The sequence below is a fragment of the Deltaproteobacteria bacterium genome (genome assembly GCA_019912665.1).
In the GTDB taxonomy this organism is placed as follows: Bacteria; Desulfobacterota; GWC2-55-46; order GWC2-55-46; family GWC2-55-46; genus UBA5799.
The window spans coordinates 170,062-227,513 of record JAIOIE010000021.1; the positions used below are offsets into that span (position 1 = coordinate 170,062).

Annotated in this window: 54 protein-coding genes, 1 tRNA gene and 1 pseudogene (2 of these 56 only partly in view); 14 read left to right on the top strand and 42 right to left on the bottom strand. The window is 56.7% G+C overall.

The window, feature by feature from the left end:
* The 3 genes from K8I01_10225 to K8I01_10235 form a co-directional block, all read right to left on the bottom strand.
* Window positions 1-300, bottom strand: partial view of a ribonuclease HI family protein gene (locus K8I01_10225; protein MBZ0220794.1) — the 5' portion only. Its footprint begins 279 nt before the window's first position; 300 of the gene's 579 nt are visible here — the first part of the coding sequence; the start codon lies at window positions 298-300; its stop codon lies beyond the left edge, outside the window.
* Window positions 301-1,032, bottom strand: coding sequence for a hypothetical protein (locus K8I01_10230; GenBank protein ID MBZ0220795.1), 732 nt, complete (start codon window positions 1,030-1,032; stop codon window positions 301-303). It abuts the gene before it with no gap.
* Window positions 1,033-1,059: 27 nt separating this feature from the next.
* Window positions 1,060-1,135, bottom strand: a tRNA-Ile gene (locus tag K8I01_10235).
* A gap of 322 nt (window positions 1,136-1,457) precedes the next feature.
* Between K8I01_10235 and K8I01_10240 the strand changes: the two genes are divergently transcribed.
* The 4 genes from K8I01_10240 to K8I01_10255 all read left to right on the top strand — a co-directional run bounded on the left by K8I01_10240 (window position 1,458) and on the right by K8I01_10255 (window position 6,143).
* Window positions 1,458-2,228: a response regulator gene (locus tag K8I01_10240; protein MBZ0220796.1), complete on the top strand. Its 771-nt coding sequence runs from the start codon at window positions 1,458-1,460 to the stop codon at window positions 2,226-2,228.
* A 596-nt stretch (window positions 2,229-2,824) separates the two neighbouring features.
* Window positions 2,825-5,011 (top strand): glycine--tRNA ligase subunit beta, encoded by a 2,187-nt coding sequence (gene glyS / locus K8I01_10245; protein ID MBZ0220797.1) that lies wholly within the window; start codon window positions 2,825-2,827, stop codon window positions 5,009-5,011.
* 104 nt (window positions 5,012-5,115) lie between these two features.
* A complete protein-coding gene (locus K8I01_10250) occupies window positions 5,116-5,673 on the top strand; it encodes a DUF3365 domain-containing protein (GenBank protein ID MBZ0220798.1) in 558 nt (185 codons plus the stop codon).
* Complete coding sequence (locus tag K8I01_10255) at window positions 5,670-6,143, top strand: cytochrome c (GenBank protein MBZ0220799.1); 474 nt, start codon at window positions 5,670-5,672, stop codon at window positions 6,141-6,143. Before K8I01_10250 ends, K8I01_10255 begins: the two co-directional genes overlap by 4 nt.
* A gap of 50 nt (window positions 6,144-6,193) precedes the next feature.
* Here K8I01_10255 and K8I01_10260 read toward each other — a convergent pair whose 3' ends face one another.
* Window positions 6,194-7,084, bottom strand: coding sequence for a sugar kinase (locus tag K8I01_10260; GenBank protein ID MBZ0220800.1), 891 nt, complete (start codon window positions 7,082-7,084; stop codon window positions 6,194-6,196).
* Window positions 7,081-7,500 carry a secondary thiamine-phosphate synthase enzyme YjbQ gene (locus tag K8I01_10265; protein MBZ0220801.1) on the bottom strand — a complete coding sequence of 140 codons (420 nt, stop codon included), beginning with the start codon at window positions 7,498-7,500 and terminating at the stop codon, window positions 7,081-7,083. Before K8I01_10265 ends, K8I01_10260 begins: the two co-directional genes overlap by 4 nt.
* Window positions 7,501-7,547: 47 nt before the next feature.
* On the opposite strand from K8I01_10265, the gene K8I01_10270 reads away from it, so the two are divergent.
* Complete coding sequence (locus K8I01_10270; protein ID MBZ0220802.1) at window positions 7,548-7,913, top strand: DUF1232 domain-containing protein; 366 nt, start codon at window positions 7,548-7,550, stop codon at window positions 7,911-7,913.
* On the opposite strand, the gene dtd is transcribed toward K8I01_10270, so the two are convergent.
* The 3 genes from dtd to K8I01_10285 form a co-directional block, all read right to left on the bottom strand.
* A complete protein-coding gene (gene dtd, locus K8I01_10275) occupies window positions 7,914-8,360 on the bottom strand; it encodes a D-tyrosyl-tRNA(Tyr) deacylase (GenBank protein ID MBZ0220803.1) in 447 nt (148 codons plus the stop codon). It abuts the gene before it with no gap.
* Entirely contained in the window at window positions 8,361-9,149 is a 789-nt protein-coding gene (locus K8I01_10280) for an S-adenosyl-l-methionine hydroxide adenosyltransferase family protein (protein ID MBZ0220804.1), read from the bottom strand.
* A gap of 171 nt (window positions 9,150-9,320) precedes the next feature.
* Complete coding sequence (locus tag K8I01_10285) at window positions 9,321-9,611, bottom strand: DUF1540 domain-containing protein (GenBank protein ID MBZ0220805.1); 291 nt, start codon at window positions 9,609-9,611, stop codon at window positions 9,321-9,323.
* A 314-nt stretch (window positions 9,612-9,925) separates the two neighbouring features.
* On the opposite strand from K8I01_10285, the gene K8I01_10290 reads away from it, so the two are divergent.
* The gene (locus K8I01_10290) at window positions 9,926-11,170 is read left to right on the top strand and encodes an HD-GYP domain-containing protein (GenBank protein ID MBZ0220806.1); all 1,245 of its coding nucleotides are present in this window, start codon (window positions 9,926-9,928) and stop codon (window positions 11,168-11,170) included.
* A gap of 169 nt (window positions 11,171-11,339) precedes the next feature.
* The gene (locus tag K8I01_10295) at window positions 11,340-11,816 is read left to right on the top strand and encodes a NifU family protein (protein MBZ0220807.1); all 477 of its coding nucleotides are present in this window, start codon (window positions 11,340-11,342) and stop codon (window positions 11,814-11,816) included.
* Window positions 11,817-11,862: 46 nt separating this feature from the next.
* Here the strand turns inward: K8I01_10295 and K8I01_10300 are convergent, their stop codons facing one another.
* The 3 genes from K8I01_10300 to K8I01_10310 form a co-directional block, all read right to left on the bottom strand.
* Window positions 11,863-12,015, bottom strand: a complete 153-nt coding sequence (locus K8I01_10300) for a YHS domain-containing protein (protein ID MBZ0220808.1) — start codon at window positions 12,013-12,015, stop codon at window positions 11,863-11,865.
* 62 nt (window positions 12,016-12,077) lie between these two features.
* Window positions 12,078-12,269 carry an SAP domain-containing protein gene (locus K8I01_10305; GenBank protein MBZ0220809.1) on the bottom strand — a complete coding sequence of 64 codons (192 nt, stop codon included), beginning with the start codon at window positions 12,267-12,269 and terminating at the stop codon, window positions 12,078-12,080.
* The gene (locus K8I01_10310; protein ID MBZ0220810.1) at window positions 12,223-13,437 is read right to left on the bottom strand and encodes a radical SAM protein; all 1,215 of its coding nucleotides are present in this window, start codon (window positions 13,435-13,437) and stop codon (window positions 12,223-12,225) included. The genes K8I01_10305 and K8I01_10310 overlap by 47 nt, the downstream gene beginning before the upstream one ends.
* A gap of 199 nt (window positions 13,438-13,636) precedes the next feature.
* Here K8I01_10310 and K8I01_10315 point away from each other — a divergent pair, with 199 nt between their 5' ends.
* The 7 genes and pseudogenes from K8I01_10315 to ligD all read left to right on the top strand — a co-directional run bounded on the left by K8I01_10315 (window position 13,637) and on the right by ligD (window position 22,779).
* Entirely contained in the window at window positions 13,637-15,019 is a 1,383-nt protein-coding gene (locus K8I01_10315; GenBank protein ID MBZ0220811.1) for an MBL fold metallo-hydrolase, read from the top strand.
* Window positions 15,020-15,108: 89 nt separating this feature from the next.
* Window positions 15,109-15,651: pseudogene (locus K8I01_10320) on the top strand (transposase).
* Window positions 15,652-15,858: 207 nt separating this feature from the next.
* Window positions 15,859-16,743, top strand: a complete 885-nt coding sequence (locus tag K8I01_10325; protein MBZ0220812.1) for a hypothetical protein — start codon at window positions 15,859-15,861, stop codon at window positions 16,741-16,743.
* Between the two features lie 241 nt (window positions 16,744-16,984).
* Window positions 16,985-17,929 carry a DUF523 and DUF1722 domain-containing protein gene (locus K8I01_10330; protein MBZ0220813.1) on the top strand — a complete coding sequence of 315 codons (945 nt, stop codon included), beginning with the start codon at window positions 16,985-16,987 and terminating at the stop codon, window positions 17,927-17,929.
* 6 nt (window positions 17,930-17,935) lie between these two features.
* Entirely contained in the window at window positions 17,936-19,276 is a 1,341-nt protein-coding gene (locus K8I01_10335; protein MBZ0220814.1) for a deoxyribodipyrimidine photo-lyase, read from the top strand.
* Between the two features lie 86 nt (window positions 19,277-19,362).
* A complete protein-coding gene (locus K8I01_10340) occupies window positions 19,363-20,199 on the top strand; it encodes a Ku protein (GenBank protein ID MBZ0220815.1) in 837 nt (278 codons plus the stop codon).
* A gap of 9 nt (window positions 20,200-20,208) precedes the next feature.
* Window positions 20,209-22,779 (top strand): DNA ligase D, encoded by a 2,571-nt coding sequence (gene ligD, locus K8I01_10345; GenBank protein MBZ0220816.1) that lies wholly within the window; start codon window positions 20,209-20,211, stop codon window positions 22,777-22,779.
* A gap of 72 nt (window positions 22,780-22,851) precedes the next feature.
* On the opposite strand, the gene K8I01_10350 is transcribed toward ligD, so the two are convergent.
* The 31 genes from K8I01_10350 to K8I01_10500 all read right to left on the bottom strand — a co-directional run.
* Entirely contained in the window at window positions 22,852-23,286 is a 435-nt protein-coding gene (locus tag K8I01_10350; GenBank protein ID MBZ0220817.1) for a peptidylprolyl isomerase, read from the bottom strand.
* Window positions 23,287-23,540: 254 nt separating this feature from the next.
* On the bottom strand, window positions 23,541-24,992 hold the full coding sequence (locus K8I01_10355) for a capsule assembly Wzi family protein (protein ID MBZ0220818.1): 1,452 nt from the start codon (window positions 24,990-24,992) through the stop codon (window positions 23,541-23,543).
* 56 nt (window positions 24,993-25,048) lie between these two features.
* Window positions 25,049-25,918 carry a hypothetical protein gene (locus K8I01_10360; protein MBZ0220819.1) on the bottom strand — a complete coding sequence of 290 codons (870 nt, stop codon included), beginning with the start codon at window positions 25,916-25,918 and terminating at the stop codon, window positions 25,049-25,051.
* 1 nt (window position 25,919) lies between these two features.
* A complete protein-coding gene (locus K8I01_10365) occupies window positions 25,920-27,860 on the bottom strand; it encodes a polysaccharide biosynthesis protein (protein ID MBZ0220820.1) in 1,941 nt (646 codons plus the stop codon).
* Window positions 27,857-28,855 (bottom strand): UDP-N-acetylmuramyl pentapeptide phosphotransferase, encoded by a 999-nt coding sequence (locus tag K8I01_10370; protein ID MBZ0220821.1) that lies wholly within the window; start codon window positions 28,853-28,855, stop codon window positions 27,857-27,859. The genes K8I01_10365 and K8I01_10370 overlap by 4 nt, the downstream gene beginning before the upstream one ends.
* Before the next feature lie 4 nt (window positions 28,856-28,859).
* Complete coding sequence (locus tag K8I01_10375; GenBank protein MBZ0220822.1) at window positions 28,860-30,029, bottom strand: glycosyltransferase family 2 protein; 1,170 nt, start codon at window positions 30,027-30,029, stop codon at window positions 28,860-28,862.
* 53 nt (window positions 30,030-30,082) lie between these two features.
* Entirely contained in the window at window positions 30,083-31,543 is a 1,461-nt protein-coding gene (locus K8I01_10380) for a B12-binding domain-containing radical SAM protein (protein ID MBZ0220823.1), read from the bottom strand.
* On the bottom strand, window positions 31,540-33,012 hold the full coding sequence (locus tag K8I01_10385; protein MBZ0220824.1) for a B12-binding domain-containing radical SAM protein: 1,473 nt from the start codon (window positions 33,010-33,012) through the stop codon (window positions 31,540-31,542). The genes K8I01_10380 and K8I01_10385 overlap by 4 nt, the downstream gene beginning before the upstream one ends.
* Window positions 32,990-34,180 carry a glycosyltransferase family 9 protein gene (locus K8I01_10390; GenBank protein MBZ0220825.1) on the bottom strand — a complete coding sequence of 397 codons (1,191 nt, stop codon included), beginning with the start codon at window positions 34,178-34,180 and terminating at the stop codon, window positions 32,990-32,992. The genes K8I01_10385 and K8I01_10390 overlap by 23 nt, the downstream gene beginning before the upstream one ends.
* Window positions 34,177-34,803, bottom strand: coding sequence for a YdcF family protein (locus tag K8I01_10395; protein ID MBZ0220826.1), 627 nt, complete (start codon window positions 34,801-34,803; stop codon window positions 34,177-34,179). The genes K8I01_10390 and K8I01_10395 overlap by 4 nt, the downstream gene beginning before the upstream one ends.
* The gene (locus K8I01_10400) at window positions 34,800-36,152 is read right to left on the bottom strand and encodes an O-antigen ligase family protein (GenBank protein MBZ0220827.1); all 1,353 of its coding nucleotides are present in this window, start codon (window positions 36,150-36,152) and stop codon (window positions 34,800-34,802) included. Before K8I01_10400 ends, K8I01_10395 begins: the two co-directional genes overlap by 4 nt.
* Window positions 36,121-37,203 (bottom strand): glycosyltransferase family 4 protein, encoded by a 1,083-nt coding sequence (locus K8I01_10405; protein ID MBZ0220828.1) that lies wholly within the window; start codon window positions 37,201-37,203, stop codon window positions 36,121-36,123. Before K8I01_10405 ends, K8I01_10400 begins: the two co-directional genes overlap by 32 nt.
* A complete protein-coding gene (locus tag K8I01_10410) occupies window positions 37,193-38,218 on the bottom strand; it encodes a polysaccharide deacetylase family protein (GenBank protein MBZ0220829.1) in 1,026 nt (341 codons plus the stop codon). The genes K8I01_10405 and K8I01_10410 overlap by 11 nt, the downstream gene beginning before the upstream one ends.
* Window positions 38,219-38,220: 2 nt before the next feature.
* A complete protein-coding gene (locus K8I01_10415; protein MBZ0220830.1) occupies window positions 38,221-39,339 on the bottom strand; it encodes a GNAT family N-acetyltransferase in 1,119 nt (372 codons plus the stop codon).
* A 46-nt stretch (window positions 39,340-39,385) separates the two neighbouring features.
* Window positions 39,386-40,360, bottom strand: coding sequence for a DegT/DnrJ/EryC1/StrS family aminotransferase (locus K8I01_10420; protein MBZ0220831.1), 975 nt, complete (start codon window positions 40,358-40,360; stop codon window positions 39,386-39,388).
* Window positions 40,347-41,282 (bottom strand): glycosyltransferase, encoded by a 936-nt coding sequence (locus K8I01_10425; protein MBZ0220832.1) that lies wholly within the window; start codon window positions 41,280-41,282, stop codon window positions 40,347-40,349. The genes K8I01_10420 and K8I01_10425 overlap by 14 nt, the downstream gene beginning before the upstream one ends.
* Complete coding sequence (locus K8I01_10430) at window positions 41,282-41,722, bottom strand: dTDP-4-dehydrorhamnose 3,5-epimerase family protein (protein ID MBZ0220833.1); 441 nt, start codon at window positions 41,720-41,722, stop codon at window positions 41,282-41,284. Before K8I01_10430 ends, K8I01_10425 begins: the two co-directional genes overlap by 1 nt.
* Window positions 41,719-42,849, bottom strand: coding sequence for a CDP-glucose 4,6-dehydratase (rfbG, locus tag K8I01_10435; GenBank protein MBZ0220834.1), 1,131 nt, complete (start codon window positions 42,847-42,849; stop codon window positions 41,719-41,721). Before rfbG ends, K8I01_10430 begins: the two co-directional genes overlap by 4 nt.
* On the bottom strand, window positions 42,840-43,616 hold the full coding sequence (gene rfbF, locus K8I01_10440; GenBank protein MBZ0220835.1) for a glucose-1-phosphate cytidylyltransferase: 777 nt from the start codon (window positions 43,614-43,616) through the stop codon (window positions 42,840-42,842). The genes rfbG and rfbF overlap by 10 nt, the downstream gene beginning before the upstream one ends.
* Window positions 43,613-45,028 (bottom strand): aspartate aminotransferase family protein, encoded by a 1,416-nt coding sequence (locus tag K8I01_10445; GenBank protein MBZ0220836.1) that lies wholly within the window; start codon window positions 45,026-45,028, stop codon window positions 43,613-43,615. The genes rfbF and K8I01_10445 overlap by 4 nt, the downstream gene beginning before the upstream one ends.
* A 168-nt stretch (window positions 45,029-45,196) precedes the next feature.
* Entirely contained in the window at window positions 45,197-46,756 is a 1,560-nt protein-coding gene (locus K8I01_10450) for a B12-binding domain-containing radical SAM protein (protein ID MBZ0220837.1), read from the bottom strand.
* Window positions 46,757-46,766: 10 nt separating this feature from the next.
* Window positions 46,767-47,690, bottom strand: coding sequence for an NAD(P)-dependent oxidoreductase (locus K8I01_10455; GenBank protein MBZ0220838.1), 924 nt, complete (start codon window positions 47,688-47,690; stop codon window positions 46,767-46,769).
* A 10-nt stretch (window positions 47,691-47,700) separates the two neighbouring features.
* Window positions 47,701-48,237, bottom strand: coding sequence for an HAD family hydrolase (locus K8I01_10460; protein ID MBZ0220839.1), 537 nt, complete (start codon window positions 48,235-48,237; stop codon window positions 47,701-47,703).
* 95 nt (window positions 48,238-48,332) lie between these two features.
* A complete protein-coding gene (locus K8I01_10465; protein ID MBZ0220840.1) occupies window positions 48,333-49,289 on the bottom strand; it encodes a phosphoglycerate dehydrogenase in 957 nt (318 codons plus the stop codon).
* Complete coding sequence (locus K8I01_10470; protein MBZ0220841.1) at window positions 49,286-50,071, bottom strand: 2,4-dihydroxyhept-2-ene-1,7-dioic acid aldolase; 786 nt, start codon at window positions 50,069-50,071, stop codon at window positions 49,286-49,288. The genes K8I01_10465 and K8I01_10470 overlap by 4 nt, the downstream gene beginning before the upstream one ends.
* 244 nt (window positions 50,072-50,315) lie before the next feature.
* Complete coding sequence (locus K8I01_10475) at window positions 50,316-52,073, bottom strand: hypothetical protein (protein MBZ0220842.1); 1,758 nt, start codon at window positions 52,071-52,073, stop codon at window positions 50,316-50,318.
* On the bottom strand, window positions 52,070-53,017 hold the full coding sequence (locus K8I01_10480; protein ID MBZ0220843.1) for a methyltransferase domain-containing protein: 948 nt from the start codon (window positions 53,015-53,017) through the stop codon (window positions 52,070-52,072). Before K8I01_10480 ends, K8I01_10475 begins: the two co-directional genes overlap by 4 nt.
* Window positions 53,002-54,066 carry a class I SAM-dependent methyltransferase gene (locus K8I01_10485; GenBank protein MBZ0220844.1) on the bottom strand — a complete coding sequence of 355 codons (1,065 nt, stop codon included), beginning with the start codon at window positions 54,064-54,066 and terminating at the stop codon, window positions 53,002-53,004. The genes K8I01_10480 and K8I01_10485 overlap by 16 nt, the downstream gene beginning before the upstream one ends.
* A gap of 27 nt (window positions 54,067-54,093) precedes the next feature.
* Window positions 54,094-54,753, bottom strand: a complete 660-nt coding sequence (locus K8I01_10490; protein ID MBZ0220845.1) for an acylneuraminate cytidylyltransferase family protein — start codon at window positions 54,751-54,753, stop codon at window positions 54,094-54,096.
* An 82-nt stretch (window positions 54,754-54,835) separates the two neighbouring features.
* Window positions 54,836-56,374: a hypothetical protein gene (locus K8I01_10495; protein MBZ0220846.1), complete on the bottom strand. Its 1,539-nt coding sequence runs from the start codon at window positions 56,372-56,374 to the stop codon at window positions 54,836-54,838.
* Window positions 56,371-57,452, bottom strand: the 3' portion of a protein-coding gene (locus tag K8I01_10500) for a hypothetical protein (protein ID MBZ0220847.1). 754 nt of this gene lie beyond the right edge of the window; 1,082 of the gene's 1,836 nt are visible here — the last part of the coding sequence; the start codon falls outside the window, past its right edge; the stop codon is at window positions 56,371-56,373. The genes K8I01_10495 and K8I01_10500 overlap by 4 nt, the downstream gene beginning before the upstream one ends.

The following is a 57,452-nucleotide window of genomic DNA, read 5'->3' on the forward strand; positions in this document are numbered from 1 at the left end:
AGTTACGCCGAGATACTTCCTGAGCTCCCTTACGACCTTCCCCTGCGGGTCCTTTATGACGGCGCCGGCGCCGGCCTCGCCGGGGTTGCCGCGCGACGCGCCGTCCACACGCAACTCGTAAGGCCCGGAAAGCGGGGGCGCAAAAAGGGGCTCCTGGACCGGCTCTCCGGCGAGGCCCTTCAATATGGCCCTCGCCTCGTCCTCGGTAATTCCGAGCCTTTTGATCGCGGCCCGGACGTCAAGTGTGCTGGAAAGTTCTTTAAGGAATCTCGTTACGAGGCCGCTGTCCCTTCGGGACATCTATACGGCCTCTAATTCGGCCTGGGGCAGCTCGGCGTACAGGAGCCGGTGGCAGTGGGGGCAGGAATGGATCTCTTCGGTGCCTTTCTTAAGCATTATGAAGATCTGCGGGGGGATGTGAGTGAAGCAGCCCTGGCATATCTCTTCCTTTACAAGCACAAGCCCAAGGCCGCCCCTCCGGGACCGAATCATCTCGTATTTCCTCATTATATCCGGCCTGATGGGCGCCTTCTTCTCGTCTCTTGACTTAAGCTTTTCTTCCTGGGCCGACCTCCAGCCGTCCTTTTTGGCCTCGAGCTCGCCTGAGAGCCTGTCGAATTCTTCCTGCCGGACCCGGAGCTCCTCTTTTTTAGCGGCAAGCGCCGCCTCTTTATCCTGGACCTTTGTCATAAGGGCGGCCTTCTCCTGCTCGCCCTGCTTTCTGGACTTGTTGGCGCCGTTTATCTCTTTTGTAAGCGCGTTGAGCTCCCTGTCGTTCTTGACGGAGTTGAGCCTGCCTTCGTCCTTCGATATCCTCTCGGCGCTCTCCCGTATCCTGTCCTCGATGCCCTTGAGCTGCTCCTTGAGGCCGGCTAGCTCCTCTTCGAGGACGGCTGCCGATTTTCCGATCCCTTCGAGCTCGGCCCCGAGCCCCTCCATCCTGCCCAGGTATTCCTTTTCCTCTTCATCCAGGGACTTTATCTCAAGGTCTATCCGCTGTATCTCTTCGAGGACTCTCAACGTCTCTATCAATAAAATGCCTCCAAGGCTGGAATTTTTTGGTGGGCCCACCTGGACTCGAACCAGGGACCGACCGGTTATGAGCCGGTGGCTCTTCCAACTGAGCTATGGGCCCTTATGGGTTAAACTTGCGGCAAAGCAGGGGGCCCCGGAACGGAACGGATGCGGGCTGGTGAATCGCACCCCCGTGAGTCAATATGTTATTTTAAGAAATAAAAGCTTTCCTTGTCAAGGCGTTTCTTGGGAATTTAAGCTCCGAAAGGCGTTTTCAGCGCCTTGACAGCGAGGATTAAAAGATTAAGGTTTAATTAGGGACCAATAAAAGGGCCCAAGTCCCGGCAAAAGGGAACCCCGCACGCGCCCTTCCTTCGCCAGCCTTCCTCAAGCTCAAACCGCTAAACGCGAAAGCCGGGGCCTTCCCAATCGAGGCAAAATCTATGGATGACGGGCAGGAGAGAAAGAAAATCCTTTTTGTGGACGATGACGAGAAGCTCCGGAGTTTCTGCTCCGAGGTCCTCATGGGGGCCGGCTACAATGTGGAGGTCGCATCCAGCGGCACGGAGGCGTACGGGAAGCTCAGGGAATCGAAATTCGACCTTGTCATAACGGGCATGAGGATACCAGGGCTCGACGGCATGGGCCTTTACCTGAGCACCCTCAAGGTCTATTCAAATATGAAAGAGCGGTTCCTTTTCATGACCGAGGACACCTGCGCCGATTTCGAAAGCCAGGAGGTCATAACAAGACAGAACGAGAAATACATAATCAAACCGTTCGACATAAAGGAGCTCCTTAAGAAGGTCGAAAGCCTGACCGGGGCCAACCTCTCGGCCTTTTTCGCGAAATACAGGGACATGAGCGAGAACAGGCGCGAGGAGAGACGGCTTTGCTGGGCCGAGGACTGCAAAGTCTTCGAAGACGGCTCGTCAACTCCCAGGCCCTTTACCCAGACGACCGACATATCGAGGCACGGAATGAGAATAAGGTACATGGGGAGCCCAGTAAAGACGGACTCGACCGTGCGTGTGATCCTCAAGCATCTCGACGTGAGGAGCACCGGCCGAATAGTCTGGTCAAACGCGATTAACGGCATTGAGGCCGCGTCAGGCCTCTCGCTTTTCGAGCCCATACCGGCAACCGCCCTCTCCATAGTCCTCCGGGGCCGGAAGACCTTCATACCGCCGCTCGTGTCGAGGGAGACGGAATAAGCACCATGACAACGGAATAAGCACCATGACAGAAGTCCAGTGTGGTCATTCCTTCTTGCAAAAAGCCGATTAACGCGCTGCCGCGCGGTTTTCGAGGGGCTCGCGCTAGCCCCTCCCATCCTGTAAACGGGCCCCTGGTCGCGGAGTTTACCCTGAGTGAAGCGAAGGGCCTCGTTCTCTTCCCCGGCCCGTTCATGCTCTTCCGCCGAGCTCGACTTACCCTCATGTGTGTGTTTCAAGACACAAGTAATCTCTCATCACTTTGTTTTTGCATTTCAAACTACCAGAGGGCATAAGGTGAAGCGAACATAAAGATGGAGGAAGGGCGGGCGAGGCGAGGCAGCAGGAGCGAGGCCAAGGCCGAGCGACATAAGGCCGAGCCCGGAGGATGGAGGCGGAACGAGAGCGGAGCCTTATGCCCAAAAAGAGCGCGGCAGCGCGCAAAAGGCCTTTTCAGAAACCGGACTTCATAAATGTCGTTTGCTTTTTCTAAAAAAAAGAAGGACTCCCACCTCTTTTTCTGACTCGTTAAAATAGGTTGAAAATAACCGTGGCTTTGGTAAATTTGTCTGCAACTCCTATTGAACAGAGGGAAAATGGCGAAAGACCTGCTTTTCGAGTTAGGAACAGAAGAACTCCCGGCCGGGGTGGCGCCCAGGGCGCTTTCCGCGCTCGAAGGCTTTCTGAGGAAGGGGCTCGAATCAAGCAAGCTCAAGTTCGGCGCTATTCGGGCGCTCGGCACCCCGAGGCGGTTGACCCTCATGGTCGAGGGGCTCGACGAAAGGCAGCCCGATTCGCTCCTTGAGATCAAGGGCCCGAACACGAAGGCGGCTTATGACGCGGAAGGGAAGCCCACAGGCGCGCTCCTGGGCTTTGCGCGGTCCCAAGGCGTCCATGTATCTGAGCTAAAGAGCGTAAAGACGGACAAGGGCGAATACGTAATGGCGATAAAGGAGGTCAAGGGCGAGGCCACCTCAAGGATACTCCCTGACGTCGTCGCCGACATGCTCTCAAGGGACTTCCTCCCCAAGTCCATGAGGTGGGGTTCCCACGATATCTCGTTCTCCCGCCCCATCCACTGGATTCTCCTCCTCTTCGGGGGGGAACCGGTCGATTTCAGCCACGGACACATAAAGAGCTCCAGGGTCACATACGGCCACAGATTTCTTTCGGAGCGCGAGGATTCGAAGCTCAGGCCCGTAAAGGTCGCCTCCATTGAGTCGTACCTCGAAGGGCTCAAAAAAAGCTTTGTGATAGCAGACCAGGCCGAGAGGAAACGCATCATATCCGAAGGCATCGAAAAGGCCGCCAGGGAAGCGGGCGGGAGCGTAATGCCAGACGAGGCGCTCCTTGAGGAGGTTTCGTGGCTTGTAGAATACCCTGTCGTCGTTCGGGGCTCATTTGACCGCGAGTTCCTGGACCTCCCCAGGGACATAGTCGTTAACGCCATGAGGGAGCATCAGAGGTACTTCTCCATCCTTAATGATAAAGGCGGGCTCCTCCCCTATTTCATAACGGTCGCCAACACGCTTGCCAAGGACATGGATATCGTAAGGAAAGGCAACGAGCGGGTCTTGAGGGCCAGGCTCAACGACGCCAAATTCTACTACGAGCAGGACGTAAGAAAGCCACTTGCGGAAATGGCCGAAAAGCTCAAGGGCGTCGTATTCCAGGCCAAGCTCGGCACATCTTACGAGAAGGCCGAAAGGTTTACGGCCCTCGCCCTTGCGATAGGCGGAAAGGCCGGCTTTTCAAGGCCGATGGACGAGGGCGAGAAGCCCTCCGATTACCTGACGGAGAGCTTCAACCCCGCGCGGTTCGACCGTAGCGCGATTGACCCAGGCCTCTTTCAGAAGCTCGTCATAGGCAGGGCCGCCATGCTATCGAAAGCCGACCTCACATCCGGGGTAGTCGGGGAGTTTCCCAAGCTCCAGGGCGTAATGGGCTCGGTCTACGCAGGGAAGGGACGCGAGGCGCCGGAGGTGTGCGCGGCCATTTACGAACATTACATGCCGGTCTCGTCGGGTGGAGAGCTCCCCGCCTCGATTGCGGGCTCAATCGTAAGCATAGCGGACAAGACCGACACCATAGCGGGCTGCTTCGGGGTAGGCCTCATCCCGACCGGCGCTCAGGACCCTTATGCGCTACGGAGACAAGCCCTCGGCATAATAGCCATCATCCTTGAGAAGGACCTCCGCCTCCCCATTGACGGGCTCGTGGATGAGGCGCTCAAGCTCCTCGCGCCGAAGCTCAAGAGGCCCGCCAATGAAGTCCGCTCCGAGGTGCTCGATTTCTTCAAGGAGCGGCTCCGTAACCAGCTCCTCTCCCAGGGGCTTTCGCACGACTCGATAGATGCCGTGCTCTCCGCCCCCTGGCTCGACCTCCCGGACGCGGTAAGGAGGATAAAAGCGCTTGAGGGATTCAAGACGCACCCGGACGCGGGAAGGCTCGTGACTGCGTTCAAGAGGGTCTCGAACATACTTAAGAGTGTCGAGCCGGGCGAGGGCGGACCTGATCCGGCGCTACTGACCGAGCCGGCAGAAGCCGCCTTGGAAAAGGCCAGGGCGGAGATAGCCCCGGTAATGGAGGAGCGCCGGAAACTTGGCGAATACGCAGGAGCCTTCGAGGCGCTGGCCTCGATAAAGGACAGGATAGACTCCTTCTTTGACGAGGTCATGGTCATGGTCGAGGACGAGAAAATAAAGAGGAACCGCCTTAAGCTCCTCGCCTCGGTAAGGGATCTCTATTCCGGCATTGCCGATCTTTCTAAATTGACGGTATAGCGATCCTCCAGGCGGCTTGAGGCTTCACGGACGGATTTCCTGACATATGTCTTAAACATCCATTCCAGTTCATGGTATCTTAAAAGTACCCTGCAGGAGGGAAGATGGATTTCAAGCTGGTTGCCGCAGCATTCATATTGGCCGCAACACCGGCTTTCGCCGAAACAGGTCAAATGGAAGAGGCCTCCAATGCCGCGGCCGAAATAATAGATATGCGCTCAAGCCTTGCAAAGGCCTTCATAGAGCCTGGCATGGAAATAACGCCGGAAACTTTCAAGAACATTTGCGGCAGGGTGGGGGCCCGCGTAAAGGAACTCTCCGAAACCGGGGGGATGAAGATACGCCACGCTACTGAAAAGTACAGAAACCCGGCTAACAAGGCGGCCTCTGAAGAGGCCGCGCTTATAAAAAGGTTCGCGGACGAGAAAGACCTGAACGAGGTCCGGGACGAGCTGATAATCGACGGAAAATCCTACTTCCGCGCAACCAGGCCCATATTCGTCGAGGAGGCTTGCCTCGCCTGCCACGGCGACAGGGACGCGAGGCCCGCTTTCATAAAGGAGAAATATCCGGACGACAAGGCATTCGGATACAGGCCCGGCGACCTACGCGGCGTCATCTCCGTAATGGCGCCTGAAAACCCCGAAGGAGAAAAGAGATGAAAAGAGCTTTAGCGTTCATATTGTCCGCCGGCCTTCTGGCGGCTGCAGGAACATCCTATGCCGCCGACCACAATGCCATCCACGAGAAGATGATGAAGATGGGCGGGCCCAAACCCGATGACAGGGTGGAGCTTAAGCTCCCTGAGCCCATGAAGGCGATGCAGAAGAGGATGATGCGCCAGCACCTCGACACTGTGAGCGAGATAGCAGCCGCGCTCGGCGCAAACGATATGAATAAGGCCGCCTCAATTGCGCGTGGGCTCGGCTGGACGCCTGAAGAGGAGGAGCGGTGTGAAGCAGTAGGTGAAATGACCGGCGAGACAGACTTCCTTTCGCTCGGAAAGGCGGTGCACGTTACCGCAGACGAGCTCGCGGAAGCAGCTCAGGCTGGCAACAGGGACAAGGCCCTCATGGACCTTTCAAGGCTCATAAAAAACTGCAATTCGTGCCACGAGAAGTTCAGGCACTGAGAACCATGATCAAAGCCAAAATAATGAAGGGGCGGGAGACCGCCCCTTCATTATTTTGATTCCTTGATAAACTTCAGCGCCTCGTTCAACGCCGGTATTCCGGCCCTGCCGCCGAGCTCCCTGCACTTCATGGCAGCAACGGCAGAGGCGAACTCAACGGTCTTCTTGATGTCCCAGCCCTGAATAACCCCGTACGCGTAAGCGCCGTGGAAGACGTCGCCAGCCCCGGTAGTATCCACTGCCTTCACCTTGAAAGCCTTCTGGAGGTATACCTTGCCATCGGAGAAGGTGAAGCTCCCCTTGTCGCCCACGGTTACGGTTATCGCCCTGGTCCTGCCGGTCCTGAGCTTCTTGAAGGCCTCCTTTATGCTGAGCTTCAGGTCCGAGACGAACCGGTCCGAAGAGACCACGTAATCGCACATGGACGCGAGCCTGAGCATTCCCGGCCTCATGCTCCCGGCATCGAGCATGACGGGGATGCGGAGCCGGATTGCGTGCTCCGCTGCCTTGTAGGAGGCCTCGGTCATGAGGCCGTCGAGGAGGAGAAAGCCAGCGCCCTTAAAGAAAGCAGGGTCGACCTCGCGCTCCGAAAGGGGCTCAACCGTGGGCCTCTGCCAGCAGATGGTCCTTGAGCCTGTCTTTTTGTTCACCATTACGACGGCCTGCTGCGACCTGCCGCCGGGCTTGGCAAGAAGGCCCTTTACGTCCACCCCATCGGCCTTGAGCCCCCGTCTTATCTCGTCTCCCGCAGGGTCGTCCGATACCCTGCCTATTATAGCGGTCTTTACTCCGAGGCGGCTCAGGGTCACGAGGGCCGTGGCTACCGGCCCGCCTCCCTGGACAGTGAAGTCGAGGACCTCTTTTTTCTCATCCTCCGGCGGAAAACCGTCGAGTAGCGTTATGTAGTCGAGTGAGCACTGCCCGAGGCCTACTACCTTCATCTCTCTCCCACCGCCTGCACGGCCACCCTGCGTTTCCTCGGCCTGTTGTCAAAATCTATGAGCACTACCTGCTGCCAGGTCCCGAGGGCCATTGAGCCTCCGATGACCGGTATGGTTATTCCCGGCTTAAGAAGTGACGCGCGCACGTGGGCGAAACCGTTGCCGTCGCCCCATTGGCTGTCGTGCTTGTAAGGGATGCCCCTAGGCGCCATGCGCTCTATGGCGTCCTTCAAGTCCTCGATTACGCCTTTCTCGTATTCTATCGTTGTGATGGAAGCAGTCGAGCCGACGACGAAGACGGAGATAAGCCCATCCCTCATGCCAGACTCATTAAGCGCCGCCTCGACTTTTGAAGTGATGTCGATTATGTCGGAAAAGCCCTTTGAGCTTATGTCGATATAAGAGGAGAAGGTCATTGGGGAAAGATAGCACCTTAAGACAGTGCTGTCAAACCGGGGCTACTATGCCGATTTCAAACCGCCGCAAAGGGCTTTTGCTGGTTTTGCAAATTCCCTATTGCACTTTATTATTGTATAATCTATGTCATAGGGCATTGCAGGCGCTTAAGGAAACGGCAGCCGGGCTTAAGAAGCGAATCAAGCTTTATAGGCTCGTTATCGGCCATCCCCGGACCCCTCTGGCTCCGAAGCTCCTCCTCTGGCTTGCGGTCGGATATACTCTCCTCCCATTCGACCTGATCCCGGACTTTATCCCGGTCCTGGGCCAGCTTGACGACCTTATAATCGTGCCGCTCCTTGCAATAGCGGCGCTCAGGCTTATCCCGCGGGAAATAATCGAAGAATGCGAAAGGCCGGTCCGAGAAGGGTAATCAAAAGACCTTCCTGCTGTCGAGCATTAGCGTGACCGGTCCGTCGTTTATCGATTCCACCTCCATGTGCGCCTGGAACTCGCCAGTCTCCACCCTGACCGACTCGCCGAGCCTCTTGACGAGCGCCTCGTAAATTTTCCTTGCACTTTGGGGCTCCTCGGCCCTGTCAAAGGAGGGCCTCCTGCCCTTGCGGCAGTCCCCGAGTAGCGTAAACTGCGAGATGACGAGAAGCGACCCGCCCGCCTCTTTTACGTCCAGGTTCATCTTGCCCTGGCGGTCCTCGAATACCCTCAGGCCGGTTATCTTGGAAGCCATGTAATCCAGATCCTCCGGGCCGTCCCCCTTCTCGACACCCACGAATACGAGGAGCCCTTTTTCTATAACCCCTGTCATCCGGCCGGAAACGGAAACCGAGGCGGACGCAACCCTCTGGACCACGGCCCTCATCTACTTCACAGCCCTCACCGCTACAGTATCGCCCACGCGGGCCCCAAGGGCCTCTGCGGCGTTTCCGCGATTGACCGCGACCTCGAGATACCCGGTGCTTCCGATGAGGGCCGTGGCGGCGCCCTTCTCGACCATGGCGTATGTCTTTTTGAGGCCGGTGAGCGCGGCATTCTTGACGGTCACCTCTACCGCCGTCCCATCCAGGGCTGAGAGGTCCTCGCGCCGGATGTTCGTTATGAGGTTTCCGAAAGAATCTATATAGACGACCTCGCCTCTCAGGCCGCCCTTTTCGGGAACTGTCTTCGGGAGGTCAAGCGCCAGTATCTTATCGAGCGCCTGCCCCGTCTCCTCGGGCTTTGCGCCGAGGCTTAAGTGAGCCGCGACCGGGCCGAAAATATCCCTTCCATGGAAGGTGCTCATGACCTCGTCCCTGAAGAGCTCCCTATTTGTAAGCTCGACTGCCCTTAAAATGCCGTCTTCGCGGACCGAGGGACTTAATAGACCGTTATCCGGGCCGATATAGAAAAACCTTCTGGTCTCGACCAGTATCGGTTTCCTGTCCCCCCCGACACCGGGGTCCACGACCGCCACATGGATCGTCTTTTCAGGGAAATAGCGGGAAGCGCCCAGGAGCACGAACGCTCCTTCGAGTATGTTTCCGGGCTGGACAAGGTGGGTTATGTCAACGATCCGGACCCCCGGGTTGATCGACAAGATGGCGCCTTTCATGGCGCCCTGGTAGGGGTCCTTCAGCCCGAAATCGGTCGTCAACGTGATTATCCGTTCCATTGCGGGAATAGTCTATTACACAGGGGCCGGTTTTTCAATCCCGCAGACGCGGGCTTCGCCATCCAATATCCGGGTTAGAAAAGCATGAAAGGAGAGTGAACGTGACAGAAGGGCCGGGCAAGCAGCGGCTGAAGGGCAGGGTTACCCTCCAGCCCTTAAGTCTGTGCCGGCTCAGCCTCTGGGCGAGAATGTCTTGCAGTCCGCGTGCTCGCTGTGGTGGGAGACGTTTATGCCGGGGGCGGTACACTCGTAGGACTTGTTATAATTGCATTCGTAGGCCCTGCATGCCCCTACGCCGCCGACGATGTCCGCCCCGCCCTTTGTCGGGGCCCTGTAGAAGGTATCGCATGTGGCATGCCCGCCGTCGCCGACCGTGATAGCCATCGTGTGGCATTCGCTGTTTGTGTTGTACGCGCATTCAAGCACCGTACAGCTCATTATCTTCGGCATTGTAATGGCCATTTGTACCCCCCTTTTTAATTCTTGGAATCCGGGCCGCCCTATCCCCTGTAAATCTGAGTATAACCCCGTTCCGGGCCGTGTCAATCCGCATTAAACCCTAAAGATTTCCTGCCCGTTTCCGATAAATCTGAGTGGAGGCAACCTCTAAAAATTAGAGATTTTTCCCGCAATCAAGGAAGGCCGGGAATAAAAAGCGGAGCATATATGACAATATGTGAGCATTTTTATTACCGGCCTGACGCAGAGTCCGGGGAAAAGATCAATTTCTGGAGGTTGTCTGGATAAAATCGCCCTCCGGACGGCTTAAATATATGATGAAAAAAATAAGACTTTCTGAGCTGGAAAAAGGCATGTATGTCTGCGGCGTCGAGAAGCGCGGCATGAGCCCGGTTTTCCTCGTGAATGACATCCTCGTGCGCTCGGATGACGACCTGACGAGGATGTCCGCCAGGGGATACGCCCATGTATACATTTCACTGAATGAAAAGGAAGCGGCCCAGCACGCGGCAAATGACGGGGACGGGGCCGCAGGAGCGCCTTTTTACCCCGGAACAGAAACGCTCACGGCTGCAGATGAAGGGGCCCAAGGGGCAGAAAGCGGCAAAGACAACCCGTCCGACCCGTATCGCGAGTTCAAGAAAGAGCTTGCGGAAGCCGAGGACATCCGGCATGACGCCGAGCAGGTGGTTAGGGACTTCCTCCAGAACGCCAGGTCCGGGCAGAGTATAGACTCGGACAGGGTCCTCGAAACCGTCGGCCGCATGGTCGACTCGGTAATAAGGAACCAGGACGCGCTCACTAGCCTTGCAAGGCTCAAGAGCTTCGACGATTACACCTTCGCTCATTCCGTGAACGTGTGCATACTCTCGCTCGCGGTCGGCAGGCACCTCGGGCTCGAGAAAGACGACCTCGACCAGCTCGGCCTGGGGGCCATACTCCACGACATAGGGAAGATGCTCGTGCCAGGAGACCTCCTTAACAAGCCCGGCCGCCTTAGCGAAGGCGAGTTCACGGTCATGAAAAAGCACACGGAGCTCGGCAAGGACGTGCTCGCAGGTATGAAATGCGTGAAGGAGCCCGCTTTGAGGGTGGTGCTCGAGCACCACGAGCGCTTCGACGGGAGCGGCTACCACATGCGGCTTTCAGGAAGCGGCATACACCTCTACGCGCGCATAACTGGAATAGCCGACGTGTACGATGCGATGACCAGCAACAGGGTCTACCAGAAAGGCATGCGCCCGGAGGACGCGCTCAAGAGGCTATACCATTCAAGAGGCTCCCTCTTCGACCCGGAACTTGTAGAGAGGCTCATAAAATGCCTGGGGGTCTACCCCATCGGGACCTGCGTAGAGCTCAATACAGGCGAGGCGGCCATCGTCAATATGATAAACCACTCGCACCCGCTTAAGCCCCGCGTGCTCCTTATAGCGGACAGGGAGGGCCTGCCTTTCCCCGTGCCCCTGGAAACCGACCTCAAGGAGGACGCCGGGAGGTGGATCGTCGGGTCTAAAAAGCCCGAGGAATTCGCCTTCCATATCCCTGCCCTCTGCGCCAACTGACCGGGTGTGTGCTGAAAAACCGCCAGTTTTCAATCCATTCTTTAAACGGAGGCAAAAGCGCTCGCGACCAAGCGCCTTTTGCCTCCTCTGCATGCCTGCCCGTCCGCCATTTATCAGTGACCGCTCCGCCGAAATATTGTATATTGTAGGCTAAGAAATGGAGGAAGCCATGAATGAGCTGGTGAGGCTTGACCTGAGGGGCGCGCCGGTGCACGAGCGCCACCCGATGGTATTCGACGGATGGGAAGGGCTTGCGGCCGGCAAGGTCCTGCAGATAGTAAACGACTACGACCCGAGGGCGATCCGGTACATGCTCGAATCCGAATACGCCGGAAAGTTCGAATGGGAGTGCGTGTCCAGCGGCCCCGAATGGGTGGTGAACATAACGAAGACCAGGCTTCCCGAGGCGAGCGGCGAGGAACTCAGGAAAAAGGTCATCGCCGGGCTCGATAATGTGCGGCCGCATCTCCAGGCAGACGGCGGCGACGTCGAGCTTGTGGATATAGACGAGGCCGAAAAGGTCGTCAAGGTGCGCCTTACCGGGGCGTGCGGGGGCTGCCCCTCGGCGGCCATGACCCTCAAGTCAGGGGTCGAGGTGCAGGTGAGGAAGTTCGCCCCGGAGATACTGAGGGTCGAGCCGGTTTAACCGGCTGGCCTATGCTGTAAAAAAACGCGATTTCCTCGCGTCTGACTCACGCCGTCTTTTTTACGAAACGCTCGGGAGCGTGCTCGAACGCCTCCTTGCAGGCCTCGCTGCAGAAGTAGTACGTCTTCCCCTTGTACTCTGTCGTGGCCTCGGCGTTTTCTTCGCTAAGCTCCATCTTGCATACGGGGTCGGCAGGCATGGCGCACCTCCTTATATGGTCACCCGTTGAGCCATTCGAAACGGCCGCGCTCAGTGGGCCGGTTATTCTGAATTCTTTGGAAGGCAGTCTTCCTTCCAGCAGCATTGAAGCTGGTCGCATAAATCCACGGCAGTCCCGAAGCACGGGAAGTTACCCTCCGTGACTTGTATCTCCCTTATGAGGTCCCTTTTCCCTTTCCTCGATGTCTTAAGCCCGAGCTTCTTCGCCTTTTCCCTTACCTTTTCCATCTGCATCCGCGGCTTTCCTCCTTCCGTCTTCTTCCCCTGAGAATCCCCTGTGTATGTGCTTCAAGACCCATTCAAGCCCCCTCGAATAGGTGTTGTAGTAATGATAGACCTGGTAATTGCATGTCGAGAGGCACTTGGGGTTGCACTCCTTTTTCGTCTCGCGGAGCGCGGCCGGGTCGAATGCCGGCTCCCAGACCCTGCCCCAGTCTTTCTCCGTCGAGTAGAGCTCGAAGCAGGGGGCGAGCGTGCCGTCGAGCCTTATTACAAGCGAATTAAGCCCGGCCCTGCAGTCCCAGGGCCCGCCCTTGCCCCTCACGAACGACTTCATGGCCCGGAGGTGCTCGGCCGAGTTGACCATTGGCCAGCCTTCGAGGTTCTTCTCAACGAGCCAGTCAATGAGCTCGTCGGTTTTCCTGAAGTGCTCCTCTGAAATCCAGAAGCCCTGTTCGAGATGCTTGTAGTGCTTCTGCTCGATGACGGGGTGCTCGTTCATGTGATAGTCGGTGCCGATGTCGTGCTCCCGGGCTATCCGGGTAAGCTCCTTTACGTCCTCGATATTTTCCGAGGTGATATTTATGTTGAAGAAAATGATGTAGCCGTACTTCTCCCTGAGCCTCACGAGGTGCTTGAAATTAGTCTTTACCCTATCGAAGCTCTTCGGAAGCCCCGGCGCTTCCTTAATCTTATCTACCGCGAGGTTTACGGCCGCCACACCCGCATCCCCTGCCCTCTCGATAAAATCCCTGTCCATGAGGATGCCGTTCGTGGGGAGGTACATGAAGAAGTCCCGGTCGCTCCCGTATTTAATGACATCGAGTATGAACTTCTTCCGTAAGAGCGGCTCCCCTCCCATCAAGGCCACCACCCTGCAGCCCACGGTCCGGAGCCAGTCGATGGACTTTCTCGCGGTCTCCGGGGGCATGCCCTTCACCTTGTTATTCCAGGTGAAGCAGTACCAGCAGTTTACGTTGCATTTCCAGTCTGTGAAGAGATAGGAAAGGAGCGGCCTGAACCTGTCCGAGTAATATCTCGACTTCAGATACGGTATGTACCAGCAGCGGAGACCCCTTACGAGGTTCTTAGCCGTGTTACGCGTCTTTTTTGAGAGAAGCCTCCCCGTTTTCCCGTCCTCAAGGCCAATTTCCGCACCCGCTCTGCCCGGCTTTGAAAGCATAGCTCCCTCCTCCGGAAAAAACGTGCTCTTCCCCGTTGCGGGGCCGCTCACCATTATAAATTAGGACAGCTTTTGTCGTTTCAGTCAACTACCCGGTGGCCGAACCCGGAAAGGCACGTTATTGCTCTGCTTTTCTCGACCCGCTTCCAAAAACCCTCATTTAAATGGTATGCTGTTGCCCTCTACTGGAGGGTAAAAGATGAAGCTTACTTTCGTCGGCGGAGCGAGCACCGTAACAGGCTCCTGCTACCATATCGAGGTCGGAAAATTCAAATTCCTCGTCGAGTGCGGCCTTCACCAGGGCATAGGCTCCGATGAACTAAACAGGCACCCCTTCCCCTTCGACCCGGCATCGCTCGATTTCATATTCGTAACGCACGCCCACATAGACCATTCCGGGATGCTCCCGAGGGCAGTGAGGGACGGCTTTAAAGGGACGATAATCTCGACGGCGGCGACAAGGGACCTCCTTGAGCCCATGCTCTATGACGCGGCGAGCATTCAGGAGAGCGACAGCGAATGGGCGACGAGAAAGGCGCTCCGCTCAGGCAAGCCCCCGCAAGAGCCCCTTTACACGAGCGAGGACGTCGAGCGGGTACTCCCCCTTTTCGAGATAAAGGAATACGACAAGGTCTATCACCTCGGCCCGGGCGTGAAATACCGTTTCCTGGACGCCGGGCACATATTGGGCTCGGCCTCGCTTGAGATATGGTATCAGGACAGCGCCGAAGAGAAAAAGATAGTCTTCTCAGGCGACATCGGCAAGAAGGGCAACCCCATAATAAAAGACCCATCGGCGCCTGACCTCGCGAATTACGTGGTGATGGAGTCCACTTACGGCAACAGGTCGCACAAGCCCCTCAATGAATCCATAAACGAGCTCGTTAGCGCCATCAAGACGACATTCAGGAAGGGCGGGAACGTCTATATTCCCTCCTTCGCGGTCGGCAGGGCCCAGGACTTACTCTATATTCTCAATAACCTGGTGCGTGAGGGCCGTCTTTACAGGATAGACGTCTACCTCGACAGTCCCCTTGCCGAGGCTGTTACCAAGATCTATGTAGCCCATCCCGAATGCTTTGACGAGGAGGCGCGCCATCTCTTCACCACCAAGCAGTCTGATTCGTCGATAAGGCTCCATTTCGTCCGGACGGCCGAGGAGTCGATGAAGCTAAACAGGCTCCGCTCCGGGAACATCATCATAGCCGGAAGCGGCATGTGCGAGGGCGGCAGGATAAAGCACCATCTCAAGCACAACCTCTGGCGCTCGGAGTGCAGCGTCATCTTCGTCGGCTACCAGGCAAAGGGCACTCTCGGAAGGAAGATCGTGGACGGCGCGAAGTCCGTGACCGTTTTGGGAGAGGAAGTGCTCGTCCGCGCCTCCATCCACACCATAAACGGCTTTTCCGCCCACGCGGGCAGGGAGGGCCTGCTTGATTGGCTCTCGGACTTCGACGACTCGCCGGAGATATTCATCGTGCACGGCGAGGACGAGGCCGGGGAATCGTTCGCGGGGCTTATAAAGGAGAAGTACGGGTTTGCTACCAGGAGACCGCAGAACGGGGAGACGGTGGAGATATAGTTTTTTTGTAGGTGGGTTGAGCGAAGGGAAAACCCGACGATGTTCTTTGTAGGTTGGGTTAGCGCAGCGTAACCCAACAAGAATACAAGATGCAATATCGGAGAACACAAACAAAAAGCGGCTCGTTCTTTTTTACCGTCGTGACTCATGAGAGGCAGCGGATATTATGCCTTGATGAAAACATCCTTCTTTTAAAGGATGCATTCAGCCATGTCATGGCAAAGCACCCGTTCACCATCGACGCATTCGTTTGCCTTCCGGACCACATCCATTGCGTCTGGACCATGCCGGAAAACGACGGGGATTTTTTCTACTCGCTGGCGTCTTATCAAGAGCCACTTCAGCGCACTGGTAGCGGGCAGACAATGAAGCAACCCGGACGGCTTCCCGCATAAAAAAGGCGAGCAGGGCATTTGGCAGCGGCGTTTCTGGGAACACAGCATACGGGACCAGAGTGATTTTAACCGGCATATCGAATATATCCATTACAATCCTGTCAGGCACGGGATTGTAAAGTCGCCCAGGGATTGGCCGTATACAAGCTTTCACGAATATGTAAATGACGGGACCTTAACCATCATTGGGGAGCAGGCGAAAATATAGAATTCGACGACTATGTCGGGAATGAATGATTGTTTTGGGTTACGCTTCGCTAACCCAACCTACGAGACCATCATAAATCACAAAATATCCCCTGTAATTTAAAAAAGCTTGCGAAACTCAATAATTACACTCGACACACACCAGAGATGTATTGTTTTTAATTCGTTTAAATTAACGTTTGACAAAAAAAGTTTAAAATTATAGATTAAAACTTAATTAAATACTGGAGGGGCTATGTGAAAAGATATTTCTTAATTGTTTGTGGGGTCTTTTTCTTGAATTGCAAAAATACAGCATACGCTAATAATGCCCCTGAGCAAGCGACTTCTCCGACTGAAAGGACTCATCTTGAAGAAGTATTCACGCCATGCAAGAAAAAAAATGGTTCCGTTAAAGAAAATTGCAAAAAAACAGAAAAGCCTTATTATATTGATTTGATGATGGGGGTAGATTATGCATTAGAGGCTAAAGACGAGAATGGAAACAATACTCAAAATAATTTTTCAGACGGTAAATTCAATATAGGGCTTACTGCGCATCAAAAATTTAATGCTTATGAAAGTGCAGATCTTTCCCTCTCATCATACCGTGGCTTTTTGACAGTGAAATTGGCTAGCGCTTCTGTTGAAATCCCAGAAAATGGAGATTCCCAGGTTTTGACTGAGCAAAGATCCTTAGGTATACAAGGAGGATTATTTTGGGGATGTCGTTTAAATAAAGATAACCAGAGTTTAAATTTTCAAAGCTATGAAATAGGACCCATAATAAAATTCGGAGGACAAACTTCCGAAATTAAGGATCAATTAATTACAAGCGGATCTTTGCAGGTTAGGATTTTGCAGACAGGTAAATGGGTAAATGGGGCATATCTCGATGTAGGCTACGGTTTTAATGGAGCACTCGAGAACGAAGGCAGATGGAAACTAGATGCATTTTTGCCAATTGAAGGGTTACAGCTGAATGGTTCCTATCTAAATTTATTTTTAGCAACCAGCGTAGAAAGTGATTTGGGAAATAAAAAAGATTTAGTTACATTTAGCGTCGGAACGTTTATAGATTTTATAAGTCTGGGAAAAGCTCTAGGCAATATTTTCAGTGCAGCTGGAATAAATTTAAATTGAGTTGTTGAAAATTAAGAGTAACGATATGTAATCATGCTGCGAGTGCTGCGCGACACTGTTCTCATTTAAGCCGCTTTCTTGCTCTCCCTCACCTCCCTCTTTTTGAGTTTAGTCTTGCGCTGTGCGCGCCATTCCCAATGTACAGCCGATTAAACCTCTTGACTCCCCTCTCCACCCCCTTACACTCTAAGTAAAGCCCCTTGTATCCGAAAATTGATTTAATCCGGCTTTTTCTCGAATCATGCAAAAGATAAAGCTCGGCATAAGCTCGTGCCTTCTGGGAGAAAAGGTGCGCTATGACGGCACGCACCAGAGGGACAGGTACATAACCGACACCCTCGGGAAATACTTCGATTGGCTGCCGGTCTGCCCGGAGGTGGAGTACGGCCTTCCGGTGCCGAGGGAGGCCATGCGCCTGAAGGCAGGCCCCGAGGGCCAGCGCCTCGTGACCCGAAAGAGCGGCATGGACCACACTGAGGGCATGCGCGCATGGGTGAAGGAAAGGCTCGACGAGCTTGAGAAGGAGAATCTGTCGGGCTTCATCTTCAAGGCCAAATCTCCAAGCTCCGGCCTTTACGGAGTGAAGCTCTATGGCCCTTCGGGGCCGCCTTCGAAAAAGGGGGTTGGGCTTTTCGGAGGCGCGTTCGCCGAGCGCTTCCCCCTTGTGCCTGCCGAGGACGACGGCAGGCTCCACGACCCGGCCCTCCGCGAAAACTTCATAGAGCGCGTCTTCGTGTACCGGAGGTGGCAGGAGCTGATGCGAAAGCCGGGTGCAGCCCGCCTCGTGGACTTCCATACCCGGCACAAGCTCCTCATCCTCGCGCACAGCCCGAAGCATTATGCGCTCCTTGGAAAGATCACAGCCAGGGCCGGAAAATCCAGGGCAGAAAAGCTATACTATGAATACGCCGGAAGCCTCATGGAAGGGCTCCGCATAGTCGCCACGACCAGGAAAAACACCAACGTCCTTTACCATATCATGGGGTATTTCAAGGAAAGGCTCTCAGCCCCTGAAAAGAAGGAGTTGCTTGAGGTCATTGGCAACTACCACAACGGGCTTATTCCCCTTATCGTGCCGATAGTGCTCGTTAACCACTATGTCCTCCTGTTCAAAGAGCCGTACCTCGGGAGGCAATATTACCTTAACCCGCACCCGATAGAGATGATGCTAAGAAACCACGTGTAGGAGCGCATGTTCGAAGGAAGGTACGAGACCCTGAGGGAGGGAACTTCGCGGAAAGGCCCGGTCGCCTACTGGATGAGCCGCGACCAGAGAGCGCGTGACAACTGGGCGCTCCTCTTTGCCCAAGCGCTCGCAATCGAACGGAAGGCCCCGCTTATCGTGCTCTTCTCTCTAGCCCCGGCCTTTCTGGGGGCCGCGCTCAGGCAGTACGGGTTCATGCTCCGGGGGCTGAAGGAAGTCGAGGAAAGCCTTGCCGAGAAGTCCATCCCGTTTGTCCTCATAAAGGGCGAACCGCCGGAAGCGGTGCCGAGCTTCATCAAGCGATATAAAATATCCGAGCTTGTTACCGACTTCGACCCCTTGAAGATAAAAAGGGGCTGGCAAGACGCCGTAGCCTCAAGGATAGACATACCCCTTCACATGGTAGACGCGCATAATATCGTGCCTTGCAGGATAGCCTCGTCAAAGCAGGAGTTCGCGGCGCGCACCTTCAGGCCCAGGATACAGGCAAGGCTCGGAGACTATCTCACCGATTTTCCCCGGTTAAGAAAGCACCAGCACCATATTGGGATCAAGGCCGGTTTCGACCTTGAAAAGACCATTTCCGGACTCGCCGTCGACAGCACGGTCAAAGAGGTGGACTGGCTGAAACCCGGAGAGACCGAAGCGGCTAAAGCGCTCGAAGACTTTATGGAAAAGAAGCTCGACAGGTATGCCGAAGACAGGAACGACCCGACGAAGGACGGGCAATCAAACCTCTCGCCGTATCTCCACTTCGGGTATATAGCGGCACAGCGCGTCGCGCTTCAAGTAATGCGAAAGGGCGCGGATGGTGAGGGCAAGAGGGCCTTCCTTGAAGAGCTTATCGTCAGGAAGGAGCTTTCGGACAACTTCTGCCTTTATAACCGCGACTACGACAGCATAACGGGTTTTCCAGCCTGGGCAAAGAAGACATTGAATGCGCACGCGGGAGACAGGCGCGAGTTTATCTTCTCCCTCGACGAGCTTGAGAACGCACGCACCTACGACCCGCTCTGGAACGCCTCCCAGATGCAGATGGTGAAGACCGGGAAGATGCACGGCTACATGCGCATGTACTGGGCCAAGAAGATACTCGAATGGAGCGAATCGCCGGAGGCCGCGCTCAGGAATGCCATCTACTTGAACGACAAATACGAGCTCGACGGCAGGGACCCGAACGGGTATGCCGGGATTGCATGGGCCATAGGCGGGGTGCACGACCGCGCGTGGGCTGAAAGGAAAGTAACGGGGAAGATACGGTACATGAGCTACAGGGGCAGCAGGTCGAAATTCGATGTTGACGCATATATCCGGAGGTGGGCCGGATGAAGGCCGCCACTTGACTACCACCTCCTTTGCTCTAAACTCTAAATAAGGCCCCTTCCCGCCCTCCCTCTCCAATTGCGAGGTTTTTCATGGCCCGTCCCATCTGGAAAGGCTCCATAAGCTTCGGCCTGGTAAATATCCCTGTCGGTCTCTTTACAGCCGAAGGCAAGGAGAAAAAGCTCGACTTCCACCTCCTCGATAAGAACGACCTCTCGCCCGTGGGCTACAAAAAAATAAACAAGCGGACCGGGAAGGAGGTCGGCACCGGCGAGATGGTGAAAGGCTACGAGTTCGAACGGGGGCAGTATGTCGTCCTCTCCGAAGAAGACTTGAAGCGCGCCAACGCCAAGGCCACCCAGACTGTCGAGATAATCGACTTCGTGGACTCGAAAGACATACACCCCATATTCTTCGAGAAGCCCTATTTCCTCGCGCCCGTGGGCAGGGGCGAGAAGGGTTACGCGCTCCTACGTGAGGCGCTTAAAAAGACCGGAAAGGCCGGGGTAGCAAAAGTCGTCATACACTCGAAGGAATACATCGGGGCCGTGGTCCCCTACGGAAAGGTGCTCGTCCTTGACCTAATAAGATACGCCGACGAGCTCAAAAAACCGGAAACTGTCGAGGTGCCTGAAGAGGACCTTAAAAAACTCGGCGTGACGGAAAAAGAGCTTGAGATGGCGGAAAGGCTTGTCGAGTCCATGATATCCGACTGGCAGCCTGACAAATACCACGACACCTACAGGGACGAGCTCCTCTCATACATAAAAAACAAGATCGCCGCAGGCGAGACTGCCAGGGTCGAGGAGGCAGCAGCCCCGCCGCCCCCGCCCGCCGCGGAGGTCATCGACCTCATGTCGCTCCTTAAGAAAAGCGTCGAGGAGACCGAGGCCGCGAAGGTCAAGGCCCGGAAGGCCTCGGGCGGGTAGCCCCGGCAGATGGGGAGCGAAGCGCGAAACGACGGCCTCGGCGAATACCGCCGGAAGCGCGATTTCAGCCGCACCCCCGAGCCCGAAGGCCAAGTCGCCGAAGGCCCGGCGGGCGTATTCGTCATCCAGAAGCATTCCGCACGAGCCCTCCATTACGATTTCCGTCTCGAACTCCACGGCACACTTAAAAGCTGGGCTATCCCCAAAGGCCCTTCCCTCAATCCCGAAGACAAGCGACTTGCGGTGCATGTTGAAGACCACCCGCTTGAGTACGCCGGTTTCGAGGGAGTCATCCCGAGAGGAGAGTACGGCGGCGGGACTGTAATCGTTTGGGACAGGGGCTTTTGGCTGCCCGAAGAAGACCCGAACAAGGGACTTCAAAAAGGAGCGATGAAATTCATCCTTTCCGGCAAAAAGCTCCGGGGCAGGTGGGCGCTCGTGAGGCTTAAACCACGCGCGGACCAGACGGAGGAAAAGGACGAATGGCTCCTTATCAAGGAAGCGGACGGAGAGGCCAACGTCACGGGCGATATAACGGCTGAAAGGCCGGAGAGCGCCGTAAGCGGGAGGACTATCGAAGAGGTCGCGGCGCTTCCCGAGGGCATATGGGGCGGCAAGGAGAATGCAGCCAGGGTTCTACCGTCCGAAGCGCAATACCGGAAAAAGCCCATGCCCGGAATGATGCGGCCCGCGCTCGCCACCCTGGTCGATGCGCCGCCAGCCGGTGAAGGATGGCTCCACGAGCTCAAATACGACGGCTACAGGATACTCGCGAAGATACGGGAAGGCAGCGTCCGGCTCATCACCCGTAACGGGAACGACTGGACGGATAAGTTCCCGTCCATAGCCGGGGCGCTCTCCCGGCTTCCATTTGATGGGGCATGGCTCGACGGCGAGGTCGTATCCATGGGCGAGGACGGACGAACGAGCTTCGAAGGCCTCCAGCACGCGCTCGCCATGAAGAGCGACGAGGGACTCACATACATGCTCTTCGACGTACTCTATTACAACGGCTATTCCCTTGAAGCCGCGCCCCTTTATGAAAGGAAGCTCCTCGTGGAGTCTATACTCAAATCCGAGAGGGCCGACAAGAGGCTCCTCCGTTTCAGCGGCCATGTGGAGGGCAAGGGCCCTGAGTTCTTCGAGCACGCCTGCGCCTACAGGATAGAGGGAATAATCTCTAAAAAGAGGGACGCGCCCTATGTGGAAGGGCGGTCCATGTCGTGGCTCAAGGTGAAGTGCCTCTTAAGGGACGAGTTCATCATAGGCGGATACACGGAGGCCGGAGACGGGAGGAGGACAGGTTTCGGCGCGCTCCTCATAGGCGCATACGCCCCTGATGGAAAGCTCATCTACTACGGAAGGGTCGGGACGGGCTTCAGCGAACGGTCCATATCCGAGGTCTGGGAGCGCCTTAAGCCGCTTGAGACGCCGGAGCCTCCGTTCCATCACCCGCCGTCAGGTGCAGAGGCAAAAGGCGTGCACTGGGTAAGGCCGGAACTCGTTGCGGAAGTGGAATACAGGCAGCGGACTGCGGAAGGCGTATTGAGGCACGCATCTTTCCAGGGCCTCCGGGAGGACAAGCCCGCAAGCGAGGTGGTCTCCGCGGACCCGCTCCGGGCAAAAGAGGCCGTGGGGCCGACTGAAGAAACGCTCGCCCCGCCGCCATCCATCGAGCCGGGGCCTGCCAGGATAATAAGGAGCGTCCGCGTAACAAACCCCGGCCGGGTCTTTTACCCGGAGGAAGGGTACACGAAAGCCGACCTCATAAACTACTATGAAGCGGCCGCTCCTCTTATGCTCCCGCATCTTGCAGGGAGGCCCCTTACGCTCGTTCGCTGCCCCGACGGCATCGGAAAGGAATGCTTCTTCCAGAAGCACTCGGTCAATACCATTCCTTCGGAACTGAAGCGGATCGCCCTTGCCGAGAACGACGGCACGCAAGCCGAGTACCTGATGGTGGATACGCCAGAAGGCCTCGTGGCGCTCGCCCAGATAGGCGTGCTTGAAATTCACACATGGAACAGCCGCCATGTGAAAGTCGAGTACCCGGACAGGCTCGTCTTCGACATAGACCCTGACGAGGGGGTCGGATGGGACCGGCTTGTTGAGGCCGTCTTCCTCATGCGGGCGCTCCTTGAGGAGCTTGGATTAAAGAGTTTTGTCAGGGCTACCGGGGGCAAGGGGCTCCATGTCGTGGTCCCGGTCCTTCCGGTAAGGGACTGGGATGAGATAAGGGATTTTACCAGGGCTGTTGCGGAGTTCGTGGCCCGTGGCCTTCCGGACAGATTCACCTCCATGATGACGAAATCCAGAAGGGCCGGGAGGATATTCATCGACTACATGAGAAACATAAGGGGCGCAACCGCCATAGAGGCCTATTCGACCAGGGCCAAGCCGGGCGCTACAATCGCCGCGCCCCTCGGCTGGGACGAGCTCATGCTCTACGGGCCGGGCTCCTTTACGCTTGCCAATATGAAAGAGCGCATAAGGGAAGCCGGGAACCCCTGGGAAGGATACATGAACGTTAAGCAGCCTGTGACGATCGAGATGGAAGAGAAGATAGGGCTCCGGCGCTAAGCTGAAATGGAAAAAGGCCGGAGGTCATCCGGCCTTTCAAGCCCTGAAGAGTTTTCGAAACCAAAATCAAGGTCAGTGGCGGACTATGTCGACCAGCTTGACCTCGAAGTTCAGGTCCTTTCCGGCAAGAGGATGGTTCGCGTCAAGGTATATTTTCTCGTTCGTGAGCTTCACGACCTTCACGATGGTCGAGCTGCCGTCGTCCTGGGTTATCTGGAGCTGCATGCCCTCCTCAGGGTCGATATACGGGGGTATCTGGTTCCTGTCGACTTCGAGAATGAGCTCGTCCATGTACGGCCCGTAGGCCTCATGCGACTGTATGTGCAGCTGCTTGGTATCTCCGGGGTTCATGCCCACGATGGCCTGCTCGAAAGCGGGTATGAGCATGCCCTCCCCGATCACGAACTGAAGCGGGTCCCTGCCATCGGACGAATCAAACCTTGTGCCGTCCTCGAGAGTGCCGGTGTAGTGGACCTTTACGATGTCGCCTTGCTTTGCCTGTGCCATCTTCCCCTCCCGAAGCTTCTTTTTTATATACAAGGAGCGCGCAATAACCCTGCCTGGCACGGCCGTTCAGGCTATAAGCGTATCCTTCCATGCTCCTCGGCCTTTACGCTTCCATACTTGACTCTAACCACCGGCCTAAGCACTGTCAAGGGCCTTTGGTCCGGTTTCAGCGTAAATTCAAGGCCATAGGGTCACAAGCCTACCAGATGAAAGACCGTGATTCAACCAAAAACAGAAAAAAAACGGCAGCGACTCTAAAAGCCCCGGCTTACCCTCGTCCAGAGGACCCCGTTACCGCAGTTATCCTTCTCAAGCCCCGCTCCGATTGAAAAAATGAGGTCTTCGCCCAAAATCGTCAGGTCCGCCCCGTACCATTCACGCATATTCCGGTCCCCGTGTATATTCAGGCGCTCGAAATCGGCCTCAAGGCCGACGATGCCGCCTGCCATGTGATAACGCGCCCGGAAGAAAAGGTCTTTCGAGTCCCCTCCCATATGATGGCCTATTACCCTGCCCCGGTAAGTGTAGCCGCTCGTGTAAACGCCGTGCGAATACCAGAGCGGCCCGTATCTTTCGCTGAGGCCGGTATTCGCGTACTCGGCCCTCAGGTCAAGCCCATCGATACGGAGCGGCCCGTCAAGAAGGAGCCCGTACATGAGCGCCCGGCCGGACGGGGTCCTGCTTCCCGACGAGTCCTCCGCGCCCAGCTCTCCGTAAAGCCTCACGCCTGAGAAAGGGATGAACTGGTTACCTTCGTTCACATATACGAAAGACGCGTCGATAGAGACGATCTGGTTTCCGTTTACGGGCGAATCCGAGTGCTCGGCGCTGTCTTTCGCGGTCAATACGTCCAGCCAGTCCCCGCCTGAAAGGGACTGCCTCCCCTTACCCCCGAACATGAAAACACGGCTTAGGCCTACCTGGAATGATGAGGAGGGCTTTATATCGAGCCTCATGCCGAGGAACTTCGCGTTTGGATAGTCCCTCTCCTTCTCAAGCCGGGCCAGAAAGAGAGTCGGCCTTAAAAGCCCGAGCCTCTTGAATTTCCAGGGTAGAAGAAAGGGGTGCGTCGAAGTCGCCTTGACCATGTCAAAGGCCCTTGCGTTGTTCGTCATGAGGAGGCTTCCGTGGAAGCCCGGGCCCCACCACATGTGGTCGCGCCCCGCGAGCATCTCGACCCCATGAAATCTCAACATCAGATAGCCCTCTTCGAGCTTCGTATCAGAGCTATCCCTGCTGTATTCAGGGTTAAGGTGGAGAAGAAGATCTTCCCGGACGGCTGCGCTCGCCCTTATTCCGGCCATCATGTTCAGGCCGCCATTCAAATCCCTTCCGCTCCCGTTTACTGAAGGAAAAACCGGCTCCTTGTCCGAATAAAGCGCGTGGAAATAGGCCTCTTCCAGAGGCCTTATCTCGGCTCCTGCATGACTGCCCTGCAAATCGAACCGGAACTCTCTTTCAAGCCGTCTTACTGTCAACAGGGCGCTTCGGCCCAATCCGGGCCGCCTCTTAAGTTCCTCCGTAGCTTCCTCCAAAAGGCGCGCCGCTTCAAGCCTGCCGAAAGGGCGCGTAGAGAGTAACGCCGACCGGATAAGTCCTTTAACTTCAAGGAGTTCGAAATCCTCGTACAACCGGCTCTCGACCGGTATATTGACCGGCGGCGCGGCAATGCACTCAGCCGCTGCAAGGGCCGCGATAGCCGCCATGATCAAAATGACTGTGGGTTTTAAACCCCGGTTCCGGGGCTTTGGGAATGCATTTTTCAAGATTTGTCCGCGGCAGGCTTTCCGGAAGCGCGCTTGGACCTGAATTCGAGTAAGAAAGCGGCGGCGACCCCGGCCGCAAGGGAGAGCAGGAACCCTGTCTGCACTATCCTCCGCCTGTCTGGCGAGCTCTTCATGTCAGGCACCCTGGGCGGATCCACAACCTTAAAAGCGAAGCTCTCCTTCATCTCGGACATCATGGCCGTCTCCATCTGCTGGGCGATGAGGTTATATATCTTCTGCCTGATTATGGGGTCCTGGCTATTGCCGAGCTTCGCTTCAAGGTATGCCTTGTTCGCCAGGGCGACCCTCTTTGCCTCGGCGCTCATGTGGTCGGTCAGGGCTCCGACAAGGTGCTCTGCAATGTCCGCAGCAATACGCGGGTCGGTGTGCGTAGCAGAGAGGGTGATGGTATTGTCCTTGAGATCGCTCTTCACTTCGAGCATGGAATCGAGCGCCCTCAGCCCGTCCCAGGTTGTCGGCCCGCCATCGACGCCCTTCCCGCCCCGATCCCCGGTGAAAAGCCTTTGAAGGAGCCCGCGCTCCTCCAGGACGCGGGCGCGAAGGAGGTTCGACTTCAAGAGGCTCGTTATCTCGGCTGACGAGGCCGAGGCAGGGAGCGTTATGCCGGGTATGGAGCCGAACCGCTGAGTTATGGCGGAAACGCCAGCGCCCTGCTCGGCGCTCCTGCCGGCCGGCATTATGACGGCCCTCGACTCGTACATGTCGGGGATAGTGAAGGAGTAGACGAGAACCCCTATGGTCATGCCCGCCGACACCAGCAGGACGGCAAGCCTTCTTTTCCAGACGACCGCCCAATAATCGGCAAGGTCCAGCTCCCTTTCGCGCGCGTATCTCCCGGCCCGCATCCTAAACCACCCTCCCCTGCAATGTAAGCTCCTCAAGGCCCGCATCGGCCGTATGCTCGACATATTTTCTGAGTAGGCCTTTAAGCTCCTTGCCGCGGCCCGCCCCGCTCAAATGCGGCTCGAACTCCCCAAGTATCAGCTCTATCTCATGGAGGGAGTAGGAACCCGTGTTCCTCGATATGAGTATCTTTCTGTGGGCGCTCACCTTGAGGACCTCCTCATCCGTGAAGACCTCCTCATAGAGCTTCTCGCCCGCCCTGAGTCCCGTAAATTCTATGCCTATGTCCTTGTACGGCTCGAACCCGTTTATCCTTATGAGCTCTTCGGCGAGGTCCGCTATCCTTACAGGCTCACCCATGTCCAGAACCAGCACCTCGCCTCCCTTGCCGATGACCGCGGCCTGGAGGACGAGAGAGACCGCCTCGGATATGGTCATGAAATACCTTTTTATCTCCCTGTGGGTGACTGTAAGAGGGCCGCCGGATTTGAGCTGCTCCATGAATATGGGCAGCACGCTACCCCGGCTCCCGAGCACGTTCCCGAACCTCACGGATATGAATGCGGTCCTCCCGGCGCCGAACGCGGCGCATATGTTCTCTGCCATCCTTTTGGTCGCGCCCATCACGCTTGAGGGCATCACCGCCTTGTCGCTCGATATCATTATGAACTTCCTGACCCCGCTCCTTGCGGCGGAAGCGGCCAGGACATGGGTGCCGAACATATTTACCCTTACCGCCTCCTCGGGGTTGTGCTCCATCATCGGGACGTGCTTGTAGGCGGCCGCGTGGAAGACTATCTCGGGCGCATAATTGCTGAAAACGCCCCTGACCCTCTCGGAGTTCCCGATGTCGCCCACGACGAAGACGAACCTGCCGCCCGCGCCGCCCTTCCCGCTAAAGTGCTGCGGGTAGGCCTTCTTGAGCCTGAGCTCCATCCTGTGTAGCTCGGTTTCGTCTATGTCGAAGAGCACTAGCCTCTCGGGCTGGAACGCGGCAACCTGCATGACGATTTCGGAGCCTATCGAGCCCCCGGCCCCTGTTACGAGCACTACCTTTTTTTTCAGGAACGCGCCGATGCTGTCGTTATCCACTTCGACCGCCTGCCTTCCAAGGAGGTCCTCTATTTTTATCTCCTCCAGGCCCTTGAGGCCCGGCCTCTCCTGGCGGAAGTCGTGTATCCGGGGTGCTAGCTTTATGGACTCGACGAGGTCCTTGGCCGTCTCGTATATGGTTTTGAGCTCTTTTCCGCTCATGGAGGGGACCGCCACTATCACCTGCTCTATCTTTTTAGCCGTAATGACTTCCTCAAGGTCTTCCGGCGCGCCGATGACCCTCACTCCGTGTATGGAGCTCCCGAGCTTGCTCCTGTCCCTGTCGATAAAGCCCACGGGAGCCCACCCCATTGTTTTCTGCCTGATTATGTCCCGGAGGATCATCTCGCCGGTGTCGCCCGCGCCGACGATAAGGGTCCTTTTTCCGTTTTTTCTGTTCCTTTTCCTCCGGAGCGCGTCGATGGTTATCCTCTTCGAGACCCTGAGGCATGAAAGGAACAATATGGAAAGCGCGGCGTCGATAGGAAAAACGCCCCTGGGCAAAGCTACTTGAAAACCGCTGAAAGCTGGGGTGAAGAAGTGGATAATCCAGAAAAGCAAAGCCTCCGAGAGTACGGCCGCGCCAATAATCCTCATGAAATCCTCTATGCCCGCGTACCTCCATGTCATACTGTAAATCCTGAAGAAACCGAGGAGAAGTAACTTCAAAAATATGAAGAGCGGTAGTGTACGCATGAATGCCGCATTGTGCTCAGGCCCCATCGCAAGATCCATCCGGAGCTGGAAGGCGAGCAGCAGCGCCGCGGAAAGCGCGAGGGCGTCCGTAATTAGAAAAAAAGCCACCCGTTTGGCCGGGGTCGGCTTGATTAGTTTTTTAATGGTTCTATTCACATTCCGCCTTCGGTCTGGCCCAGGACTCCGCCCCTCGGAGCGGCGGATTTTATCAACCGGTACGCCGCCGCGAAAATAAATGAAAACACGATGAGCGCGCCCGGGAGGAGAAATCGGCCCGCGCTCATTGTAAAGGCGAGCAGGGCCAGGGCGCCGATCAGGAACTGTACTGATGCGTAACCAAAAGAGACCTTCCAATGGGGGATGCCGAGCTCGTTCGCAAGGTACTGATAAAGATGACCCCTGTGCGCCCTGAAGATGTCCTCGCCCCTGGCCGCCCGCATGGCAACGGTCGTCAAGGCATCCGCGTAGAAGGTTACTAGGAATGCGGCAATACAGATAAAGGCCAGGGGCCCTGAAGCCATCTTGAGCGCGAGAGAGGCGAAAAGAAACCCCAGAAAGACGCTCCCGACGTCTCCCATGAAGACCCTGGCCCGGGGCGCGTTGAACGGAAGAAATCCCATGCAGGCGAGCGCCGCTACAAGGCTAAGCGACAGGAACTCCGGGCTGAACAAAAAGGCGAAGGCCGAGAGGAGGCCGAAGGCGACGAGCCCGGAAGACCCGGCCATCCCATTTACCCCATCCATGAAGTTGTAGAAGTTGGCGGTGCCCGCTATGAAGACGGTCCACAAAAGGATTATCGAGACGTCTTTCACTGAACCGGACAAGCCCAGGGTGGACGCAGCCAGAAGGAAGGCGAGCCCAAGCTGCGCTACGAGCCTGAACTTTGCCGGTATTCCGAAGAGGTCTTCGAGGAATCCTAAAAGGCCGATGGATACGAGGATCAGCGCAAAGGCGTAATCTCCTGAAAGAAAGGCCATTGCGCTCGCTGCCGCCACTATGCCCAGCCCCCCTCCCCTCGGAGTCGGCACGGAATGGGAGCTCCGTTCGTTGGGCCTGTCCGTGAGGCCGAGGCCGTTTCCAAACCTCTGTATCGCGATGGGCCCGGCTGCCCCGGCGATCAGGCCGGTTATCGCCATGAGAATTGTATTCAACCGTTTAGGCTCTCCCCGCCCTCTCCCATGTCATTTTTTGCCTGCCTGAGACGGCCTTTACGAACCCGATAAACAGCGCGAGGTTCAGGTTGCAGAAATAAAATGGCGCGTGGAATAGAAAGGGGAGCTTCCCCTGCCCCCTGCCCAGAAATCCCAGAAGTGCCGCCGCGTAGAATACGGACTGCGCCGCGAAGGCGAGCCTGTAGACCTCTTTTTCAAGGAGCATCGCGTTAAGAACGAAAACGGCGGGCAATATGAACGGCGCGCCCCACCTGAAGACCCGGTGCGACCAGAATATAAAGGCGTGGAGCCCCAGGAAAGGGTTAAGAAGGCGCGAGAGATGCCATACCGCGATATAATGGCCTGCCCCGTCCCTCACATGCCGCCTGAACTCGCCCCGCACGCTCGCTGCCACGTCCTCGTAGACAAGGGCCCTCTCCTCGTAGACGCTTCTTCTACCCCGGGCCGCCACCATTGTCGGGATTACGAAGTCGTCGTTTACCGTGCCTTCCGGGGGCGTCTCGAATAATTCCTTTCTTATCGCGTAGGCGGCTCCGTTAGCGCCTGAGACGCACCCTAACCTGCTCTCGAACTTTTTAAGCCACGTCTCATAGCGCCAGTAGAAGCTCTCCCCTTTTCCGCTCACTATGCCTCCGGGATTCCTGTAGACGAGCCTCCCGGAGACGCACCCGACGCGCCTGTCTCCAAACGCCCCGGCAATGAGCCGGAGCGCGCTTTTTTCACATTCGGTATTCGCGTCCGAGAAAAAGACTATCTCGCCTCTTAACTGCGGCATTGCGAGCGCGAGCGCCCTGGCCTTACCGCCCCTCGGGAAATCAAGAAGGCGCACCCTGCCGTCCTTCGCTGAAAAAGACCTCACGATATCGGCAGTGCCGTCGGCTGAGCCGTCAGAGGCAACGACCACCTCGAGGAGCCCCTTGGGGTAGTCGAGGCTGAGCGTGTTCCTTATCTTCTCCCCTATGTTCTTCTCTTCATTGTATGCCGCCACGAGGACCGACACTGAGGGAAGTGGCGCGCCCTCCGAGGCTTCCTTTCTTTCCTCTCCGAAAGCGCGGCTCAGAAAAAAAAGGATGAGCGGGTAACCGATATAGGCATAGAAGAGGGCCGCGGCCCCGGCCCAGAAAATGACTTCAAGCGTAAGCTGCCATTCCATACGTCTTTATGAACCTTTCTGTTCGGAATGCCTCCGATGCACCCTTGTATTGCTCAGCAGGCCGCGCCTCTGCGAGACCCGCCCAAAAGATGCCTTGCAAAGGTCTTGGCTGACCGGAGCGTCTTTACAAGCTCGCGGCGGTCCCCCATGCCCTGCCTGAGCTTGTACGCGATATATCTCGGGTCGAGGTAATAGCTCCGCCGGGCATGGTCGCAAAAACTCACGAGATCTTCGGCTGAGAGCTCCGGCGTGCTCACGACACAGTCGTGGAGCCCGTCTTCCGTAAGCCATCTTCTAAAGTCCCTCGTCTTGAGAAAGCCGTTCTCGTCGGCCCACTTGTAGGACTCTGTCCCCGGATATACCATCAAAGGGAAGAACTGGCAGGTGTCTGCGCGCATCTCCTTTGCGAAGGCGAGGGATTTTTTTAGGCTCTCTTTCGTCTCCCCCATGTTCCCGGCCATAAAGCAGGCGTGCACCATTAGCCCTGCCCTCTTCGCGTCACTGACGAACCGCCTCATCTGCTCTACCGTTACGCCTTTTTTGATGTTCCTCAATATCCGGTCGTCCGCGCTCTCGAAACCGGCCACTATCAGCCTGCAACCGGCCCTTTTCATGAGGCGCATGGTCTCGTAATCGAGGTTGGGGCGGCACTCGGCTGTCCAGGGCAGCTCTATCCCCTTTTTTATCATGAGCTCGGAAAACTCCGCCGTGTGCCTCCGGTCCGAGGTGAAGGTATCGTCGTCTATGAGCACCTCCCTGGCCTGGGGGAGCTCCCTTTCTATGTACTCGAACTCGGAGACAATGCTTTCAGGGCTTCTCTGGCGCTGCCTCCTTCCGAAGGCCTGCTGCGGGTAGACGCAGTAGGTGCACCTGGCGTTGCACCCCCTGCTTGTAAAAATTGAGACGACAGGGTATCGGCAATGGGCATAGAAGTAGTCCTCTATCCTCAGGTGCTTCTTATAGACCCTCGACACGAACGGGAGCGCATCGAGGTCGTCGAGAAAAGGCCTGTCCGGGCTAGACCTTATGGAGCCCCCCTCCCTCAGGGTCAGGCCGGCGATTTCGGAGACATGCCCTCTTTCGATGCCTTTAAGGAGATCCGAGAGCGTAAGGTCGTACTCAAGGCGGGCTACCGCGTCTATCCTCGGATCGAGATTTAGAGTCTCCTCCGGAATCGCCGATGCGTGCGTGCCCGTAAGGACCGTAAACGCGCCCCCTGTCCTTTCCTTCAATTCAGCCGCGACCTCTACGTCGTTATAGATGCTCGGGGTCGAGGTATAGACGACCGTCAAATCCGGCCTGAACCCGGCGGCGGCACGGAAGCAGTCCTCCCTTTCGAGCCCGCTTGCGGGCGCGTCGATGAGCATGACCTCGTGACCTTCTTTCTCAAGAAGCCCGGCCGCATAGGCGTGCCAGATGGGGTAGTAGATCGTCCCGCTCTTGGTGACCGCAGGGCTTCTTGAAAAACGCGAGAACCTCGGGAGGAAAGGGGGATTAAGGAGGAGCGCCCTCATGTCCTTGCCTCCCCGGTTCCTGTTCCTGACCCGGTCCCGGCGTTTCTGTACCGCACCCTGTCAGAGACCCTTCTTACGAGGTTATTGTTGAAAAAGAGCTTCTGAAAAAAAATGGTTGAGGCGAGCCAGCCCATTGGACGCTTGAGCCTCCCGTATCTGGAAAAGACGCGCTCGATGCCCTCCCTCTGTATTTCAAGCGTCGTCTCCCTGAGCCTCCTCGCCAGATATTCCCTTTCGTCCGCTCCGAGCTCCTTTGTCGTAAAAAAGGGCTTTCCGGTATCCTTCGAAAACCGGAGGTTCTTGTCCATGCTGTCAAGAAGTTCCATCGGCTCTCCTGTCCATGCCCGGTTCTCCTCGACCCAATCCCAGAGCTGCGTGCCCGGAAACGGTATGAGGTTATAGAAGTCCGCCTTGAGGACCGGGTATTTTTTGGCTATCTTTATGGAGTCCTCTATGTCGTTCATCGTCTCGCCCGGAACGCCGTAGACGAAAAAGAGCGAGACCTCGAAACCGAGCTCGCACGAGAGCCTTATTGCATTCTCGATCTCGGCTATGGTCTCGCCCTTTTTAAGCGCCGCGAGGACCTTGTCGTTGCCGGCCTCCACCCCTATGCCGAAGCTCCTGAAGCCGACCTCCCTCATCCTGAGGAGCATCTCCCGGTTCAGACGGTCGGCCCTGAGCCCGTTCGAAGCCCTCAAGATCAGCCCCTTGAGGCCACGCTTTTTTATCTCGTCGCAAAGCGAAAATACCCTCTCAGGGTAGAAGGTCAGGTTGTCGTCGAGGAAATTGAATATCCTCCTCCCCCTCGAGTACCAGTATTCGAGCTCGTCCCCTATCTTCTCGATCGAGCGGACCCTGACCTTTCTCCCGAGCGTAAGGCCCACCGAGCAGAAGGTGCAGGGATACGGGCACCCCCTCGAGGTTATGACCCCTATCTCGTTCGCATACTTCTTCAATTCAAACTTCCCGTAGCGCGGCCAGTTGATGGAATCGAGGTCGTCCGGCCTCGCCATAGGGGCTCCGCACACAGGCTCGCCCCTGTCCCTGAAAACGAGACCGGGGATGCTGCCGTACTCCTCGCCCTTGCAGAACTTGACGAACGAATCCTCCGCCTCTCCGGTAAAGGCGAGGTCCACATGACGGCACTCTTCGAGTATTTTCTTCCCCATGATCGTCACGTGTGGCCCGCCCGCGGCAGTTATCACCCATGGATATCGATCCTTTACGGCTTTGAGGAGGCCGAAGAACTTCTTGTGTCCCACGGTGTAGACGGTTACGCCGACTGAGGCGTATCCTCCCCGCCCTATCATATCGAGGACCTTTTTTTCCGAATGCCCGAGCTTCATATCGACCACGTCGTAATCTACTCCGGCGTCCTCAAGGGCCTGGGCGAGATAGCCGGTGCCAAGGGGCGGCCTGCTCGAGCCGAGCTCGTCAGAGTAGACGTTATAGACAAGGAGCGTTCTCATGCGTTCCCCCCTTTTCTGCCGGTTGCGCTTTCTGCAGCAATGAAACCGCTGCCCTGAAGACCTCGCCGGGCGTTATTGCCAGGACGCATTCCCCGGCCCCGCCGTCATTCCGGATGCACGAGAACTGCCAGCACGGAGAGCAGAATGGGGCCTTATAGACCACCCGTGTATTACCGGTTCCGCGCGGCCCGAAAACCATTGGTGACTGCGGGCCCATCAGGGCCACCACGGATATTCCCGAGGAGGCGGCGATGTGCATGGGGCCGCTGTCGAACCCGATGAATAGCGCGCCATTGGAGAGGACCCTTTTAAGCTCGGGAAGCCCCACCCTGCCGGAGAGGTCCTCTATCCGTTCCGCGTAAGACAAAAGGCGCTTGTCGCCGAGTATGGCCCCGGCGTCCTTGCGGTCGGCTTCTGAGCCTAAAAGGCATATCTTCAGGGCCCTGTCAGACTCAAGGAGCATCCTGCAGAGCTCCGCGAAACGCTCCTCAGGCCACCTCCTCAGTCTATTGCCTGAGCCAATATGGATATAGATCCTTTTGTCGGAATGCCGCACATCCTGGAGCCGCTCTTGAGCGCGCATCCGCGCGCCGGGGAAGAGCTCCTTAAGGAGGCGTTCCAGGCATTCCGTAAAATGCGGATATTCTTTCCCGGCCGGCCTTTTGGATATGAGCGCGAAACAAGCGCGGCGTAGCGGGATAGGATACTTGGCTACGCTCACGAACCGGACCCCCTTGCGGATGAGCCAGAAGAGCACCTTCAAATCGCCCCTCAGCCATACGGCGCAATCGAACTTATGCTCATCGAGCAAGGCTGCGGGGAAGCCCGACGGCCTTCCCCTCGTGTATTTCCTCGCCCCGTAAAGGACCATCTCGTCTGCCGCGCCGCCCGCCTTGCAAAGCTCGTAATTTACCGGGTCGATAAGGGCGGTTATCCTCACAACCTTCCCCGGAAAGCTTTTCAGGGCCTTAAGGAAAGGCTCGCTCAAGGCATAGTCCCCTATCTGGCCGAGCTGGATGAAAAGGATCTTCGCCTCGGAAGCATCGAGCCTCACCGGAAAGGCCTTTTCATGCAAGGCATGCGCCCTGGCCTGCAGCTCCGACACGCCCGAAAGGATGAACGTCCTTGCGAAAAAGCCGGGCCTTCCCAATATATGCGTCAGCGTCATATGTATCCCTTTACGGCGTAGATGAAGAGCTTCACATACTCGCCGAACACGGCCGCAACCAGCCCCTCTTCCCTCCACCATCCGGCAAGGCCCTCGTCAAAGCCCCTTGCGGGAGAGAAGCTCACTTCAACGCCGCTACCCTGAAAGGCATTCCTGAAGACGAGGGATACCCTCCTCATGTGGTAAGGGGAGCTGACGACCACTATGGACTTTATTCCCTTTCTTTCAACGAATGAGCGGACCGCCGCTGCCTCCTCGTAAGTGCTCGTGCCCTGCTCTATGACCTCTACAGAACTTTCCGGCACTCCATTTTCAAGAAGCCAGTTCCTTGAAATGGAAGCAAGCGAGCCGCCTTCCCTGTAATAGATGAGCCCTGCCTCAAGCCCTCCTCCTGTGACGACGACCATCGCCGCCTTCCCTGCCATGTAGAGCCCTTGGCAGTGCTCGACCCTTTCGACCTCTGCCCCGGAAAGGCAGATAACGGCATCGGCCCGCGTCCCGTCATATGTCTCGATGTAAAGGAGCTTTGCGGGATAATCGAAGACCCTGTCAGGGTTGAGCGCGGTATGGATGAGTATGGCAGCGGCCAGGGCCAGCAACAGAGCCGTAAGGCCATTTCTCATGCACCCCCCTCTAAGCGCCCACGGCCGAAAACCCTTCCGCCCGCCACGTACATCGCCGCGAGGAAGTTTAGGAACCCTACATATATGTAGTCGGGGGAGGTGTTGATAGCGACCGCGCCTGCGATAAGCGCGCCGCCTATCCCGAACTTCACGATCCTCTCGTGCTCCGGATTTGTAATCCGCTTGCCTGAGCGATAGACCAGGTAGTAGACGTAAAAGAGCAGGAGAAGCCCAACCGCCCCGGTCTCGGCCATCCATTGTATATAGGTATTCATTGGCGGGAAGCGGGACGCGAGGAAGAGCTCCGAAAAGAGCGCCGGGTTGAGGAGCGGCTTTATTGCTATGTCCATCAAGTACTCCGGCGTGAAAAATACGCTTTGCCCTATGCCGACGCCGGTGTATACGTTGTCCATGAAAATCGAGAGTCCCGCTATCCACGAATAGGTCCTTACGTTCAATTGGCTAAGCTCGCCGAACGCCTTCCTCATTACCGAATCGTATATCTCGGCGTGAAAGAGGGCGCCCGTTACGGCTATGCAGATGATAAGCGCCAGAAGGCCCCTCTTACCCAGGTGCCTGTGCCCCGCCAGGGCAAAGGCGAGGAGCGCGGAGATTATCCACGCGGCTGAGAGCGTGGAGAGAAGCGCTAATGTGGCGACAATGCACATGGTCTTTATCAGCCATTCCGGGAACCAGAGCCCCGGGTGCTTTTTGAGCGCGAAGGCTACAGTAAGGAAATAACCGCTCGCCAGGACCCCCGCGAGTATGCTCGATTCCCCCAGGTGCCCCCCCGTCCGGAACGCGCTCTCAACGCTTGCCGGCCTTATCTCGCCGACCTCGACCCCCCAGACCGCGAGCAGGGCGAACTGGGCGAGCACGAGTGTAGAAACGATAAAATAGAAAAGGAGATACCAATTGATCGCCTTGAAGAACCTCCTTTCGGTATTGACGGCCTCGATGATAAAGTTCATGGCGAATGCCGCAAGGAGAAGCCTTGCGAGGAACGACGCTCCACGGAGGTCAGGGCTCGACAGCCCCCCGGCCCATGAATAGGCGTAGGCCTCGGGGGGGATGGCCTTTGACGGGTCGATCCTGCTAACGAGCAACGAAAAGAGAGCCCACGCGAGGAGCGCAAGCATCCCCTTCTGCACCGGGTGCGCGGCAAAGACGAACCTGGCCTTGAGTAGACCCCCCAGGATAAAGGCCGCCAACATGGCTATTGCGACCATCGCGGAGGACGAGACCTTGGCTATCTTGAACGAAGAGACGAGAAAGGCTGAGGCTATGAAGAGGATTATCAGGGTGAAGTTCGTACCGTCAGCTTCCCTCCTTATGACGGTTTTCCGCATCGGCTTTACTGAGCACCCTTCTATAGAAATCGAATAGGCGGGAGGTGACCCGGCCCCTCGAATGTTCTTCGAGATCGTAGTCGAAAGTTGCATCACCGCTGTAACATTCCACTTCGGAAAGGACCCTCTTTATCTCTCTTGGAGATAGGTCCTTTAACACGAACCTCTCCGGCAGTGAGGACGCTATCGATTCCACCGCCTCATGGCAGACGACCACCCGTCCGCAGTACATGGCTTCGAGGCATACCCTCGGCATGCCTTCTGACCTCGAAGGCAGCACAACTGCCTTGCATTCGAGCATCCGATCAAGGACTTCATCTGGAGCCGCGCTCCCTTTGTAATTTACGCCCTGTACCGAGGCCATGGCAGCCTCGAACTCTGTCCCCATCATGTTTTGTCCCCAGATGTGAAGTTCGAGCGGGTCGTCCGATCCGTCCCTGTATTCTTTGTAGCCATCGACCAGTTCCCTTATGCCCTTGTTCCCGGCGATTGCTCCGAAATAGCCGACGCGGTGCTTTGCCTCTATGCTTTTCTTGAGCTCCGGGAAATCCATGGGCACGGGTAAGTATTCCTTGTTCCTTATCCAGCCGTAAAAGGTCATGAGGTCCTTCGAGCAGACCAGGAAATGATGCCCGAAACCGAAATTCCTATAGAACCTGTCCCTTATGTCTATGACTGTTTTGGCACGTGAAAGGAGGAGCGCGAGCCAGACGAGCCGCCCTATGTACCTCGCGTAAACGTACCTCGCGTGTATGTGCACTACGTCGCTTCCCGAAAAAAGGATATAGCCCATGATGATGAAGTAATTTAATGCCTGCTTAAGGAACCTTTTTTCCGCGGCCCCGGCGGAATCGTACCTGTAGAGCTTGTCACGCACCTTCACCGGTTCTCCATAGCGTGTTTCGCAGCCTTGCTCGGTAAGGACGGTGACGCTTCCGATATTCCGGTCACGGCTCTCGACAAGGCCCCTGAGGATATTGCCGTAGCACACAGCCGCTCCGCCCGGATAGGGCGGGAGTATCGAAACGATGTAAAGAACCCTAAGCCCCATCGGCCCTGAGCCCCGCGAATCGCGCCGTTCCTCCCAGCCCACATAAAAAAGCGTAGGCCTGGTTTATGCCCCTTTTTATGTCCCCGGTCCTGAGGTTTGTCTCGAAATCAGCGGGCCTATTCCCCGAGAACTTTATCCTTCTTAAGCGCATGGGGTCGTCACCTTCCCTGTTAAAGCCGCTTTGAGAAGTGACCGCGGCCAGGAAGCCCGCCTTTTTTGCCGCGCTTACGACGGCAGATGAAATGTCCCTATTCTCACCGAATGGATAAGAGAAGAACCTGACCTTCACGCCAAGTTCGTCCTCCAATCTGCGCTTACCTTCCGGTATCTCGCTGAGGCCGCCCATCGAAAGAGCCGGATGGGTGACCGTGTGCCCGCCGACCTCGACATAGCCGCTCCTTGCCGCCTTCCTGAGCCCTTCCCAATCCGCGAACCCGTTCGCCTCAGGCCTTTTGTAGCCGGCGGGCCTGAAGCCTGCCATCATGACCTGCGGGTCAATCCCGGAATACTTAAGCTTAATCGACGCTCTTTCTATGAATTCCATCCGCTCTTTCTGGCATGGGCCGTACCTTACGCAGTCAAGGAAAAGGCTTCGGCCAGCCCCGGCGATTTCATGGAGCTCGTCCCACCAGGGCAAGCGCGAACGGTCGTCGATAAAGGACGTTGATACGAAAAACATAACAGGCACTGAAAGCCTTCTAAAGAGCGGGAGCCCGAACCTCAGGACATCCTCATAGCCGTCGTCGAATGTGACGGCTATATAGAGCCTGTCCGGTCTCCTCCGGCCCCGGACCATTGACACCATGTCCGAAAGCGGGACGATTTTCCCGATTTCCGCCGCAAGCCACATCTGTCTCTCGAACTCCCCGGTGCTTATTGATAGCCCCGAGGGGCAAGGGTCTTTGTCATGGAGCCTGTGATAGAGGAGAATGGCGTATCCCTTGGGCACGCTTCGCACCCTGCTCAATATCGAGAGCCCTCCGGAGATCATCCTGTTGACGTTTGAAGCCGCCATTATCATGCCGTGGGCCTGGGGACAGGTCCACGCCTCCTAAGGAACCGCCCGAAGTTTTCAATAAGCCACGGCCTTGTCGAGACAAGCCACCTTAAGCGCAGTGAAAGTCCTGCAGCGCAGGTCAATGACAGCGTCTCGACCTTCCCGGTGCTCCATTGCAGTTTATACGGCTCGTCGCCCTGGAGGAAATCGATGCCCTTGAGCCCTTCCATTAGCCCCCTCTCAACCAGCATCCCGATATGCACCTTTCCCGGGGAGTGCCTCTCGAAGTCCGGGTTGTAGGCCGGGGTATACCAGAAGAGCCATTTGTTCGAGACGAAACCGAAATGCATGCTGATGATCTCATTGCCGCATGAGAGGTATGAGAAGTGAAGCCCCCTTCCGTGGAGGCCTTCCACAAGGGCACGGTAGAAATCCGCCTCTTCGCCATCGAGGAATTTCATATTGAAGCCCCTCCGGCTCCAGCGGGCCGAATGCATCCTGAAAAAGAGCGGCAGGAACGCCAGGACCTCCTCTTTCCCTTCAGGCACATGGAGGTTCAAACGCCCGGCATCCTCAAGCCTCCTTCTCTGCCTCCTCAGATCGGTCCTCAGGGACTTTTTCCAGGATTTTTCGGTTGAGGCGTAATCCTCTCCGAATTCGAGCCTCGGGCATATGGAGGCCGTTTCATGGATGCGCGCGCCAGTACCTTTTATGGTCTCGTCAAGAGCCAGTGCCGCAGGATGCCCAACGGGGAGGTGCGGGAAATCGAGTATCTTGCCGCGGGCTTCTGAAAAAAGGTCTTCAGCGACCGCGCCCACGAAGGCGTCCTCATGGCCGGTCCTCACAGCAGGCAGTCCGTAGTCGGAGCTACGGCCTGAAAGTGTCTCAATGACAGTGCCGCGAAGGTCTTTGAAAGAGCCTTTCCTTATGCAGAAAGGCCATACCCCGACAAGCTCGCTCCCGTCGTATCCGGCATAGAGGCGGAGCCTCTTCCCGTTTCCAAAGGCCTTCCACCAGGCCAGGTTCCATGCTGGGCCGGAAAATATGTGAAGGCGTTCGTCTGTTGCCAGCCTCTCCCATGCATGGGCCGGTTTTTCCAGGGCATCAAAGGATTCGGTTATGCGTATCGATATGGGCATCCATACTCCATATGGCGTAATCGCTTGCTTTTCTGTGATATCGGCACTATACCGGGAATAAAATGAGCTTTTTCCAGATGGAGACCGCGCTGCCGTCCGACTTCCAGACTTCAAGCGGGAGCGTGGGCCAGACGCTCACTCTGTAACCTTTCACTAGATATCTCCTGAACCATTTGTCCCGTTCGTCCACGAGCATCGGGCAGCTTGAAGGGACCGATCCATGATGGAGTTCCTTCACCATCCTGAAGCCTTTGGCCGAGAGCTTCTCTACCCATTTCCGGTAATTCTCCCTCCGCCTTTTTGCCTCCCTATCGAAGGGGTATCCGGAGAGTACAGCGAGGCTCCATTCGTCTGCCCTGAAATCCATTGCCTCGCCTTCGGTCGAGCCATGCGGGGGAATAACCGGCTCTCTTTTTCTGAGCCTCCCCAATTGCAGGTTATACTTCGCCTCAGCCAGCTTGAGGAAGGAGGCGAACCGCGGCTTCCTCTTCTCGGCAGGCAGTCCGGCGCTAATCCGTCTCAAGCTCTCCAGCCCTTCCGCGCCCGGAGCGCCCCTGTTCACAAGGAGGGCCGCGCCGTTCAGGATTGGCACGAGTTTCCTGAAGCTCAAAAGCCCTATGTCTCCCCTCGTCCCAAGCGCCATCCCGTCCGCCTTGCCCAGGAAACCATGCGAGCTGTCCTCAATGAGGTAGAGGCCGTTCCTTTTGCAGACCTCGCTAAGTTTCTTAAGGTCCTGGGGAAAGCCGAAATAATTGACCGCGAGTACGGCCCTGGTCTTTTCCGTTATGAGCCTTGCAACGCTTTCGAGGTCGGGGCCAAGGTCCGGGCCGACACTGTAGAACCTGACCTTCAGGCCGAGCCTCTGGCACGGCACCATCAACACGTCGCAGATGAGGTCCGGATAGAGCACCTCGTCCCCTTCCCCGAGGCCCAAGTGCCTGTAGCCGTATTCAAGGGCGGTCCTTGCGTATCCGAAGAGGACGGCGCGGTCAGACCCGATTATTTCGTCAAGGGCTGACAAGGCCCCTCCGCTCACGGTAATATCCTATGAGCGGCGCGGCGGCCCTGTAAGGTAAAAACGAGGCCATGTAAAGTGCCAGCGCCTTCGGGTCTTTGCCGAGATAGGGCTTGAGCATGCTCCGCCCGCTCCCGTCCCCCTTTTCCCACGCGTTCATGAACCTCTGCTTCGATATCCTCCGCCTCATTGATTCGACCTCTCCGGCGGCCTCCTCCCTGAGGCCGGGGAAAAGCCCGATATACTTATCGAGCATCAGCTGGCTTTCGATTGCGAACCGTTCCTTTTTTTGCCATGTGAGGCTTCCCGCATGCACCCGCCATTTGGCCAGGGGCTCGTGAACGCAGTCGGCCTCCCACCAGTACGCTATCCTTATAAAGAGGTCCGCCTCCTCGTTCACCTCAAGCCTCTCGTCAAACCATTCGGATAGCCCGTCGAGAGCGCTCTTTCTTATGACGACCGTCTCCAAGGAAAGGAAGTAATCGGTAAGGAGTCGCTTAAAGACCATGCCCCTCGGAGGCCTGGAGTTGGCGTAAAGCCGCCTTGTCTCCCCGTTGTCGTTGAAGAAAAAGGTATCCGAGAAGACCAGGCCTGTCCTCGGGTTTCTATCGAATAGCGGCACCTGCTTCTCAAGCTTCTCAGGCATCCAGAGGTCGTCGCAATCGAGAAATGCTATGAGCTCGCCCCTTGCCTCCTGCAAGGACATGTTCCTTGCCCTGCCGAGCGGGATAGTCTCAGTGCTCCTGAAATACCTGAGCCTCCGGTCATAGCCACGGGCTATCTCGCCGCTTCCGTCAGTCGAGGCGTTGTCCCAGAATACGATCTCCCAGTCCTTGCAGGTCTGTGCGTAGACGCTTTCAATGGAAGCGCGCAGGTACTTGGCGCCGTTCAGGCAATTCATTATGACGCTCACCCTCGGCTGAGGCATCAGGCCCCCCAATCGTATCGAATAATCGGGTTCTCGATTTCCATGCGCTCCGCCTCATCCGGGCTGTGCGGGATGTCCGTGCAGTTCGCTATGAGCGCCGGGCCATCGGATATGCCCATGAAGCCATACCAGAGCAGCGGGGGAACCCGTATGAGCCTGTAATCTGACTCGCCGGTCTCCATGACGACCGTCTCCCCGTTCGTTAGAGCGCCGGGGCGAGTGTCATGGAATACGAGCCTTATTCTTCCGACGGGGACGGCGAAGCGCTGGGTCATCCTGAGGTGCCTCTTCCACGCCTTCACCTTCCCGGGGTTCACGGTCGAGAAATATATTTCCCCGAAGCCCTCGAAACCCGGGCAGTCGGCCCTGAGCATCCTCATTACCCTGCCCCTCTCGTCCGGGAACTGCGGAAGCGGTTCCGTTTGAAGTCCCTCTATCAAGACAGCGCGCCCTCCCCCGCCCACGGAAGCCCGGCCGTTGCGGCCTCCGACAAATAAAACTCTATCTGCTCCGCCGAAAAGGCGTACATATCCTTCCCGCCCGAGTAATAGCGCCTGTACCATTCTGCCGTGAGCCTTATCGTATCCTCGAACGAGAGGACAGGCCGCCAGCCGAGTTCGTGCAGGGCCTTATCGCACGATAATTTCAGGAGCGCGCTCTCCTTCCTGCCGTCCTCACCGTCACCGCGCCTCCATCCGGGGCCTCCCCAGTACGCGGTGAAAAGGTCTATGAGCTCGGAGACGGGCTTATTTACCTTCTGGTCGGGCCCGAAATTGAAGGACTCGCCGTGGAGCCTTTCCGAGGCAAGGAGGTCCGCCCCGAGCCAAAGGTATCCGCTCAATGGTTCGAGCACGTGCTGCCAGGGCCTTGTGGAGGACGGGTTCCTTATTACCGCCTCCCTCCCTTCCGACCAGGCCCGCACGCAATCCGGTATGACCCTCGATTCGGCCCAATCGCCGCCGCCGACCACGTTCCCGGCCCTTGCGGTCGCAATCCTTGGCGCATCGCACGTGGGCCGGAAAGACCTCGCGTAAGCGCTTGCCGCTATTTCCGCGCAGGCCTTTGAGGCGCTGTACGGGTCTCTGCCGCCGAGCCTGTCGTTTTCACGGTAGCCCCAGACGCACTCGATATTCTCGTAGCACTTGTCGCTCGTAACTATGACAGCCGCCTTCACCGACCTGGATGACCGCACGCATTCGAGCACATTAACGGTCCCGCCGACGTTCGTATCAAAGGTGAGCTTGGGGTCGGCATAGGACATGCGCACTATGGGCTGGGCCGCGAGATGGAAGACGACCTCGGGCCGGAAGTCCTCAAAGACGGACTTGAGCCTTTCTATCTCCCTTACGTCGCCCCAGCGGTGGTCTACGGCCCTTTCGAGGCTGGATGCCGTGAAGTTGCACGGGCTTGAAGGGAGGTATGAAGAGAACCCCGCCACCTCCGCGCCGAGAGAGGTAAGCCAGATGGCGAGCCACGAGCCCTTGAAGCCCGTGTGCCCGGTCACGAGCGCCTTTTTCCCTTTGTACGCGCCCCCGAAGAGCTGTATCGCTCCCCCGCTCAGTTCCATACCTTCCACCTCGCGTTACCGCTCTCCCAGAGCCTCTCCAGGAATTGCTTGTCCCTCATAGTGTCCATGCACTGCCAGAAGCCCTCGTGCCTGAAGGCCATGAGCTCCCTCTTCTTCGCGAGGGTCTCAAGCGGCCCGGCCTCGAGCACGGTATCGTCTCCGTCGATATAGTCGAATACGGCGGGCTCGAAGACGAAGAAACCCCCGTTCACCCAGCCCTCGCCTGTCTGCGGCTTCTCCTTGAAATCCATGATCTCGTGGCGATCGCCGTTGAACCTCACCTCGCCGAACCGCGCCGAGGGGCGTACGACCGTGACCGTAGCCGTCCTCCCGTGGGACCTGTGGAATTCAAGGAGCTTCTTTATATCGACGTCAGCCACGCCGTCCCCATAGGTGAGCATGAAGGTAGAGCCCTTGAGCTTGTTCCTGAGTTTTTTCAGCCTCCCGCCTGTCATCGAGTCCGCGCCGGTGTCGACGAGATGGACCCGCCAGTCCTTTTTCCCGTTCCCTTCGGTCTCGACCCTCCCCGTGCCGAGGTCGACCGTCAAATCGCTCTGGTGAAGGTAGTAGTTGAGGAAATACTCCTTTATGAGGCCGCCCTTGTAGCCGAGGGCCACGACGAACTCGCTAAAGCCGTGCGCCCCGTATATGTTCATGATGTGCCAGAGGATGGGCTTGCCGCCTATCTCGACGATGGGCTTGGGCCTCAAAGAGGTCTCCTCGCTGAGCCTCGTGCCGAGCCCTCCGGCGAGTATGACCACCTTCATACGGTCGCCCTCATTTTTCCGTGCCCGCCCTTTATCCCGAATTTGATCTCCACCTTTCCTATGCTCTCATCCAGTATGGCGACCGCAGTATCCAGCATCTCTCTTCTTATTGTCAGTTGCGGCGCGAGCCTCAGGAGATGCACAACAGGCACGCCGGGTATGAGCTTCCTTTTAATGCACTCGGCGTATACCTCGGAGGCGGCCTCGATAAATGGCTTTTTCGTTTCCCGGTCCCAGACGAACTCCATCCCCAGGAGGCAGCCCTTTCCCCTTACGTCGCCTATTATGGGATGCGCCTCCTTAAGCTCCTTCAATTTCCCGAGAAGGTAATTCCCGTTATCTACGGACCGCTCCATTGCGCCCTCTTCCTCGATGGCCTCGATTGTCGCAAGCCCGGCGGCTGAGGCCATCGGGTTCCCGCCGAAGGTGGTCGAGGGCGCTATTTTCGGGAGGGCCCACGCGTGCTCCTCCTTCACCACGAGCGCGCTCATGGGGAAGCCGTTCCCGAGCCCCTTGCCGAGGACGGTTATGTCCGGCCTGACGCCCCACCAGTCGGCCGAGAGCCATCTCCCGGTCCTCCCAGAGCCGGTGAGTATCTCGTCGGTCACGAGGAGTATGCCGCGCGATTTGCACAGGCGCTCAAGCTTCGACAGGAAATCGTCGGGCGGTATTATGGTGCCGCCCCATCCCTGAATGGGCTCGAGCACGAAGGCCGCCACAAGCCCTGTGGTCGCTTCCTTTATATACTGCTCGTAGAACGTGATATAAGCGTCTATATCAATCTTCCCGTCCGGGGTTGTCCATAACGGGCGGTAAGGGTCGGGCCTCGGGACCAGATGAAATCCGGAAGGCCGGGCAGGCCCGTTCGAGGGCGTAAGGCGGCCGAGCGCTGCGGAGCCGTATGTCTTTCCGTGGTGGTCGGAGAAGAAAGAGATTATCTCGTGCCTTCCGGTTATGGTCCTTGCCGCGCGGATTGCGAACTCTACGGCGGTCGTGCCGTTATCATAGAGGTGTATGTTATTGAGCTCCCCTCCGAGGCATCCCGCGAGCCTTTCGAGGAAGGCGGCCTTTACCGGGGTCATGTAATCATGGCAGTTCATGAGTGTCTTCGCGTGCCTTGAGACCGCTTCGGATACCTTGGGGTGCGAGTGGCCGAGGTTCGTGACATAGATGCCTGAGCCCAGGTCGAGGTACCTGTTCCCGTCCGCGTCCTTCAGGATGCTTCCCTGTCCGGACTCGAATACCAGCGGGTTTATGCTCACCCTTCCGTGGCAGGAAGTGTGCCTGTACCCGCGCTCCCGAATCACCCTGGAAGCGGTCTCCTTTTCAGCCTTGCCGAGGTCTCGCATGAAGGCCTCGTCCTCCATGGAGGACCATGCCCCGGTTGCTTTTACGTCGCTGAAATCGATCATCCCGTGTTTCTCCTGTCAGAATGCTGAAAAAGTCCAGCCTGTTTTTTTTCAGCCACGACTTGAATCGAAGTGAATTCGTGCAAGTCTCACAAATTGCTCGACTTCACAGCCTCGCAATTTGGCAATCCATCCATGTATTGCCAAGCAGGTTGCGTTTCGCGCAACCTGCTAAAACGGCTCTATGGCAGGCGCAGCAAGCCCTCTCTCCGAAGCCTCGAGCACGAGGTCCAGGATGTACTTCCGCGTTTTTTTCTTAGGCCTGCTGATGGACTCGATATCCTGAAAGATGTAGCCGAGTCTCGGACTTCTCCTTATTCTTTCAAGTTGTTCCGGGGTTGGGCCGGAATTGAGCTCCATAAAGAGCTCGTTCGTTATCTCCGAGACCGTTTCATAATGCAGATTATCTTCCGGGATGAAATACGGGCGGAATTTGGGAGCTGCGTTATCCATATAGCGGAAATGGAAGCTCGCGAGGTCATGAAGATCCCACCGTATCTTCTTTCCGGCAAGCTCCTCAGCGTACTGGAATATGGGGGTCCCTGGTATGGGGCTGAGGATATAAGTATTGGCCCTCATGTAGGGGTTCACTTCCTTAAGCTTCCTCATGAGCTCTATGTTCATCCTGGTCTCCTCGTCGGTCTCGGTCGGCACTCCGAAGAGGAAGTTGTGGACGGTGTTTATGCCCGCCTTTCTCAGGCTTCTATTCACCTCGATTATCTTTTCAGCCGATATCCTCTTTCTTAAAATCTTCTGGAGCCTCGGCGAGGCGGTTTCTATCGAGTAGCATACGGTCTGGCAGATGCCCTTAAGGAGCGCGATGTTCTCGGGCCTGAGGTTATGTATGTTGGTCCAGATGTGTTCTATGTAGATGCCCTTTCTTTTCAGGTATTCGAATACGGGAAGTATGTTTTCCGCTTCCGAAAGGAAGTCGTCGTCCCCGAAGGTGACGACGTCTATCCCGAAGTTTTCATGAAGGTAGTCTATTTCCCTTATGATGTTTTCCGCGGACCTCCTCCTGAGGCGCATCCCGCTTTCTAGCTCCTTTATGTCCTTCAGGTAACAGAAGGAGCAGTTGAACTTGCAGCCCCTGCTCGTGTAAAGGTTTATGAAATACGGGACCTGTTGCCTGTTCACGTGCTTCCTCACGAGCTCCCAGCCGAAGTCCTTCGATATGTATATGTCGTCGAGCCTTTCGACCCTGAATGTGTTCTCGTTTATTACCTGCCTTCCGTCCTCGCGATAACCCACGCCCGGGATGCCCCTGTAATCTCTTCCATCCCTAAGCGCATCGAGAAGCTTCAAAAACGGGAACTCCCCGTCGCCGGTTATTACGAAATCTATGTCGGGGCGCTCGAGCGCGAGATGCCCTGCAAGGTGTACGAGCTTTCCGCCCCATACGACCGGAACATCCGGCGCGAGCTCCTTCGCCATCTTCGTCAGGCCGAGCGCGTTTTTCGCGAACTTGCCTATGATGACCGAGAACCCGATTGCGAGCGGCTTTTCCTTGAGGAGGTCTCCTATGACCTTCCTGTATTCGGGCTCCACATGGGTATCGACCACCGCGACATCATAGCCGTGGTCACGGATGAACGCGCCGAGGTTCAGGATGGAGACGGGCGGGTCCTCTCTCTGGACCTTCCTCGTCCTTGCGCCGAACGAACGGGCGACCTTCGGGTCTACCTCATCGTCATGGCCGGGGTTTATGAGTACGACGGTTCTGCTTCTCATTTATCGGCCCTCAGCTCATGTCCATGCTTCCGAGCGACAACTCCACATACTTCCTCTTCTCATCCTGCATTCCCGTGTATATCTCGTTTATGCAATGAAGGAGCCCCTGCCCCAGGTCCACGTGCTGCGGAGGGCTCATCTTCTTTGCGAACCTCGGGCTGAAGGCGTAGGGGGTTATCCTGTAATGGGTATCCTGCTTTCTTTCCCTGTACTCGACCACCACCCTGCCCTTGAGCATCTCGGCCACCATCTCGAGGAACTCCCTGTACTTCACCGCCTTGTGCCCCGTCACTATCACGCATTCGTTCCTGAAGGATTTATCGAGCACCTCGACGCTCGACCTTGCCGCGTCCTTCACGTGCAGGAACTCCCTTTCCTCTTCGCCGCTCCCGTAATAGGTGATCCTACCCTCCGTAACCGCCTCCTTGAGAATCCGGAATACGCTATTCCTCTCATCAGAGCGCTCTCCGTAAAGAGAGCCGTACCTCATTATCGTGTAGGGGAGCCCGTGAAGGCGGCTAAAGTCCTCTATCATCAGCTCGGATGCCTGCTTGCTTATCCTGTAGAAGGCCCCTGCGTCGCTGTATACGTACATGGTGCTCGCGAACACGAACCTTTCCGCTTTCTCCGAGGCTGCGGCCTCAAGGATTATGGAGTTCCCGAGGATATTGTATTTGACCGTGTCTATGGGCCTTGCCCGGCACTCCTCTATGTCCGCAATACCGGCGAAGTTGTAGACAAAGTCCGCGCCCCTCACGGCCTCCCTGACCTGCTTCTCGTTCAGTATGTCGCCAACGAGCATCTTCTGGGAGGGCTGGAGAAAGGGCGAGCGTTTTCTGTCGAATATCGCGACCTCGAGTCCCTCACTTGTGAGCTCGTCAGCCACATGGCTTCCCAGAAAGCCCGCTCCACCGAAAACGACCGCCTTTCTCATCTCCGCTCCCTTATCGGCCAAGCCCGTTCATGAGCTTCATAAGCCCGCTGAGGTCTTTTATCTTGTGCCTTTCGTTTTTTAGCGGGCCGCTGCCTGGAACCCTCGCTATGAAATGGGTCCCGGCCTCATTGGCTGCGTTTCTATCCGATTCGGCATCTCCGACAAGTACGACCTCTTCACCTGAGAGGCCGTGCCTTCTCATTATGTCCCTTAGCGCCTCCGTCTTTATCATGGGACTCCCGTAAACGCCCCTGAAGTATCCGGCGATCCCCCTTGCCCTTACGATATCGGCAAGCTCTTCCGCCGGGGTCCCAGAGGCTATGAACATGAGGTATTCGGCATGGTGTCTTTCGAGGAACTCTGACGCGCCTTTTACGAACGGGGCATTAAGCACTTTTTCATAGACAAGGGCCGAGAATTCTTCTCCGAGCTTCTGCCCGGCCGCTTCGGTGTATTCGATACCAAGTATCTTCTCGTGGATGTGCCTGAACTTCCTGTATCGCGAGATCCCTTCGTGGGCGCGGTGGTACTCGATTATCTCGTCCACCTTTTCAGGGTATTTCGAGAAAAGATTACTGAACGCTTCTGTCTTTATTTGAGCGGACTCCAGGATGACCCCGTCGAAATCGAATGCTATGGCCCTTATGATCGCCCTGCCCCCTTTTCCGGCCCGGTCCTGAGACAGGCGAGGCCGAAACCCTTGAGGAGGTTTGATACCGCCTCCATCTCCATCTCCGAGCGCGTCTCCCGGGCATACGAGCCTATATGCGGCGTGAGTATGACATTCGGGAGCGCGGCAAGCGGCCCCCTGTAAGGCTCCTCCTCGAATACGTCGAGGGCGGCGCCGGACAACCTGCCTGACGATAGCGCCTCGTACAGCGCTGCCTCGTCCACAACCCCTCCCCTCGAGGTGTTTACGAGTGCCGCGCCCTCTTTCATGAGGGACAGCTCCCTCCACCCGAGTAGCTTCATACACGGCGATGCCAAGGATGCATGGACCGTTACCGCATCGGCCCACGCAAGGAGCTCGCCAATATCCGAAGGGCTGCATCCGGAATCACTTTCATCACGGCACGGGTCGAAATATCGGATTTCCGCGCCGAAGGGCAAAAGGAGCGCGGCGACCTTTCTCCCTATCCTCCCGAACCCGATTATCCCTACTTTTTTGCCCCTTAATAAGCTCCCGGCTGATTTCCTCCAGACCCCCTTACGGACCTCGCGGTCCATTTCGGTGATCCTCCGCGCGAGGTTCAAAAGGAGCGCCACCGTAAGCTCGGCTACGGCAAGAGTAGGGCCGGAAGGAGTATTGTATACCGCCATGCCGAGCCTCTTTGCGGCGTCGAGATCGATGTTTTCGAGCCCTGCGCCGCAGCGCGATATTATCTTAAGCCCTCGCATTTCTCCAAGGACCGGACCATCCAGGCGCTCTGTGCCGGCTATGAGCCCTGCCGCGCCCCTGGCAAGGGCCCTCAACTCATGCTCCCTGAGCGTCCTCCCGTAGGGGTTCATTACAGGCTCGAAGCCGCTCTCCTTGAGCACATCAAGCGGCGAGCGGTCGTATTCTGCGAAAGTAGATGTGGAGATGAGGACCTTTGTCACGTGAAACTGAGCCTCCTCAAATTCTTAAGCCCCTCCCCGCAGGAGGACCCCAGAAAAAGGGTGTCAAGGCTCAGGCCTATGAACCTGTACCCTTCAGCTATTCTGGCCGACGCCTCCCTCCAATCAGGAGGTATGACGTGGAATCCGGAAAGTGTGCCTGTCCTCACTGCCGCCTCACTCACCTTTTCAAGGGAAGCGATCACCTCGGGATGGTCGAACTCACCGGGCCTGCCGAGCGAGCCTGAAAGGTCGTAAGGGCCCACGATAAAGGCGTCAACGCCCGTTGTCGTTAGTATGCCGTCGAGGTTTTTTAAGGCGTCCACGTGCTCTATCTGCACGATTACCACGCAGTTCTCGCGGAGCCAGGCCTTGTATCTCTCGAACCCGAGCCCGTAGCCTTGTGCCCTCGCTAGCCCGACACCGCGCGTGCCAATGGGAGGATAGCTGGCGGCGCGGACCGCACGAAGCGCGTCTTCCCTCGAATTCACCATGGGCACGATGACTCCGTGCGCCCCGGCGTCCATGACCCTCTTTATCTCATTCGGGTCGTTCGCGCCCACCCTTACGAGCGGCACCGAGCCGCCAAGCTCGATGGCCTGTATCAGCACCTGAGCCTCGCGGAGCGTAATGGCGGAATGCTCCATGTCCACTACCAGCCAGTCGAAACCCGCTCTTGCCAGGATTTCGGCAATGGACGGATGGCCGAGCGTTATCCATGAGCCGATGGTGAGCTCGCCCGCCCGGAGGCGCTCTTTCAAGGAAGCCTTATGCTTTCCCTTCATTTGCCTTCGTTTGCTTTTTGGAGTTTGACCGGGATGCTTAACTTGGATGAAAAGGACCGGACCGGGGGATGTAACGGGATGGAACTTCTCTTGCCGGCTGCTGACCTTGACCTCTAAATCTGCGCTCTAATTCGGCCTTCTTTTCAATTCGCGCTCGCCTCGAATTCAATTCTATTGATTTCGTTTTTTTTGTCAACTCGCCGCGGAGGCCGGTGAAAAAATGATTAAAAAAGGGCTCCCCTTTTCAGCAATGAAGGAACCTGTCGAGCCTTTCAGGCGTAATTGGCGCGAAATATCTGGAGAGGTATCCTGCCCTGTACCAAAGGTCCTTTTCGGGCTTTATCCCGCTCCGGTAATAATCGCTTATGAACGTCTTAAGCTCCTCTTTCGAGTTGACGGATATCTTCTCTTTCCCGTATTTGAATAGCCTGTCGCAGTCGTAGGTTGAACAGGCCAGCCCGAAATAGGCCACATCGACCGGGTGCTTAAGGGCCTCTATGCCGAGCGAATTGTCATCGTAAAAGAGTATGTCTATCTCCCGGAAGATGTCCTCCCAGGGCATGTATTTGGCCATTATGAAATTATACGGGAGCTTCCCTTTTATCACGGCCTCGACCGGCACTATGGGATGGACTTTTAAGTAGACCGTGTACTCGCTCCCTTCAAAAGAGTCCCTGAGGGCATCCAATATCGCCGGATAGACGCTCATGTCGAAGGAGAAGGCGTAAGCGACCTTTTTCCTGAAGACATGTCTGCCTCGCCCCCATCCGAAGCGCCCTTTCCAGATGTATTCGTGGCGGAGAGCGCACCCCGGCTCGACAAGCCCCTTACCGTATTCGCCGAATTCGTTCATCACCTCCTCGGGCACTTTCCCGACCGTAAGTATCTTGTCCGGGTAAAAAGGGAGGTCCAGTTCGAACTTGCCAGGGAAATACTGGAGTAGCTTCATCGAAAAACTCGTGTGCTGGAAACCGACGAGACGGGTAGCTGGGCTTATCCTGTTCCTCTGCAAAGCAAGGAACTTCTCCCAGGGATGGTTCTCGTAGGCGTAAACTATCCTCTTTATGGAAAAGTCCGAAAGGAGCCTTTCAAAAAAATAGAACTGCTTCCAGGCGTATATGTGCTCGCACCGGAAATAGTCCTCCTCCAGCGACGCGTTGACTAGAGCCGAGACATCAAGCCCCTGGTGCGTGATCTTTTCCCCGGCTTTGAGAAATGAGCCTGCGGCCTTGATGTAGGCCCTCACGAGGCCGCCTGTCGACAAAAGCCTGTTACAGACCGAAAGACCGAACCCGTCTTCCCCTGACATCCCTGCTATGTCGCGAAGCGCCGTTATGTGGCCTCTCATATATCTAACCGGCTTCCAGGGGGAGAGGTTCAGGTAGAGCGTGAGCAACACCACGACCCTGCCGCCCTGCCTGGCAGCGCGCTCGATAAGAGGCTGGAAGTAGTCGTCCCTGAATCTGCCGTCCTTTTTGCATCTGTAGTCGTAAAAACTCAGAAAGGCGCAGTCGTAATCCCTTTCCGTCGGCTTGGGCAGGATGGCCTTGGCAAGGAATAGAAGCGCGAGGTCCAGAAAGAACGCAAGGCCAAACCTGAAGGGCAGGCGGGCGGCCCTCGCCGCCCTCAGAAGGAGAAACCGCGCCCTGCCGCCGCTCCACCTTATGCCCTTTCTGTCGAGTATGTCCCTCAGGCCGGCATAGAGGGCCGGTTCGAGGTTCTCTATCCTGAAATTTCCCTTTGCGCTCTCTATCGCTTCAATGAGCTGGGCGCATTTTGAAAGCTTGTCGAAAAAGTGGGTCCGCCCGTCAAGCCTTGAGAGGGTATCGGACACTACATATCTCAGGTCTCTGCTTTTTTCGCTTACGAGCCTTGAAAATGTATCTATATACTCCCTCAGGCCGGGCTCTCCCCACCAGGCCTTTCTGAAGGGAAAGGTCTCGCAGTCGAGCCTCTCAAGCCTGCCGCCCTTTTTTTTCAGCACTGTAAGCCCGAGCTTCACGGCCCCTTCCTTTTAAAGACGCCGACCGGCTGGTATTTCGGATCGTATACGCCCCAGGGTAGCCCGTTTTCGCCGCTCATCTTATAATGCCTCGATATCCTCGCCTCTATCTCCCTGGATCTCTTTAGCTTCGTGAAGAGCTCGTCGTATCTCTCGAAGTTCGAGGGGCAGTCTCCCATGCCGAAGAGGTCCCTTATCGTCCCGGCGCTCAGGCACCAGCCCTCGCATGGCTTGAAGTACCAGTCAGCGTCACGGGCCGCGCTTATCGTTATTGCCATGGCGGAGCCCTTCTTCAATACCCTTGTGAATTCCGTGACCGACTTCCTTATGGCTTCGAAACCGTTGTGCTCAAGAGCGGAGATCGAGACTATGCAGTCGACCGAGCCGCTCTCGATATTTTTAAGGTCAGTGAAGTCGCCCTTTACATAACGGACCCTTCCGTACGATCGCTTTCTGGATGATAAGGCCTCGCTTATGAGGTCCGGGTCTACAAGCCTCAAGGCCTTTCTCGACGCAGCGCCAGCCGCCTTGAACGGGGACCTGAGCCATCTTGCGACCTTTCGAGCATCGATTCCGCCCCGGTTGTGTTTTATAAAATGACGATAGGGGTTGCCGGTCGCCCCGATATCGTGCTCCTCCTCTTCCATTTCGAATATTCTTTTTGCGGCCGGAGGCGCCTTTCGTCCCGCAAAATCAACGCTCAGGACGTTATATCCCGAAACGGCGAGAAGGAACTGCAGAAGCCCGTTCCCTGCACCCGCGTCCATGACCAGTGCCCCCTTTTTGAGCCCGAGCCTTTCGACTTCCCTTAGAGCCCAGATGATGTCCAGGTCGTAATGCCAGCCTATCTCGAGGTCAAGCACCTTTTTCCAGCGGTCAATGAGTGCAAGCTTTTCCCTGTTCTCGATGAGCGATGTATCCAGCAGTTCTATCCTATTTCCCATTTCGAATCTTCCTCTTGGAAAGTCGAGAGGCCGAGTAACGCCTCGCCCCTGTAATACGCCTTCAGGACCGCGCCCTTCAAGCCGGAATGCCTGTCCGGTCCTTTTTTCTGCGATGCTTCACGAAGATATCCCATTATCCTCGAATAGTTCCCCTTTTCCGGAGCGCGGCCCCGGCCTTTTATAAAGACCGACCGGACCGACTCGTCTCCCAAGAGGAGCGCGAACCCGGATAGGTAGAGCACTGTCTCGAGGGACGAGAGGTTGAAGCTGAAATTATGCGCGTGCACGAAGTAGGACTGGAGGTCGTGGCCATAGCCTGCGAGGTTCATGATGCCGGGCACCTCCACATAGACGAGTCCGCCGTCCGCAAGGAGGCCCGAAAGGATCCCGAGCTCCGCGATGGGATCGTTAAAGTGCTCAAGCACATGGCTCAATATTATGATATCGAACCCGGTCCCGGGTCTTGAAAGGCTTCGGGGCCCGCCCTTCACTGCCTTTATCCCCCTTTCAAGCGCACTGTTGAGATAGCCTTCCTCGTACTCGCACGCGTAAAGGTCGCATCCTAGGCCCTTTTCCGCGGCGCTCTCCCTGAACTCCATCAGGGTAGAGCCGCTTGCCGCGCCCACGTCGCACACCTTCAAGTCTCTTTTAGGGAGGTGCGGGTATAGGAAATCGAATATCCTCCTCCCCTGCCCCTCGTTCACGAGGTCCTCCAGGACTGTCCCGGCAGGCACCCCGCATATGAGCGGATGGTATATGCTCCCGTAGTACTCGGGAAGCGATTCCGGGGCCATCCTTGGGTTGAGAGAGACAAGGCCGCACTCGGTACAGATAAAATTCCCGAAAGGAAGGCCGAACCTGTCCTTTTCCGAAATCTTTCTCAGATGCGCCGAGCCGCAGAGGCACTTGAAACTCCGCTCAAGCCTTATGCCTCCGGCCCGGAGCTTCCCTATGAACCTCTTCCTGTACCGGCGATGCGTCCCGTTCAGCCTGAAGGCAGGCACGCCATCGGCTCTAAGCCGCCAGGTACTGGTCCCTTTTCTTTCCAATAGAACCTCCGTTTTCGACTATAGCTTTCATCCGGCTTCCTGAAGCTGCAGCTTAAAAAGGAGCTCCGCCAGCTTGAAATCGAGCATCTCGTCTATGTCTATGCTTTCGAGCTTGGGCACCTGGTAGGCATAAGGCCTCGCGCCTATGCGTGCGCCGCTCGATTTGAAGCTTTCCCTGGAAAAGACGTAGAAATTCGAATTCTCCTCAAAGAGCGGCTTAAGATCCTGTGTACGCTCGAGCCTCGCCGGGTCGTGGTTTATCGGCCTCAATGCCTCGTCATAGAACCTCGACTGGCGCATGGTTACCGAGAAAAGGGAGTCGTGCCCTTGGGCGAGGCCGGAGAAGTAGTCCCTGGCCGCGTCCTCTATCGTCGATAGCTTCAAAAGGGGATTGGTCGAATGGGTCTGCAGGAAATGGGCTCCCTTTTCTATGACCGATATATCGTGCTCTATTATCCTGTTCATGGAGACGTGCTCGCCCAGAAGGTGGGTCGGCCTGTCTATAATCATTATCGATGCACCGAAAAATTCTTCTATCAGTTCTTTTATGACAGCGCTGTCCGTGTCCACGTATATGCTCTCGATACTCGGACAGCTTTGGAGCGTACCCAATATCCAGTAGAAGAGGGGCTTGCCTCCGAAATCCCTTATGTTCTTGTCGGGTATCCTTTCGCTTCGGCCCCTCATGGGGACGAGCGCTATCATTCTCTCCATCTCTTCTCCCCGGAGCCGAAACAACGGCTCCCGTCATATTCGCGGATAAAAGCCGCTACGCCCCTTTCATGAGAAAGGCCCTGGCATAGCCGCGCATATCCTCGCGTCTGATTCCCAGCATAGCCGGGAACGCGAGGCAGAGGAGGGCCGAGCCCAGGACGTACGCGGAACCGTCGAGAACGAGCCTCCCCATTGCCCCTGCGGCGGTCATGCCGCCTGCCCACAAAACGAGCCCTCCTGCAAACGAGCTCAGGTAGCCGATCCCTAATACCGGCAGGAGCAGGACCACCTGCATGGCGGCGAGGCTCGCAAATCCAAGCTCCGCTTTCCTGCACGCGTAAAAGAGCATGAGGTTCGACGAGAGCACCTGTAACGCGACAACCTTTATAGCAAGGCCTGCCGCTCCCATGCCGAGCCCCGGCACCCCGGAGCCGGGCGGCGCTACAAGAATGACGCTCAGGACCAGCCCGGCGGATGAGGAAAGGATGCTCACGTTCCTGTAGATATTCGTGAACTGCATGGAAAGCACCGCGCTTCCGAAGAGCTGCCCGAAGGCCTGGTGTATGGGGTAGAACATCATGACCGTCACTGGAAGTGTTGCACCACCGTACTCGTCCCCGCCGACCAGGAATACTATCTCTTCCGCATGGAATACGAAGAATACCGAGATGAAGGCCGCCGTGAAATAAAAGACCCGGACCTTGCCGAAGAGGTCCCTTACGCGCCCCATGTCGGCCGAGGCGTGCGCCGAGGCGACGCTCTGCGAGAAGACCGGGGCCATGGAGTTCGTGAAGAGGGCGCAGACCATCGAGAGCTTAAGCGCCAGGCTGTAATGGCCCTGTGAGACAGACCCGCCGACCGCCTGCAAAAGCCACCTGTCGAAAAAGCCGAAGACGAGGCCGATGACCAGGGCCGCCACGAGCGGCGAGGAGTAGCCGTAAAAGTACCTGGCCGTGCTCTTCAATTCTTCGAGGCTTACCTTTTCGAAGCCGAAGCCGAAAACTCCCGTTTTCTTAAGGAGCGCCCCGGAAAGGAGCACAATCGCAGCCTGCACCGCTATCGAATACGAGAAGAACGTGGCGAAGCTCAAGAGCCCGGAAAAGTACAGGGCAAGGAGCCCGAGCACGGATAGGGCGACCACGAGTCTCCGCTGGTTCTCGATTACCACGGTAAAGCCCTTGCTGTCCGATAGGTTCGTGAGGTTCGAAGCGAGATACGCCAAAAAACCAAGGGTTGCGCCGGAGAAGATGAACAATGCACCCTGTCCGGGCCAGACAGAGCCTGCGGCGCCGTAATAAATGGCAGCTCCCACGAGCACGGCCAGTGCAAAGCCCACGAAAATCGAGAAATAAAAATAGACCTGGTTTGCCGGGCCGCTCCGTTTGTTCCTTGATGAATATGTAAAGTGGGCGTTCGAAGCGTTCATGTCCATTGTCCTCACCAGGCTCTCGAAGCTGTCCTTCAGGAAATTGAAATCCCCGTAATGCGCGGGGCCAAGGGACTTCGGAACCAGGAGCGCGGTGACTATACCGCCCAGCATTCCTACCATGTTGTTCGATAGCTTCGCGAAATACCTTGCTCTTACAGAGTTCATGCGATTGACTCTGACCCCCTCCGGGTCCGGACCCCCGCATATTGGGCGCGCTCCCCGAGCAGCTTGAGGACAAACCCGGCTGCCCGCTCGGCGCTCCTCCGGTCGTCAAGATATGTGCCGTAAGCCCTTACAAACTCACGGTCATCGAGATCCGCGCCATATTCCCCGGTCTTCAAGTATTCCTCTATTTTCATAATAAGCTCATCCGGGGTATAGGCCGTGACCGCCCTTCTCTTTAGGAGTCTCTCTGGTTCCTCGTTCCATTTGACCCTGTCAAGGAGGACGAAGAGGGGCTTTTTTGTTGCAGAGGCTTCGAGGCAGGTGGTCGCGGGCGCGTCGAGTATGACGAGCGATGCCCCTGCAAGAAGGGAGGTGAACTTCTTATCAAACGTCGCCTCCTCTATTCCTTTATCCACCTTGAACGGCAGTTCGTTATGGCTTGCCGTGTTGTTCTTCTTGAATATTGCCCTCTGCCCTCCGGCACTGGCCTGCCTTGCCAGAAATCCGAGTATCTTCTTCTGAGCGTAATAAAGACGGGTGTCCTGCCCAAGAGTGCTTATGAACGGGGTGGAGTAGAGATGGTACTTCCCTGTGGCATAGAGCATATAGCCGTCTTTTTCCTCTCCGTCCGGGATGGAGTCGAGCGCGGCTGATCCTATCGAGACGGCCCCCTTCAACTTTTCCTCTCCAACGGCCTCGAGATACTTGCCTGTCACGCCATCCCCGAAGGCAAGGTAGTGGTCGGCGTACAGGAGCTCGGTCGCCTCCGGGAAGAGGCTATTGTCCCAGAGGTTCTGTTCGCCGTGCTGGTACAAAACAACAGGCTTCCCCATGCTCCTTGCGACATGGGCGGCATGGTTGAGCCTGGGCGAGGTAAAGACCGAGACAAGGACCATGTCAGCCCTTTCGACCATCCTGACCACATCGTCATGTGTTTCCAGAAGCTCATCGAATTCCGCTTGGGCCGCGCTGAAAAACATGCTTAGAGGCCGGTTCAGGTCGAAACCCAGGAACCTGCTGTCATAGACCTCCCCGGCCCCTCCGTTTTTCCGGGCTTTACGCGCATGAGGTCCCGCCT

Coding starts and splice junctions, on each gene's coding strand:
- K8I01_10255 (MBZ0220799.1), top strand. CDS start 5,670: ATGAAAAGAGCTTTAGCGTTCATATTGTCCGCCGGCCTTCTGGCGGCT.
- K8I01_10390 (MBZ0220825.1), bottom strand. CDS start 34,180: ATGACGCTGACGCATATATTGGGAAGGCCCGGCTTTTTCGCAAGGACG.
- K8I01_10290 (MBZ0220806.1), top strand. CDS start 9,926: ATGAAAAAAATAAGACTTTCTGAGCTGGAAAAAGGCATGTATGTCTGC.
- K8I01_10240 (MBZ0220796.1), top strand. CDS start 1,458: ATGGATGACGGGCAGGAGAGAAAGAAAATCCTTTTTGTGGACGATGAC.
- K8I01_10470 (MBZ0220841.1), bottom strand. CDS start 50,071: ATGAAGGGAAAGCATAAGGCTTCCTTGAAAGAGCGCCTCCGGGCGGGC.
- K8I01_10250 (MBZ0220798.1), top strand. CDS start 5,116: ATGGATTTCAAGCTGGTTGCCGCAGCATTCATATTGGCCGCAACACCG.
- K8I01_10335 (MBZ0220814.1), top strand. CDS start 17,936: ATGTTCGAAGGAAGGTACGAGACCCTGAGGGAGGGAACTTCGCGGAAA.
- K8I01_10380 (MBZ0220823.1), bottom strand. CDS start 31,543: ATGAGGGCGCTCCTCCTTAATCCCCCTTTCCTCCCGAGGTTCTCGCGT.
- K8I01_10260 (MBZ0220800.1), bottom strand. CDS start 7,084: ATGAAGGTAGTAGGCCTCGGGCAGTGCTCACTCGACTACATAACGCTA.
- K8I01_10455 (MBZ0220838.1), bottom strand. CDS start 47,690: ATGAGAAAGGCGGTCGTTTTCGGTGGAGCGGGCTTTCTGGGAAGCCAT.
- K8I01_10400 (MBZ0220827.1), bottom strand. CDS start 36,152: ATGCGGAAAACCGTCATAAGGAGGGAAGCTGACGGTACGAACTTCACC.
- dtd (MBZ0220803.1), bottom strand. CDS start 8,360: ATGAGGGCCGTGGTCCAGAGGGTTGCGTCCGCCTCGGTTTCCGTTTCC.
- K8I01_10450 (MBZ0220837.1), bottom strand. CDS start 46,756: ATGAGAAGCAGAACCGTCGTACTCATAAACCCCGGCCATGACGATGAG.
- K8I01_10375 (MBZ0220822.1), bottom strand. CDS start 30,029: ATGGAATGGCAGCTTACGCTTGAAGTCATTTTCTGGGCCGGGGCCGCG.
- K8I01_10285 (MBZ0220805.1), bottom strand. CDS start 9,611: ATGGCCATTACAATGCCGAAGATAATGAGCTGTACGGTGCTTGAATGC.
- K8I01_10490 (MBZ0220845.1), bottom strand. CDS start 54,753: ATGAGGGGCCGAAGCGAAAGGATACCCGACAAGAACATAAGGGATTTC.
- K8I01_10355 (MBZ0220818.1), bottom strand. CDS start 24,992: ATGGCGGCTATCGCGGCCCTTGCAGCGGCTGAGTGCATTGCCGCGCCG.
- K8I01_10360 (MBZ0220819.1), bottom strand. CDS start 25,918: ATGCGGGCCGGGAGATACGCGCGCGAAAGGGAGCTGGACCTTGCCGAT.
- K8I01_10270 (MBZ0220802.1), top strand. CDS start 7,548: ATGCCGATTTCAAACCGCCGCAAAGGGCTTTTGCTGGTTTTGCAAATT.
- K8I01_10480 (MBZ0220843.1), bottom strand. CDS start 53,017: ATGGGAAATAGGATAGAACTGCTGGATACATCGCTCATCGAGAACAGG.
- K8I01_10395 (MBZ0220826.1), bottom strand. CDS start 34,803: ATGAGAAATGGCCTTACGGCTCTGTTGCTGGCCCTGGCCGCTGCCATA.
- K8I01_10385 (MBZ0220824.1), bottom strand. CDS start 33,012: ATGAGAACGCTCCTTGTCTATAACGTCTACTCTGACGAGCTCGGCTCG.
- K8I01_10310 (MBZ0220810.1), bottom strand. CDS start 13,437: ATGCTTTCAAAGCCGGGCAGAGCGGGTGCGGAAATTGGCCTTGAGGAC.
- K8I01_10415 (MBZ0220830.1), bottom strand. CDS start 39,339: ATGCCCATATCGATACGCATAACCGAATCCTTTGATGCCCTGGAAAAA.
- K8I01_10265 (MBZ0220801.1), bottom strand. CDS start 7,500: ATGACCTTCTCCTCTTATATCGACATAAGCTCAAAGGGCTTTTCCGAC.
- K8I01_10280 (MBZ0220804.1), bottom strand. CDS start 9,149: ATGGAACGGATAATCACGTTGACGACCGATTTCGGGCTGAAGGACCCC.
- K8I01_10340 (MBZ0220815.1), top strand. CDS start 19,363: ATGGCCCGTCCCATCTGGAAAGGCTCCATAAGCTTCGGCCTGGTAAAT.
- K8I01_10410 (MBZ0220829.1), bottom strand. CDS start 38,218: ATGGCGGCTTCAAACGTCAACAGGATGATCTCCGGAGGGCTCTCGATA.
- ligD (MBZ0220816.1), top strand. CDS start 20,209: ATGGGGAGCGAAGCGCGAAACGACGGCCTCGGCGAATACCGCCGGAAG.
- K8I01_10295 (MBZ0220807.1), top strand. CDS start 11,340: ATGAATGAGCTGGTGAGGCTTGACCTGAGGGGCGCGCCGGTGCACGAG.
- K8I01_10350 (MBZ0220817.1), bottom strand. CDS start 23,286: ATGGCACAGGCAAAGCAAGGCGACATCGTAAAGGTCCACTACACCGGC.
- K8I01_10425 (MBZ0220832.1), bottom strand. CDS start 41,282: ATGCCTCAGCCGAGGGTGAGCGTCATAATGAATTGCCTGAACGGCGCC.
- K8I01_10300 (MBZ0220808.1), bottom strand. CDS start 12,015: ATGCCTGCCGACCCCGTATGCAAGATGGAGCTTAGCGAAGAAAACGCC.
- glyS (MBZ0220797.1), top strand. CDS start 2,825: ATGGCGAAAGACCTGCTTTTCGAGTTAGGAACAGAAGAACTCCCGGCC.
- rfbF (MBZ0220835.1), bottom strand. CDS start 43,616: ATGAAGGTGGTCATACTCGCCGGAGGGCTCGGCACGAGGCTCAGCGAG.
- K8I01_10405 (MBZ0220828.1), bottom strand. CDS start 37,203: ATGGGGCTTAGGGTTCTTTACATCGTTTCGATACTCCCGCCCTATCCG.
- K8I01_10305 (MBZ0220809.1), bottom strand. CDS start 12,269: ATGCAGATGGAAAAGGTAAGGGAAAAGGCGAAGAAGCTCGGGCTTAAG.
- K8I01_10445 (MBZ0220836.1), bottom strand. CDS start 45,028: ATGATCGATTTCAGCGACGTAAAAGCAACCGGGGCATGGTCCTCCATG.
- K8I01_10330 (MBZ0220813.1), top strand. CDS start 16,985: ATGCAAAAGATAAAGCTCGGCATAAGCTCGTGCCTTCTGGGAGAAAAG.
- rfbG (MBZ0220834.1), bottom strand. CDS start 42,849: ATGGAACTGAGCGGGGGAGCGATACAGCTCTTCGGGGGCGCGTACAAA.
- K8I01_10315 (MBZ0220811.1), top strand. CDS start 13,637: ATGAAGCTTACTTTCGTCGGCGGAGCGAGCACCGTAACAGGCTCCTGC.
- K8I01_10495 (MBZ0220846.1), bottom strand. CDS start 56,374: ATGAACTCTGTAAGAGCAAGGTATTTCGCGAAGCTATCGAACAACATG.